This window comes from Pseudomonas sp. 2FG (genome assembly GCF_005502935.1).
Lineage (GTDB): Bacteria > Pseudomonadota > Gammaproteobacteria > Pseudomonadales > Pseudomonadaceae > Aquipseudomonas.
Window position 1 is genome coordinate 1 of the sequence record NZ_SCMP01000020.1, and the last position, 56449, is coordinate 56449.

The 56449-nt window shown below is 63.6% G+C and carries 52 protein-coding genes and 4 pseudogenes (1 of these 56 cut by a window edge); 26 read left to right on the forward strand and 30 right to left on the reverse strand.

The genetic code is table 11. The features are described 5' to 3' along the window. Window positions 1-910: 910 nt before the first annotated feature. Complete coding sequence (locus tag FFS13_RS17530) at window positions 911-2368, reverse strand: sodium:solute symporter family protein (RefSeq protein WP_137820340.1); 1458 nt, start codon at window positions 2366-2368, stop codon at window positions 911-913. Window positions 2369-2899: 531 nt separating this feature from the next. Between FFS13_RS17530 and FFS13_RS17535 the strand changes: the two genes are divergently transcribed. The 4 genes from FFS13_RS17535 to FFS13_RS17550 all read left to right on the forward strand — a co-directional run bounded on the left by FFS13_RS17535 (window position 2900) and on the right by FFS13_RS17550 (window position 6154). Then, window positions 2900-3670, forward strand: a complete 771-nt coding sequence (locus FFS13_RS17535) for a phytanoyl-CoA dioxygenase family protein (RefSeq protein WP_137820341.1) — start codon at window positions 2900-2902, stop codon at window positions 3668-3670. A 242-nt stretch (window positions 3671-3912) separates the two neighbouring features. Continuing rightward, window positions 3913-4410 (forward strand): LEA type 2 family protein, encoded by a 498-nt coding sequence (locus FFS13_RS17540; RefSeq protein ID WP_137820342.1) that lies wholly within the window; start codon window positions 3913-3915, stop codon window positions 4408-4410. A gap of 412 nt (window positions 4411-4822) precedes the next feature. Further along, entirely contained in the window at window positions 4823-5548 is a 726-nt protein-coding gene (locus FFS13_RS17545; protein ID WP_137820343.1) for a hypothetical protein, read from the forward strand. A gap of 261 nt (window positions 5549-5809) precedes the next feature. Continuing rightward, window positions 5810-6154, forward strand: a complete 345-nt coding sequence (locus FFS13_RS17550) for a zinc ribbon domain-containing protein YjdM (RefSeq protein ID WP_137820344.1) — start codon at window positions 5810-5812, stop codon at window positions 6152-6154. 110 nt (window positions 6155-6264) lie between these two features. Here the strand turns inward: FFS13_RS17550 and FFS13_RS17555 are convergent, their stop codons facing one another. From FFS13_RS17555 to FFS13_RS17565, 3 genes are all read right to left on the reverse strand, one after another. After that, a complete protein-coding gene (locus tag FFS13_RS17555; RefSeq protein WP_137820345.1) occupies window positions 6265-7758 on the reverse strand; it encodes a CoA-acylating methylmalonate-semialdehyde dehydrogenase in 1494 nt (497 codons plus the stop codon). 164 nt (window positions 7759-7922) lie between these two features. Continuing rightward, entirely contained in the window at window positions 7923-8207 is a 285-nt protein-coding gene (locus FFS13_RS17560; RefSeq protein ID WP_137820346.1) for a cupin domain-containing protein, read from the reverse strand. 13 nt (window positions 8208-8220) lie between these two features. Next, a complete protein-coding gene (locus FFS13_RS17565; protein ID WP_137820347.1) occupies window positions 8221-9567 on the reverse strand; it encodes an aspartate aminotransferase family protein in 1347 nt (448 codons plus the stop codon). Window positions 9568-9698: 131 nt separating this feature from the next. Here FFS13_RS17565 and FFS13_RS17570 point away from each other — a divergent pair, with 131 nt between their 5' ends. The 6 genes from FFS13_RS17570 (at window position 9699) to FFS13_RS17595 (ending at window position 15633) form a co-directional block, all read left to right on the forward strand. Further along, the gene (locus FFS13_RS17570; RefSeq protein WP_137820348.1) at window positions 9699-10619 is read left to right on the forward strand and encodes a LysR family transcriptional regulator; all 921 of its coding nucleotides are present in this window, start codon (window positions 9699-9701) and stop codon (window positions 10617-10619) included. A 96-nt stretch (window positions 10620-10715) separates the two neighbouring features. Continuing rightward, window positions 10716-11375, forward strand: a complete 660-nt coding sequence (locus tag FFS13_RS17575; RefSeq protein WP_137820349.1) for a TetR/AcrR family transcriptional regulator — start codon at window positions 10716-10718, stop codon at window positions 11373-11375. A gap of 2 nt (window positions 11376-11377) precedes the next feature. After that, window positions 11378-11962 carry a YigZ family protein gene (locus FFS13_RS17580; RefSeq protein WP_137820350.1) on the forward strand — a complete coding sequence of 195 codons (585 nt, stop codon included), beginning with the start codon at window positions 11378-11380 and terminating at the stop codon, window positions 11960-11962. Window positions 11963-12294: 332 nt separating this feature from the next. After that, window positions 12295-12981: an SDR family oxidoreductase gene (locus FFS13_RS17585; RefSeq protein ID WP_137820351.1), complete on the forward strand. Its 687-nt coding sequence runs from the start codon at window positions 12295-12297 to the stop codon at window positions 12979-12981. 204 nt (window positions 12982-13185) lie between these two features. Continuing rightward, the gene (locus tag FFS13_RS17590; RefSeq protein ID WP_137820352.1) at window positions 13186-14541 is read left to right on the forward strand and encodes an 8-oxoguanine deaminase; all 1356 of its coding nucleotides are present in this window, start codon (window positions 13186-13188) and stop codon (window positions 14539-14541) included. A 138-nt stretch (window positions 14542-14679) separates the two neighbouring features. Next, window positions 14680-15633, forward strand: coding sequence for an adenosine deaminase (locus FFS13_RS17595; RefSeq protein WP_137820353.1), 954 nt, complete (start codon window positions 14680-14682; stop codon window positions 15631-15633). Between the two features lie 326 nt (window positions 15634-15959). On the opposite strand, the gene FFS13_RS17605 is transcribed toward FFS13_RS17595, so the two are convergent. The 6 genes from FFS13_RS17605 to FFS13_RS17630 form a co-directional block, all read right to left on the reverse strand. Next, window positions 15960-16247 (reverse strand): PepSY domain-containing protein, encoded by a 288-nt coding sequence (locus FFS13_RS17605; RefSeq protein WP_137820354.1) that lies wholly within the window; start codon window positions 16245-16247, stop codon window positions 15960-15962. A 93-nt stretch (window positions 16248-16340) separates the two neighbouring features. Further along, the gene (locus tag FFS13_RS17610; RefSeq protein ID WP_137820355.1) at window positions 16341-17717 is read right to left on the reverse strand and encodes a PepSY domain-containing protein; all 1377 of its coding nucleotides are present in this window, start codon (window positions 17715-17717) and stop codon (window positions 16341-16343) included. A 54-nt stretch (window positions 17718-17771) separates the two neighbouring features. Then, on the reverse strand, window positions 17772-18245 hold the full coding sequence (locus FFS13_RS17615; protein WP_137820356.1) for a copper chaperone PCu(A)C: 474 nt from the start codon (window positions 18243-18245) through the stop codon (window positions 17772-17774). Between the two features lie 45 nt (window positions 18246-18290). Next, on the reverse strand, window positions 18291-20309 hold the full coding sequence (locus tag FFS13_RS17620) for a TonB-dependent receptor (RefSeq protein ID WP_137820357.1): 2019 nt from the start codon (window positions 20307-20309) through the stop codon (window positions 18291-18293). A 218-nt stretch (window positions 20310-20527) separates the two neighbouring features. Continuing rightward, window positions 20528-20908, reverse strand: a complete 381-nt coding sequence (locus FFS13_RS17625; RefSeq protein ID WP_137820358.1) for a DUF2946 domain-containing protein — start codon at window positions 20906-20908, stop codon at window positions 20528-20530. 78 nt (window positions 20909-20986) lie between these two features. Beyond that, window positions 20987-21904 carry a LysR family transcriptional regulator gene (locus FFS13_RS17630; protein ID WP_137820359.1) on the reverse strand — a complete coding sequence of 306 codons (918 nt, stop codon included), beginning with the start codon at window positions 21902-21904 and terminating at the stop codon, window positions 20987-20989. Window positions 21905-22044: 140 nt separating this feature from the next. Here FFS13_RS17630 and FFS13_RS17635 point away from each other — a divergent pair. Further along, a pseudogene (locus FFS13_RS17635) lies at window positions 22045-22157 on the forward strand (zinc-binding alcohol dehydrogenase family protein); the annotation flags it as partial. Between the two features lie 161 nt (window positions 22158-22318). Further along, window positions 22319-22495 carry a hypothetical protein gene (locus FFS13_RS19825; RefSeq protein ID WP_171006510.1) on the forward strand — a complete coding sequence of 59 codons (177 nt, stop codon included), beginning with the start codon at window positions 22319-22321 and terminating at the stop codon, window positions 22493-22495. A 13-nt stretch (window positions 22496-22508) separates the two neighbouring features. On the opposite strand, the gene FFS13_RS17640 is transcribed toward FFS13_RS19825, so the two are convergent. The 3 genes from FFS13_RS17640 to FFS13_RS17650 form a co-directional block, all read right to left on the reverse strand. Further along, window positions 22509-23693, reverse strand: a complete 1185-nt coding sequence (locus FFS13_RS17640; protein WP_137820360.1) for a multidrug effflux MFS transporter — start codon at window positions 23691-23693, stop codon at window positions 22509-22511. A 135-nt stretch (window positions 23694-23828) separates the two neighbouring features. Beyond that, complete coding sequence (locus tag FFS13_RS17645; RefSeq protein ID WP_137820361.1) at window positions 23829-26966, reverse strand: efflux RND transporter permease subunit; 3138 nt, start codon at window positions 26964-26966, stop codon at window positions 23829-23831. Window positions 26967-26978: 12 nt separating this feature from the next. After that, the gene (locus tag FFS13_RS17650; RefSeq protein ID WP_137820362.1) at window positions 26979-28157 is read right to left on the reverse strand and encodes an efflux RND transporter periplasmic adaptor subunit; all 1179 of its coding nucleotides are present in this window, start codon (window positions 28155-28157) and stop codon (window positions 26979-26981) included. 159 nt (window positions 28158-28316) lie between these two features. On the opposite strand from FFS13_RS17650, the gene FFS13_RS17655 reads away from it, so the two are divergent. Then, window positions 28317-28946, forward strand: coding sequence for a TetR family transcriptional regulator (locus FFS13_RS17655; RefSeq protein WP_137820363.1), 630 nt, complete (start codon window positions 28317-28319; stop codon window positions 28944-28946). Between the two features lie 71 nt (window positions 28947-29017). Here FFS13_RS17655 and FFS13_RS17660 read toward each other — a convergent pair whose 3' ends face one another. Then, entirely contained in the window at window positions 29018-29215 is a 198-nt protein-coding gene (locus FFS13_RS17660; protein ID WP_137820364.1) for a heavy-metal-associated domain-containing protein, read from the reverse strand. A 161-nt stretch (window positions 29216-29376) separates the two neighbouring features. On the opposite strand from FFS13_RS17660, the pseudogene FFS13_RS17665 reads away from it, so the two are divergent. Beyond that, a pseudogene (locus tag FFS13_RS17665) lies at window positions 29377-29496 on the forward strand (heavy-metal-associated domain-containing protein); the annotation flags it as partial. Between the two features lie 84 nt (window positions 29497-29580). Further along, window positions 29581-29982, forward strand: coding sequence for a Cu(I)-responsive transcriptional regulator (gene cueR / locus FFS13_RS17670; RefSeq protein WP_137820366.1), 402 nt, complete (start codon window positions 29581-29583; stop codon window positions 29980-29982). Window positions 29983-30128: 146 nt separating this feature from the next. On the opposite strand, the gene FFS13_RS17675 is transcribed toward cueR, so the two are convergent. The 3 genes and pseudogenes from FFS13_RS17675 to FFS13_RS17685 all read right to left on the reverse strand — a co-directional run bounded on the left by FFS13_RS17675 (window position 30129) and on the right by FFS13_RS17685 (window position 32815). Further along, window positions 30129-31022, reverse strand: coding sequence for a PA4780 family RIO1-like protein kinase (locus FFS13_RS17675; protein WP_137820367.1), 894 nt, complete (start codon window positions 31020-31022; stop codon window positions 30129-30131). A gap of 205 nt (window positions 31023-31227) precedes the next feature. Further along, a pseudogene (locus FFS13_RS17680) lies at window positions 31228-31332 on the reverse strand (drug/metabolite exporter YedA); the annotation flags it as partial. Between the two features lie 205 nt (window positions 31333-31537). Continuing rightward, window positions 31538-32815 (reverse strand): acetyl-CoA C-acetyltransferase, encoded by a 1278-nt coding sequence (locus FFS13_RS17685; RefSeq protein ID WP_137820368.1) that lies wholly within the window; start codon window positions 32813-32815, stop codon window positions 31538-31540. A gap of 159 nt (window positions 32816-32974) precedes the next feature. Here FFS13_RS17685 and FFS13_RS17690 point away from each other — a divergent pair, with 159 nt between their 5' ends. Next, on the forward strand, window positions 32975-34327 hold the full coding sequence (locus FFS13_RS17690; RefSeq protein ID WP_137820369.1) for a 3-oxoacyl-ACP reductase: 1353 nt from the start codon (window positions 32975-32977) through the stop codon (window positions 34325-34327). 50 nt (window positions 34328-34377) lie between these two features. On the opposite strand, the gene FFS13_RS17695 is transcribed toward FFS13_RS17690, so the two are convergent. Beyond that, window positions 34378-35370, reverse strand: a complete 993-nt coding sequence (locus FFS13_RS17695) for an AraC family transcriptional regulator (RefSeq protein ID WP_137820390.1) — start codon at window positions 35368-35370, stop codon at window positions 34378-34380. Between the two features lie 160 nt (window positions 35371-35530). On the opposite strand from FFS13_RS17695, the gene FFS13_RS17700 reads away from it, so the two are divergent. From FFS13_RS17700 to FFS13_RS17730, 7 genes are all read left to right on the forward strand, one after another. Further along, window positions 35531-36382: a MaoC/PaaZ C-terminal domain-containing protein gene (locus FFS13_RS17700; protein WP_137820370.1), complete on the forward strand. Its 852-nt coding sequence runs from the start codon at window positions 35531-35533 to the stop codon at window positions 36380-36382. Window positions 36383-36419: 37 nt separating this feature from the next. Next, complete coding sequence (locus FFS13_RS17705; RefSeq protein ID WP_137820371.1) at window positions 36420-36725, forward strand: nucleotide pyrophosphohydrolase; 306 nt, start codon at window positions 36420-36422, stop codon at window positions 36723-36725. Continuing rightward, on the forward strand, window positions 36722-37471 hold the full coding sequence (locus tag FFS13_RS17710) for a methyltransferase (RefSeq protein WP_137820372.1): 750 nt from the start codon (window positions 36722-36724) through the stop codon (window positions 37469-37471). The genes FFS13_RS17705 and FFS13_RS17710 overlap by 4 nt, the downstream gene beginning before the upstream one ends. A gap of 20 nt (window positions 37472-37491) precedes the next feature. Continuing rightward, window positions 37492-38094, forward strand: coding sequence for a DUF4136 domain-containing protein (locus tag FFS13_RS17715; protein WP_137820373.1), 603 nt, complete (start codon window positions 37492-37494; stop codon window positions 38092-38094). A 287-nt stretch (window positions 38095-38381) separates the two neighbouring features. Continuing rightward, entirely contained in the window at window positions 38382-38942 is a 561-nt protein-coding gene (locus FFS13_RS17720; RefSeq protein ID WP_137820374.1) for a DUF4136 domain-containing protein, read from the forward strand. A 38-nt stretch (window positions 38943-38980) separates the two neighbouring features. Beyond that, window positions 38981-39463, forward strand: coding sequence for a GNAT family N-acetyltransferase (locus tag FFS13_RS17725; RefSeq protein WP_256657941.1), 483 nt, complete (start codon window positions 38981-38983; stop codon window positions 39461-39463). 139 nt (window positions 39464-39602) lie between these two features. Continuing rightward, window positions 39603-40733, forward strand: a complete 1131-nt coding sequence (locus FFS13_RS17730; protein WP_137820376.1) for a GGDEF domain-containing protein — start codon at window positions 39603-39605, stop codon at window positions 40731-40733. 34 nt (window positions 40734-40767) lie between these two features. On the opposite strand, the gene FFS13_RS17735 is transcribed toward FFS13_RS17730, so the two are convergent. The 4 genes from FFS13_RS17735 to FFS13_RS17750 are packed head-to-tail and all read right to left on the reverse strand — an operon-like array spanning window position 40768 to window position 44306. After that, window positions 40768-41421, reverse strand: coding sequence for an ABC-type transport auxiliary lipoprotein family protein (locus FFS13_RS17735; RefSeq protein ID WP_137820377.1), 654 nt, complete (start codon window positions 41419-41421; stop codon window positions 40768-40770). After that, window positions 41418-42356 (reverse strand): MlaD family protein, encoded by a 939-nt coding sequence (locus FFS13_RS17740; RefSeq protein WP_137820378.1) that lies wholly within the window; start codon window positions 42354-42356, stop codon window positions 41418-41420. The genes FFS13_RS17735 and FFS13_RS17740 overlap by 4 nt, the downstream gene beginning before the upstream one ends. A gap of 1 nt (window position 42357) precedes the next feature. Then, entirely contained in the window at window positions 42358-43146 is a 789-nt protein-coding gene (locus FFS13_RS17745; protein WP_137820391.1) for an ABC transporter ATP-binding protein, read from the reverse strand. A gap of 14 nt (window positions 43147-43160) precedes the next feature. Beyond that, window positions 43161-44306, reverse strand: coding sequence for an ABC transporter permease (locus FFS13_RS17750; protein WP_137820379.1), 1146 nt, complete (start codon window positions 44304-44306; stop codon window positions 43161-43163). Window positions 44307-44576: 270 nt separating this feature from the next. On the opposite strand from FFS13_RS17750, the gene FFS13_RS17755 reads away from it, so the two are divergent. Further along, complete coding sequence (locus FFS13_RS17755) at window positions 44577-45704, forward strand: glycoside hydrolase family 5 protein (RefSeq protein ID WP_137820380.1); 1128 nt, start codon at window positions 44577-44579, stop codon at window positions 45702-45704. On the opposite strand, the gene FFS13_RS17760 is transcribed toward FFS13_RS17755, so the two are convergent. The 4 genes and pseudogenes from FFS13_RS17760 to FFS13_RS17775 all read right to left on the reverse strand — a co-directional run bounded on the left by FFS13_RS17760 (window position 45690) and on the right by FFS13_RS17775 (window position 50328). Then, the gene (locus tag FFS13_RS17760; RefSeq protein WP_137820381.1) at window positions 45690-47456 is read right to left on the reverse strand and encodes an ABC transporter ATP-binding protein/permease; all 1767 of its coding nucleotides are present in this window, start codon (window positions 47454-47456) and stop codon (window positions 45690-45692) included. The two genes, FFS13_RS17755 and FFS13_RS17760, sit on opposite strands and share 15 nt — an antisense overlap. Next, window positions 47457-48437: a glucokinase gene (gene glk / locus FFS13_RS17765; protein WP_137820382.1), complete on the reverse strand. Its 981-nt coding sequence runs from the start codon at window positions 48435-48437 to the stop codon at window positions 47457-47459. It lies immediately after the preceding gene. Window positions 48438-48633: 196 nt separating this feature from the next. Next, window positions 48634-48905, reverse strand: a pseudogene (locus FFS13_RS17770) (penicillin-binding protein 1C); the annotation flags it as partial. Window positions 48906-48942: 37 nt separating this feature from the next. Then, complete coding sequence (locus tag FFS13_RS17775) at window positions 48943-50328, reverse strand: IS4 family transposase (protein ID WP_137820392.1); 1386 nt, start codon at window positions 50326-50328, stop codon at window positions 48943-48945. 509 nt (window positions 50329-50837) lie between these two features. Here FFS13_RS17775 and FFS13_RS17780 point away from each other — a divergent pair. Both FFS13_RS17780 and FFS13_RS17785 read left to right on the forward strand, forming a co-directional pair. Next, window positions 50838-52181 (forward strand): MATE family efflux transporter, encoded by a 1344-nt coding sequence (locus FFS13_RS17780; protein WP_137820383.1) that lies wholly within the window; start codon window positions 50838-50840, stop codon window positions 52179-52181. 68 nt (window positions 52182-52249) lie between these two features. Beyond that, window positions 52250-52708 carry a DUF2214 family protein gene (locus tag FFS13_RS17785; RefSeq protein WP_137820384.1) on the forward strand — a complete coding sequence of 153 codons (459 nt, stop codon included), beginning with the start codon at window positions 52250-52252 and terminating at the stop codon, window positions 52706-52708. A gap of 57 nt (window positions 52709-52765) precedes the next feature. Here FFS13_RS17785 and speA read toward each other — a convergent pair whose 3' ends face one another. The 4 genes from speA to FFS13_RS17805 all read right to left on the reverse strand — a co-directional run. After that, window positions 52766-54679, reverse strand: coding sequence for an arginine decarboxylase (gene speA / locus FFS13_RS17790; protein ID WP_137820385.1), 1914 nt, complete (start codon window positions 54677-54679; stop codon window positions 52766-52768). A 127-nt stretch (window positions 54680-54806) separates the two neighbouring features. Beyond that, on the reverse strand, window positions 54807-55178 hold the full coding sequence (locus tag FFS13_RS17795) for a translation initiation factor Sui1 (RefSeq protein WP_137820386.1): 372 nt from the start codon (window positions 55176-55178) through the stop codon (window positions 54807-54809). A 199-nt stretch (window positions 55179-55377) separates the two neighbouring features. Then, on the reverse strand, window positions 55378-55926 hold the full coding sequence (locus tag FFS13_RS17800) for an NUDIX hydrolase (protein WP_137820387.1): 549 nt from the start codon (window positions 55924-55926) through the stop codon (window positions 55378-55380). Between the two features lie 3 nt (window positions 55927-55929). Continuing rightward, window positions 55930-56449, reverse strand: the end of a protein-coding gene (locus FFS13_RS17805; protein WP_137820388.1) for a DUF2333 family protein. The gene runs 554 nt beyond the window's last position; 520 of the gene's 1074 nt are visible here — the last part of the coding sequence; its start codon lies beyond the right edge, outside the window; it ends in the stop codon at window positions 55930-55932.

The window sequence follows — 56449 nt, forward strand, 5'->3', positions numbered from 1 at the left end:
TTTCTACTTCAACCGCTTGCGCTTCCGATCACCCTTGGGCTTCTCGTCAGCGGGAGGCGAATTCTACAGCGTTTCAAACCGCTGTCAACCACCTCATTCAACCGCTTTCGATCCACTTAGAAGACCGACCAACAAGATCCAAACACCACCTTGTCAGCCCGGCGCATTCTACACAGCTTACGCTGCTTTGCAACCCCTATTTTAAAGCTAACTTCTTGTTATCTAAGAAGTTTTCCGAGAGGTCTGCGCCGGAAGTGGTGCGCATTATAGGCCCAGCAAATTAACCGTCAAGCACTTATTGAAAGCTTTTTGTCATACCTGACGATTTGCGGTCTGCACGCTTGAAGCAGCCCCCCCTGGCTATCACTACCTATATATATAGAAGAAGCGATAAGGCTCTGACATCGCCGCTCTTTCTCGCCAGGACACTAAGCGCTACAACACCCTGGCCCCCGAATGGCTGGTTAGCAGCCAGCAACGCAGCCTGGATTTCTACTGAGGGGTGCTTGGATTCGAGATCGAGTTCGATCGCCCGGAAAACCTCTTCGCTTACCCTTCCTACAACGGCTATAAAACGCCGGTAAACATGGAACCCATGGCTGCTTAAGGAACAGCCAAAAGCCCTATGACCGTGTCCAGAATCGTTTGACCAGATCACTCCGCCCTCAACGAATCCAGCGAGACGGATGTCCGCGCTCGACTCGAGCAAAGACTCCAAGACCGTGCCCTTCGCCCCCCATAGTGCAGCCCGAAAGGTTTTCCTCGCCAGCACCCTTGACCTCGCTTTGAGGCCTGCCGCGTTTTCCAGCCTGAAAAAACTCAGCCCCAATTCGCGGGAAGCGAATCGGGGCTGCGAGAAGAGGCGAACCCAACAGATCCGCCGCTTGTCTATGGTTGCATTTGCAATGCCTTAATAGGCTTCTTGCCCGACGGCAACCGGGGCCACTGCAGGCGCCTGCTTATCCAGCAAGAACTGTGGCAACAGCGAACCCAGCAGCATGCCCAACAGGCTGAACAGCAAACCGGCCAGCTGGGGCGGCCAGAAATCGGCGTCCTGATAAGTCATCTCCAACGCCCCCCAGGAAAGCAGGCCGAAAGCAATCGCCAGCAAGGCGCCCTGGGTCGTGGCGCGCTTCCAGAACAGCCCGGCGAATAGCGGCACCACGGCAGCCACCAGCGTCACCTTGTAGGCATTGCCGACCATCTCGTAGATGCTCGCATCGGAGTACAGCGCGAAGCTCAAGGTCGCGATGGCGCAGAAGAAGATACTGATGCGCATGGCCTTGAGGAATTGACGGTCGTTCATCTCCGGCATAAAGCGCTTGAGCACGTTCTCGGTGAAAGTCACCGAGGGCGCCAGCAGGGTGCCAGAAGCGGTCGACAGGATCGCCGAGAGCAGCGCGCCGAAGAACATGACCTGGGCGAACAGTGGCGTGCGTTCGAGGATCAGATGCGGCAGGATCATCTGCGCATCTTCCGCCAACCATTTCTTGACCATTGCCGGGTCAATCATCAACGCGGCATAGGTGAGGAAGATCGGCAGCATGCAGAAGCACAGGTAGAACACCCCGCCGGCCACCGTGGCGCGTACGGCGATGTTCTCGGTCTTGGCCGACATCACGCGCGCGTACACGTCCTGCTGCGGAATCGAGCCGAACATCAGGGTCACCGCCGCGCCGATAAAGGCGACGATATCCTTGGGCTCGAAGCCGTGGATAAAGGTGAACTTGCCCGCTGCCGCCGCGTGGCTGATCACCACGTCGGCGCCGCCGGCCATGTCGCCGATCAGCCAGGTCAGATATACCAGGCCGGCGACGATGATGATCATCTGGAAGAAGTCGGTAAACGCCACCGACAACATGCCGCCGAACAAGGTGTAGGTCAGCACGATCGCCGTGCCGATCAGCATGCCCTGAGTAGTGCTGATGGAGCCATCGGAGAGCACATTGAACACCAGGCCCAGCGCGGTGAGCTGCGCCGCGATCCAGCCCAGGTAGGAGCCGATGATCACCAGGCTGGTGATCATCTCGACGTTGGGGCCGAAACGCTTGCGGAAAAAATCGCCGATGGTCAGCAGGTTCATCCGGTACAGCGGGCGGGCGAAGATCAGGCCCACCAGCATCAGGCAGCCGAAGGAGCCGAAGGGGTCTTCGACGATCCCGGCGAAACCTTCTTCGATAAAGGTGGCCGGAATGCCCAGCACGGCTTCCGAGCCGAACCATGTGGCAAAGACCATAGCCGCCACAATCGGGAACGACATGCGGCGCCCACCGGCAGCGAAGTCATTCGAGTTGCGTACGCGGGTGGAGGCGTAGAAACCGATACCCAGGGTGATCAGCAGGTAACCTGTAACAAACCAAATCAGCATTTGCTCTTGTTCCAATGGCTCTAGCCCGTCGACTGCCTGCCCGCTCACACAAGGGGAGCGTGTAGACGTTGCCCGACCGGCAAATGTTTTTGTTTTTAGCTTGGTAGGTCAGGCAATGCACACCATTGAATGGGCTGTTACAGCCCCAGCAGCGGCCTATTTGCCTGGTACAACGGTCGCGCAGTCTGCCAACCTCGTAAAATATGTCAAACAATTACAGCCGACTTGCTCCCCTAAACCCACGAACCCGTTTCATTTAAACGACTAAAAAATGATTCATATCATTGATATTTAACATTTTTTTATACGCACCTACGTTTTGTCAGTTTTTTATTTTTTACACGTAAAGCGATTCCTCAGCGCGAGGCAAAACCCGCGCCGCAACCTCGCCGAGCATTGCCCTTCGACGAAAAGCTCCACTTAGCGCGGGATCCTGGGAACCTCCCGCCTCCCTGCACTGCGCAGGGCTGATTTTCAAACCACAGCGATCGTGCAAGCATGCCAAGGAGGCATTGAAGGGAGCGCGCCATCATGTGGACTACCGCCATCGACTCAAGGCTTACCGCGACCCGCCTGCAAGCCTTGCATGAACAAGGTTTCGTGCTGCTCCCCGGTGTGCTGGAAGCACAGCAGATCGGCGAACTGCGCGAAGCCATCGACCGGCTCAGGCCAGTGCACTGGGATTACAGCGGCCTGGTCGATCACTACAAATGCGTGTTCAACCGCGATCCCCTGTGGCTGCTCTACCTCGACCCGCCGGGCGTCATCGAATTGGCCGAGGCCGCCCTCGGGGCGGACTGCCATGTGATCGGCCAAACAGCCTGGCGCTGCCACCCCGGCTTTATCGGCGCCGAGCTGCATCTGGATTATCTGGTGATGGAGTTGCCGCCGGCCCTGCTGGCCGATCCGACTTTCGGGCTGCCCATGCAAATCTGCACGGCTCATCTCTACCTCGATGACATCAGCGAGGACCTCTGCCCTACCCTGGTCGTACCCGGCAGCCATCGCGCCGGACGCCAGCCTCTGGCGGGAGAAACTCAGTGGCAGGGCCGAACAGCGGAGCCGGTGCTGTGCCGGGCCGGCGACGTGCTGTTCTTTCGCAGCGAACTTTGGCATGCCGGCAGCCGCAACCGTACGGCGAACCAGAGTCGCTATCTGCTGCAAGTGCATTACGGCCGGCGCATGGTCGCGCAGAAGTTCTCGCCCTATCTGGCGTGGCAGTTCAATCCCGAAGTGCTTGCAGCGTGCACGCCGAAACAGCGCAGGCTGCTGGGCGAGCATGAGGCGACGGAATATGACTGACGAAGGCATATGGCCAGATTCTGAGCCGCCTCGACATGGGCGCCCGCAACGCTGATCGTTCCCAAGCGCCGCGCTGCAACACCAGACGCAAATCTTGCGCAACTGGGCTCCTACTCTGCAGCGAGGGAACCATCGAGACCATCAACCAAACCAACAGCCCCCTCCACGTTACCGAGTGGAGTAAAACCCTGGCCGAACCTGTTCTTTACTCTATGCATCCACAGCAAACCGGAAGCCATGCAATGCACCGCGACCCCAGCCAGCCCTTCCGCAACCTCCTGCGCCTTGCTGCCTGCAACTTGCTGGCGCTGAGCCTGGCGGCCTGCAGTACCCTGAGCCAGCACGACCCGTTGCGCATCGACTTGGTGGGGCTCGAACCACTACCGGGCCAGGGCCTGGAGATCCGCTTTGCGGTGAAGCTGCGAGTGCAGAACCCGAATGACGCCGCCATCGACTACAACGGCGTGGCGCTAGAGTTGGAGGTCAACGACCTGCCGCTGGCCAGCGGGGTGAGCGACCAGCGCGGCCAAGTGCCGCGCTTTGGCGAAACGCTGCTCAGTGTGCCGGTGACGATTTCGGCCTTCTCCGCCATGCGCCAGGCCTGGGGCATGGCCGGCAATACGCAGCAGCAGGACTTGCCCTATGTGCTGCGCGGCAAGCTGGCCGGTGGTTTCTGGGGAACCGTGCGTTTTACCGATGCGGGCGTGCTGAACCTACCGGAGCCCGCGGCGGCTCCATGAGAGAAACGTAGTATTGAAATACCGCGCCTGGCTCGACCTGAATCAGCAGAATGTGGCGCGTAGGATGGATTGAGCGCAGCGCTACTCATCACCTCAATATCACCCAAAAGCAAAAAGGCCAGTCACTCGACTGGCCTTTTTGTTTACCCCACCGTAGAGCGTACTCACCACTGGTAGTACGCCGAAGCTTGGCGGGCGGCCCTGGGTTGACCGGTGGCGAAGCGTTGGAAAGCAGGTTTAGGGGGCTGGGGCGAGGTATTTGGCATTAAAAAAGTATGGCTATCACATTGCTCAACTCATCCTACGGACTACGCTCAATACATCCTCAGGGTCTTGGCTAATTGAAAACGGGTCAACAACACAAAAAACTTGATCTACCCCAAATCACATTGATTCGGATTGGAGCAATACATTGGACGGACTAACCAAACTCACATTAGACAAGCTAGACCTCCTAACAAAGGCAGAGCCCTTAACGATATTCGCCATTACAATATTAGTAGTCGCCGCAATAATTTTTACCTTGCACAAAATCTTTCAATCAATCACAAACTCACAAAAATATTTTACCGAGGCCAATGAAAGCACAATCCATCACTATACATATACAATAAATACCATATCAGAAAGAAAAGAGGCCATAGAGAGCGAGTTCGAGTCACTAAAAGTAAAACTGCTTGAAATCCAGTCGAGCTTCGCCAAACCAAACAAACCCACCGAAACAACCGAAAAGGAACCCAATGATCTTGCGGGCTACACTCACCGGGCCACACAAAGCCTAGTAATTGTTAACTATGGCGTTAAGAGCGCGCAACTGATAGGCGTAATTCGCGAGGCGGGCCTTCTTGTCATCAAGCTGGCAGAAGCCACCAAGACCCCTGCAACAGCAGATGTAGTAGAGATAATAATAAAATTAAACAGCATTGAAAAAGACATACGCCTGCATCTAACCGAAATGGAAAACTGTTTTGCAATCACGGATTTCTCACTAAAATTAAACAACCCATCAGAAATATTACTGAAGCTACCCAGCATAATCGACACGTACTCAAAAGAAATTTACAGTTACGACCTTGCCATTCAAGAAAGCTTTAACGCAATAACTTCCCAAGCGCCACCAAGAGCATTAAGGATTTAAATGGAACGCCTACCCCACAGAATGGGATGAGTGCAGTAATAGCCATCGCCCACAAAACAAAAAGGCCAGTCCCGCCGACTGGCCTTTTTGTTATCCGCTCACCCTTGATCGCTCCCACGCTAAGCGAATGCCGCCCAAGAAGCTCTGCGCCTGGCAGCGCAAATAAGTCCGTCCCTTTACCCTGTGGCCAGCAAACGCCTCAAAGTCATCAAAACCTTATACAATTTACGGTTTTTAGCCTCCTGAACCTGAGGATCCCTCGTGAGCACTCTGCCGCCCTGCCCCAAATGCAACTCCGAATACACCTATGAAGATGGCCAGCAACTGGTTTGCCCGGAATGCAGCCATGAATGGTCCGCAGGTGACGCGGCTGAAGCCTCGACCGATGGCGATAAGGTGATCAAGGATGCGGTCGGCAATGTCTTGCAAGACGGCGACTCGGTTTCCGTGATCAAGGACTTGAAAGTCAAAGGCACATCGCTGGTGGTGAAGGTCGGCACCAAGGTCAAAAACATCCGCCTGTGCGATGGCGATCACGACATTGACTGCAAAATCGACGGCATTGGTCCGATGAAGCTGAAGTCGGAGTTTGTGAAGAAGGTTTGATCCGAGTCCGCAGTATGGGTTGAGCGCAGCGATACCCATCAAAACCAACCGACCTAAAGCAAAAAGGCCAATCTCGCGACTGGCCTTTTTGTTTGACTCAACCTAGCCGCTTACAGGCTAGGGAAGGCAAATTGGGATGCCTCGTGGCTGGCGCGTTGCGGCCAGCGCTGGGTGATGGCCTTGCGGCGGGTGTAGAAGCGTACGCCGTCCGGGCCGTAGGCGTGCAGGTCGCCGAACAGCGAGCGCTTCCAGCCGCCGAAGCTGTGGTAGGCCACCGGCACTGGCAGCGGGACGTTGACGCCGACCATGCCGACTTCGATCTCGTCGCAGAACAGGCGGGCCGCTTCGCCGTCACGGGTGAAGATGCAGGTGCCGTTGCCGTACTCGTGGTCGTTGATCAGCTGCATGGCGTCTTCCAGGCTGTTGACCCGCACGATGCAGAGCACCGGGCCGAAGATTTCTTCCTGGTAGATGCGCATGTCCGGGGTCACGTGGTCGAACAGGCAGCCACCGAGGAAGAAGCCGCCTTCATTGCCGGCGATCTGCAGGCCACGGCCATCTACTACCAGTTGCGCACCGGCGTTTTCGCCATCGGCAACGTAGCTGCTGACTTTGTCCAGGTGTTGGCTGGTGACCAGCGGGCCCATATCGAGCCCACAGGAAGTCCCTGCACCGATTTTCAGCGCCTTGATTTGCGGCACCAACTTGGCGACCAGGGCGTCGGCGACTTGGTCACCCACGCAAACGGCCACGGAGATGGCCATGCAGCGCTCGCCGCAGGAGCCGTAGGCGGCGCCCATCAGTGCGCTGACGGCGTTGTCCAGGTCCGCGTCGGGCATCAGCACGGCGTGGTTTTTCGCGCCGCCCAGGGCTTGCACGCGCTTACCGCGCTTAGTGCCTTCGGCGTAGATGTATTCGGCAATCGGTGTGGAGCCGACGAAGCTCAGGGCTTTGACTTCCGGCGCTTCGATCAGCGCATCGACCGCTTCCTTGTCGCCGTGCACCACGTTGAGCACGCCTTTCGGCAGGCCGGCCTGGTTCAGCAGGTCGGCGATCAGCAGGGTGGAGCTGGGGTCGCGCTCGGATGGTTTGAGGATGAAGCAGTTGCCGCAGGCAATCGCCAGCGGGTACATCCACAACGGCACCATGGCCGGGAAGTTGAACGGGGTGATACCGGCGACCACGCCGAGCGGCTGGAAGTCGCTCCAGGCGTCGATGTTCGGGCCGACGTTGCGGCTGTATTCGCCCTTGAGGATTTCCGGCGCGGCGCTGGCGTACTCGACGTTTTCGATGCCGCGCTTGAGTTCGCCGGCGGCGTCTTCGAGGGTTTTGCCGTGCTCTTCGCTGATCAGCTGGGCGATGCGTGCCTCGTTGGCTTCGAGCAGTTGCTTGAAGCGGAACATGACCTGGGCACGCTTGGCCGGCGGGGTGTTGCGCCAGGTCGGGAACGCGGCCTTGGCGGAGTCTATGGCTTGCTGCACGGTGGCGCGGCTGGCCAGCGGGACTTTGTGGATCGCCTCGCCGGTGGACGGGTTGAATACGTCGGCAGTGCGGCCGGTGTCGGTCACGAACTCGCCGTTGATCAGGTGCTGGATGGTGCTCATACAAAAACTCCGTTATCGAATCCTGGTGTAGGGTGGATGACGCTGTATTCATCCACCATTGGCGGTGTTATCGAGATGGTGGATGTAGCAAGCGACATCCACCCTACGTTCTCCCCCGCCCTCTCCCTGAACGGGAGAGGGGGATTAATCGTGTTGGGCCGCGCTTACTTGATCTCGGTTTCGACGAAGACGATTTCATGCGTGCTGGCGTTGACCACGTTGTGTTCGACGCCCGCTTTGCGGAAATACGCCTGCCCGGCCGTGAGGGTCGCGTGCTTGTCGCCCTCGGGGGTTTCCAACAACAGAGTGCCGGTGGTCATGGGCACCACTACGTAGTCGTAACCGTGGCTGTGGTGGCCGGTTTCGGCACCCGGCGCAAAGCGCCATTCGGTGACGATCACCCGCTCGTTGTTCACTTGCACGGTAGGCACGGCTTGCGGTCGTTTCATCTTGGCTGTGGGCTCAATCCAGTTGATTCAGCGCTTCGCCAACTGCATCGAACAGGCGGTCGAGGTCAGCCGCCTGGGCGTTGAAAGTTGGCCCGAACTGCAGGGTGTCGCCACCGAAGCGCACATAGAAGCCGGCTTTCCACAGCTTCATCCCGGCCTCGAAGGGGCGGACGATGGCGTCGCCATCCCGCGGGGCGATCTGAATCGCGCCGGCCAGGCCGCAGTTGCGGATGTCGACCACGTGCTTCGCGCCTTTCAGGCCATGCAGGGCGTTCTCGAAGTGCGGCGCCAGTTCGGCGGATTGCTGAATCAGGTTCTCGCGCTCGAGCAGCTCCAGCGCGGCCAGGCCAGCCGCGCAGGCGACCGGGTGAGCCGAGTAGGTGTAGCCGTGGGTGAATTCCACCGCGTACTCGGGGGTCGCCTGGTTCATGAAGGTCTGGTAGATCTCGCGGCTGGCGATCACGGCGCCCATTGGAATGGCGCCGTTGGTGATCTGCTTGGCGACGTTCATCAGATCCGGGGTCACGCCGAAGTATTCGGCACCGGTGGCCTTGCCCATGCGGCCGAAGGCGGTGATCACTTCGTCGAAGATCAGCAGGATGTTGTTGGCATCGCAGATCTCGCGCAGGCGTTGCAGGTAGCCCTGCGGCGGCACCAGCACGCCAGCGGAGCCGGCCATCGGCTCGACTATCACGGCGGCGATATTGGAGGCGTCATGCAGTTCGATCAGTTTGAGCAGCTCGTTGGCCAATTCGACGCCACCGGTTTGCGCCATGCCACGGGTAAACGCCAGGCCCGGCTGCAGGGTGTGCGGCAGGTGGTCGACGTCCATGAACTGGCCGTACAGCTTGCGGTTGCCGTTGATGCCGCCGAGGCTGGTGCCGGCGATGTTGACGCCGTGGTAGCCACGGGCACGGCCGATCAGCTTGGTCTTGCTCGCTTGGCCTTTCAGGCGCCAGTAAGCACGGGCCATCTTCACGGCGGTGTCGGCGCACTCGGAGCCCGAGCCGGTGAAGAACACGTGGTTCAGCTCGCCCGGCGTCAGGTCGGCGATTTTCTCAGCCAACTTGAACGACAGTGGATGGCCGTACTGGAAGGCCGGGGAATAGTCGAGGGTGCCCAGTTGACGGGCGACGGCTTCCTGAATTTCCTTGCGGGTATGCCCGGCGCCGCAGGTCCAGAGGCCGGACAGGCTGTCGTAGATCTTGCGGCCCCGCTCATCGATCAGGTAGCTGCCCTCGGCGCCGACGATGAAACGCGGGTCGCGCTGGAAGTTGCGGTTGGCGGAAAACGGCATCCAGTGGGCGTCCAGCTTGAGCTGGCTGGCCAGGGGCAGATTGGCGGTTTGCGGCATGTTCATGGGTGGCCTCGCAACGAAGTGCAGTGTTCTTGTCTGTAGGAGCGGGTTGTTTGTCTTGCCGCTAAGGTGCCATGGGCTTAAAGTCTGAAAAACACTACTCTTCTAATCCTCAGATTGGCTTTTACTAAACTATGAGCAGCCGCCGCCCCGAACCCTTGGCCCAGGTCAGTGACTTCGATATCCGTCTATTGCGCATCTTTCGCAGCGTGGTGGAGTGTGGCGGCTTCTCCGCGGCGGAAAGCGTGCTGGGCATCGGCCGCTCGGCGATCAGCCAACAGATGAGCGACCTGGAGCAGCGCCTGGGCCTGCGCCTGTGTCAGCGCGGGCGCGCCGGGTTTGCCCTGACCGAGGAAGGCCGCGAGGTGTACCAATCCTCCTTGCAACTGCTCGGCGCCCTGGAGAGTTTTCGTACCGAGGTGAACGGCCTGCACCAGCATTTGCGCGGCGAGCTGAACATCGGCCTGACCGATAACCTGGTGACCCTGCCGCACATGCGCATCACCCACGCCTTGGCGCTGCTGAAGGAGCGCGGGCCGGACGTGCATATCCAGATCCGCATGACGCCGCCGAGCGAGGTGGAGCAAGGCGTGCTCGACGGCCGCCTGCATGTGGGCGTGGTGCCGCAGGCCGGCGCGTTGTCCGGGCTGGAATATCAGCCGTTGTATAGCGAGCGCTCGCTGCTCTACTGCGCGGTCGGCCACCCGCTGTTTTATGTCGATGATCAGCAACTGACGGATGAGCGTCTGAACAGCCAGGATGCCATAGCCCCGACCTTCCGCCTGCCGCCGGAGATTCAGGCGCAGTACCAGGCGCTGAAGTGCACGGCCAGCGCCTCGGATCGCGAGGGCATGGCCTTTCTGATTCTCACCGGGCGCTACATCGGCTATCTGCCGGATCACTACGCCAGCCTGTGGGTGCAGCAAGGCCGCCTGCGGGTGTTGAAGCCGGCGACGCGCTTCTATGATCTCAGCCTGGCCTCGGTGACCCGTAAAGGGCGGAGGCCGCATCTGGTGCTGGAGAGTTTCCTCGAGGCGTTGGCGGCGACTAGCTGAAGAGCCGCTTGGCTTTTCTACCCGCCGCCCTTGTCTCCGCGCCAGCAGTGCGTTATCTGTGCTTGCGCTTCGCTCCCAAAACGCTCGGAAAGGCTTATGACACTCGACGCGCCCGCGCTCAACGCCACCGCTAAAGCGGTCGGCCGCATCCGCCAGAAAAACGAAGAAGCGATCCTTGCCGCCGCCGAAGAGGAGTTCGCCCGCCACGGCTTCAAAGGCACCAGCATGAACACCATCGCCCTGCGCGTGGGGCTGCCGAAGGCCAATCTGCATTACTACTTCAGCAACAAGCTGGGGCTGTATATCGAGGTGATGCGCACCATCCTCGAACTCTGGGACAGCGCCTTCAGCACTCTCAGCGCGGCCGACGACCCGGCTATCGCACTGGCCCGCTACATAGACGCGAAGATGGAGTTCTCCCGCCGTCAGCCGCTGGCCTCGAAGATCTTCGCCATGGAGGTGATCGGCGGCGGCGAATGCCTGTCCGAGCACTTCAACCAGGACTATCAGCACTGGTTTCGCGGCCGCGCGGCGGTGTTCGAGGCCTGGATCGCCGCCGGCAAGATGGACCCGGTCGACCCGGTCCACCTGATCTTCCTGCTCTGGAGCAGCACCCAGCACTACGCCGACTTCGCCGACCAGATCTGCCGCCTGACCGGGCGCAAGCAGCTGAGCCAGGACGACTTCAGCGCCGCCACCGCCAACCTGACCCACATCATTCTCAAGGGTTGTGGGCTGACACCACCGGCCGTTTAAACATGCCCTTCAGCCTCAGTGCGCCTTGCGAGTACCGCGAGGACATCCGCAAAAGCCGCTTTCTCGCCCAGGCCGCGCCGATCAGTAGTGCCGCCGAGGCGCAGGCCTTTATCGAGCGGGTCAGTGATGCCAGTGCATCGCACAACTGCTGGGCCTGGAAGCTCGGCCAGCAGTACCGCTTCAGCGATGACGGTGAACCCGGTGGCACCGCCGGCAGACCGATCCTCGCAGCGATCGAGGGGCAGGACTGCGATCAGGTGGCGGTGGTCGTTACCCGCTGGTACGGCGGCATCCAACTCGGCACCGGTGGCCTGGCCCGCGCCTATGGCGGCAGCGCCAACAAATGCCTGCAAGCCGCCACACGCATCGAGCTGGTGCAACGCAGTCGCTGTGCCTTGCATTGCAGCTTCGCCGAGCTGCCCTTGCTGAAGGCCCGGCTGACGGAACTCGAGGCGCTGCTCGAGCAGGAAAGCTTCGATGCCGAAGGCGCACAGCTGACCCTGGCCTTGCCCGAGGCTCGTCTAGCGGCCCTGCAGCGCCTGTTGGCCGACCTCAGTCGCGGACGTATCCAGTTGCAGCGCCTGTAGCGCAAGCACCGCATCTGTGACCCTAGGCTGGGTAGAGCGCAGCGAAACCCAGCGCCAGCAATGCTGGGTTTCGCCAGAAAGCGGCTCTACCCAGCCTACGGAGGTAGGTATCAATACCTCGACAAGTTACCCACAAAGGCTGTGGAGCGAGCTGTGGATAAACCTTGGACTACTGCTTACAGCGCCGGCGAGCCGTGGCTTGGCGAGCGCTGTACGTTTATTCGCCAGCGCACCGATGAGCCGGGCCCGATGGACAAAGGCGGATTCGGCTCGGCGCCGACTTGCCGCTATGCTGTGGCCCAAACTCAGGGTGACGGGGCATAGGTACGGCTATGGCACAGGCAAAAACGGCATTGATCATCGGCGCCTCGCGCGGGCTTGGCCTGGGCTTGGTGAAACAGTTGCAGACGGACGGCTGGCACGTCACCGCCAGCGTGCGCGATCTGGCCCGCGCCGAGGCGTTGCAGGCACTTCCCGGCGTGCGGATCGAACAGCTGGATATCGACGACACCAAGCAATTAAGCGCGCTGGAGCAACGCCTCGAGGGGCAGGTGTTCGATCTGCTGTTCGTCAACGCCGGTATCTCCGGCCCGGCGCACCAATCCGCCAGCGCCGCCAGCGGGGCGGAAATCGCGCAGTTGTTTATGACCAATGCGATAGCGCCGATCCGCCTGGCCGAACGCTTCGCCCTGCATATCCGCAAGGGCAGCGGCGTGCTGGCCTTTATGAGTTCGGTGCTGGGCAGCGTCGCCAACCGGGAAGGCAGCAACCTGGCGTTGTACAAGGCGAGCAAGGCCGCCCTCAACTCGCTGACCAACAGCTTTGTCTGCGAACTGGGCGATAACCAACTGACCGTGCTGTCGCTGCATCCGGGCTGGGTGCGTACCGACATGGGCGGCGCAGGGGCCACCCTGGATGTCGAGACCAGCTGCCTGGGGCTGCTTGCCCAGATCGAGCAGTACGCCGGCAGCGGCGAGCATCATTTCATCGACTACCAGGGCCAGACCATTCCCTGGTGATGGCCCAGAGCCCAGTCCTGTAGCGCTAACGACGCGGGGATAAATCCACGGCTACGCAAGCCTTAAACTGCAGATGACAAGTGCGGCTTAAGGCTTTATCTTGGCCGCCACGCAGCGCGGCTATCGAGCGCTGTGGACCTGGATCAGCAGACAGGGCAAAACTGAGCTGGCGAACCTGAACTTAAACCTCAGAGGAGCCTGCCAATGGCTGCTAACCGTCTCTGGCTGCGTAACCCGCAAGCCATCTTCACCGCCAATGACCTCGACGCCCGTGGCGGCCTGGTGATTGAAAACGGCGTGATCGCCGAAGTTCTCGCCGCCGGCCAGCACCCCGCGACAGCCTGCGATCAAACCTTCGATGCCCGCGAGCATGTCGTGTTGCCGGGGCTGATCAACACCCATCACCACTTCTACCAGACCCTCACCCGCGCCTGGGCGCCGGTGGTCAATCAGCCGCTGTTTCCCTGGCTGAAGACCCTCTACCCGGTGTGGGCCCGCCTGACGCCCGAGAAGCTGGCGCTGGCCACGCAGGTGGCGCTGGCCGAACTGCTGCTGTCCGGCTGCACCACCGCGGCGGATCATCACTACCTGTTCCCCGGCGGCCTGGAAAACGCCATCGACGTCCAGGTCGAGGTGGTCCGTGAGCTGGGCATGCGCGCCATGCTCACCCGTGGCTCGATGAGCCTGGGTGAGGCCGATGGTGGCCTGCCGCCGCAGCAGACGGTGCAGCAGGGAGAGGTGATACTGGAGGACAGCCAACGGCTGATCGGCCGGTACCATGAGCGCGGCGACGGTGCGCAAATCCAGATCGCCCTGGCACCCTGCTCACCGTTCTCGGTCACCCCGGAAATCATGCGCGCCAGCGCCGAACTGGCGCAGGAGCATGACGTGCGCCTGCATACGCACCTGGCGGAAACCCTCGATGAAGAGGACTTCTGCCTGCAACGCTTCGGCCTGCGCACCGTGGATTATCTGGACAGCGTCGGCTGGCTCGGCCCGCGCACCTGGCTGGCCCATGGCATCCACTTCAACCCGGCTGAAATCGCCCGCTTAGGCCAAGCCGGCACCGGCATCTGCCACTGCCCCAGCTCGAATATGCGCCTGGCCTCGGGTATCTGCCCGACCCTGGATCTGGAAGCAGCCGGTGCACCCATTGGCCTGGGTGTCGATGGCTCGGCCTCCAACGATGCCTCCAACCTGATCCTCGAAGCCCGCCAGGCCCTGTACCTGCAACGGCTGCGCTATGGCGCCGAGAAGATCACTCCGGAGCTGGCCCTCGGCTGGGCCACCCGCGGCTCGGCCAAGCTACTGGGCCGCAGCGATATCGGTGAGCTGGCGGTGGGCAAACAGGCCGACCTGGCGCTGTTCAAGCTGGATGAACTGCGCTTCTCCGGCAGCCACGACCCGCTCTCGGCCTTGCTGCTCTGCGGCGCCGACCGGGCCGACCGGGTGATGGTCGGCGGCCGCTGGCGGGTGGTCGACGGGCAGATCGAAGGGCTCGACCTGCAGCAGCTGATCCATTCGCACCGTGAGGCGGCGCGGCAGCTGATCGCGGGGTAGATCAACCCGTAGCGAGCAGGCTGGACATGCCGCTGCGCGGCTTGTCCAGCCTACCCTCTGGGCGGTTGATTCACAGGAGATTCTGTCCTGCCGGTCAGCTAAACTGCCGGGCATTCCCCGCAGACAAGGTTCCGACTCATGTACGACTGGCTCAACGCCTTGCCCAAGGCCGAACTGCACCTGCACCTGGAAGGCTCGCTGGAACCAGAGCTGCTGTTCGCCCTGGCCGAGCGCAACAAGATCGCCCTGCCCTGGGCCGACGTGGAGACCCTGCGCAAGGCCTACGCCTTCCACAACCTGCAGGAGTTCCTCGACCTCTATTACCAGGGCGCCGCTGTACTGCGCAGCGAGCAGGACTTCTACGATCTGACCTGGGCCTATCTGCAACGCTGCAAAGCGCAGAACGTGATCCACACCGAACCCTTCTTCGATCCGCAGACCCACACCGAGCGCGGTATTCCCTTCGAGGTCGCCCTCAACGGGATCGCCACGGCACTGCAAGATGGCCGCCAGCAGCTCGGAATCAGCAGCGGCCTGATCCTCAGCTTTCTCCGGCATCTGCCGGAAGAACAGGCGCAGAAAACCTTCGAGCAGGCCCTGCCCTATCGCGACGCCTTTTTCGCCGTCGGCCTGGACAGCTCCGAGCTGGGCCACCCACCGAGCAAGTTCCAACGGGTGTTCGACCGCGCGCGCAGCGAAGGCTTCTTGACCGTCGCCCACGCCGGCGAGGAAGGCCCGCCGGACTACATCTGGCAAGCCCTGGATCTGTTGAAAGTCAGCCGCATCGACCACGGCGTGCGCGCCAGCGAAGACCCGCGCCTGATGCAGCGGCTGATCGACGAGCAAATCCCGCTGACCGTCTGCCCGCTGTCGAACACCAAGCTCTGCGTGTTCGCGGACATGAAGCAGCACAACATCCTCGCCATGCTCGAGCAAGGCGTGAAGGTCACGGTGAACTCGGACGACCCGGCCTACTTCGGCGGCTACGTCACCGAGAACTTCGCCGCCCTGCATGAAGGCCTGGGCATGACCGCAGAGCAGGCCAAGCGCCTGGCGCAGAACAGCCTGGATGCACGCCTGATCAAGGGCTGATCGCTAATGGGAGTCCCGCGCCACGATGCGCGGGATCTCCCGGCTACCGCTGGGCGACACATGCAACGCCCGCGAGCCCTTCATCGGCCGCAACCAGCGCAACTGCACACAAGCTTGTAGCAACGCTGCAGCCAAGGCGCCGCCCCTGAACCGATGAAGCCCCACGCCAGCGCAGCACTACACAAGCCTCTGCGTAGTAGCCGAGCCAAGGGTGCCAGCCATCGCCCGCCTCGTTGAGGAAGTAGTCGCAGAAGAAGGCCCCCCAGCGACCAGTGACACAGACGCACCAGCGGGCCCCATAAACGCAGGGCTCCAGCGGACATGACTCAGTAACCGTAACCGCCTTCCTCGTCCTCGATCTCTTCCTTGACCGCCTTACCGCTGACCGGATCGAAGTAGATCTCGACCTTGCGCTTGTCCTTATCCAGTCCGTAGATCTCGTAGCAGTTGCCCTTGGTCACCTTGAACTTCTTGATCTCGTAGCCCTGCAGCACCAGGTTCTGCTGGAACTCGTCCTGGTCCTGCCACTGCGCCTTGTCGGCGGTGGTGCACTCGGTGGTGGCGAACGTCAGCGGGCTGGCGGCGATGAGAGCAAGCAACAGAAGTTTGCGCATGGGAATCTCCTCGGACGGTTGGAGTTGCCACGTAAAAGCTAGCCCATGCGCAGGTTTAAGCCAGCAATAATTCTCAGCCGCTAGTGCTTCTCGTCATCTTTCCAGCACTGCTCGGGAACTCGCCAGGCGCGAAAACAGCAGCCAATCCAGCACTGCGATCAGCAGCAGCGAAGCACCGACCAGGGGGAAGGCCAGGCCGAGCACCGCGATGATCGCCAGCGCGGTCTTCCACAGCGGCAGATCGTGACGCAGCGGTGGCACGCCGAGGCTGCCTTGCGGGCGGCGCAGCCACCAGATCACCAGGCCGCTGACCGAGCTGAGCAGGATCAGCAGGCAGACCGCCAACATCAGCAGTTGGTTGGCCAGGCCGAAGAACTTGCCCTCGTGCAGCACCACGCCCAATTCCACGCTTTTCGCCACCGCGCCGTAGTCCTGCCAGCGCACGTCGGCCAACACCTTGCCGCTGTATTGATCGACATGCAGGGTCGCATCGTTGCGCGGGTCGGCGGCGAATAGCGCGATGCTGTAGACCCCCTCCGCGCCCTTCGGCAGGGTCACGCTGTAACCTGGCATCACGCCCTTGGCGTTGGCCGTGTCGAGAATCTGCTGCAGACCGATTGGCGCAGCGGCCGGCGCCGCCGAGTCCATGGCCTGCCCGCAGTGCGCGGCATGTGGGTCAGAGGTCGGTAATGGGGTGTTTTCCACCGCCCAGGCGACGGTCTGCCCCTGCGCCGTGTTGAGGCTGCGCGCCTGCAGAGCGGACTTCGGCACCTCGTTCCACATCGCGGCCGGGAAGCGGTTCCACACGTCGGCGAAGCTCTCACCCCAGAACCCGGTCCAGGTCATGCCCGTCAGCAGCATGAACAGCAACAGCAGCGCACCCCAGAAACCGGTCAGCGCATGCACGTCGCGCCAGAACAGCCGGCCGCGATTGGCCAGCCGCGGCCAGAACACCCCGCGCAGACCGTTACCGCGCGGCCACCAGAGATAGAGCCCGGACACCACCAGGACTATGGCCCAACCGGCGGCCAACTCGACCAGCCGATCGCCGACCTTACCGGCCAGCAATTCGCCGTGCAGGGCGCGGGCGATCGCTTGCAGGTTGTTCACCGCGTCTTGGCTGCCGAGCAGGGTGCCGCGGTAGGGGTCGAGGAACAGGTTGAGCTTGCGCCCGCCCTCGGTCACCACGAACTGTGCGCTGTGCTGCGCATCCAGCGGCGGCAGGTACTGGCTGATCGCCGCCTGCGGATAGGCCTGTTTGACCCTCGCCAGCTGCCGATCCGCACTGAGCAGTTGCTCGCCCTGCGGCACCCACAGCAGGTCGGCGTAGAGCAGGTTGTCCAGCTGCGGTTTGAACAGGTAGATGATGCCGGTCAGCGACAGCATGATCAGGAACGGGATCACCAACAGCCCGGCATAGAAATGCCAGCGCCAGGCCTGGTTGTAGAAGGACATACTCGGCTTGGTCATGATTGAAACTCCTATCGAATGGATCAGTCCTCTCAGAAGAAATGGCTCGGCGGCTCAGTTCTGCTGTTCGTGCTTAGGTTCGGCTGGCGCTTCTTTCTGCACGGCCACCTCGACCGTCACGTCACCGGTTCTCTCGAAGTGCAGGGTCAGCGGGAAGCGCTCGCCGTCGCGCAGTTGCCGCTTCAGGTTGAACAACATCAGGTGGTAACCCATGGGGGCGAAGGTCGTCTCGCCACCGGCGGGAATGGTCACGGACGGCACGTGTTGCATCTTCATCAGGCCGTTCTGGTGCAGGTGTTCATGCAGCTCGGCCTTGCCCGCCGCGGGGGTGTCCGCACCGAGCAAGCGCTCGGCGCTCGTGCCTTGGTTATGCACGACGAAGTAGGCCGCGGCAGTGGGCGCATTCGCGGGCATTTCCCGCGACCACGGATGCTCGATGCGCAAGTCACCGGCCTGGTACTCGTGGGCCGGGGCGCCCCAGGCGCAGGTCAGCAAGGCGCTCAACAACAGGGATTTGGTGAGGGTCATGGTGTCTCTCCTGGGTTGCGACTCAGCGGTTGTGGGTAAGAGGGCTCATAGCCGCCACTCCAGGCCGGCGAACAGGCTGCGGCCATCGCCGGGGAGGAATTGCGCGCTGTCCCGGCCTTTGGCATCGGCGATCACGCCGGTGGTGGCGACATAGGCCTTGTCCGAGAGGTTGCGCCCCTCGACGAAGAAGCCGAGACCTTCGCTCGGCCGATAGCCGCCCTTCAGGCCCCAGATCGCATAGCCGTCGGCATACAGGGTTTGCGCCTGATCGACGCTGTAGTGGGTCGGTGCCCACTCGAAGGTCGGGCCGGCATACCAACCTTCCTGCTGCCACAACGCCTCGCCCTTGATGAACTGGCGGGGGATGCCGGCCAGGCGGTTGTCGCCGTAGACATGGTCGTTGTCGAAGCGGAAGTCGTTGAACAGGTACTGGCCGCGCAGCACTATCTGGCCGAGGGTCAGTGCGCCGCCCAGTTCGACGCCCTGGTGCAGGGTGCGATCGGCGTTGACCGTGCCGAGCGGCTGGCCGTTGGCATCGCTCAGCGCCAACAGCTCGTCGCGGATTTCGCTGCGGTAGACCGCCAGGTCGAGGTCGAGGCTGTCGCGCGACCAGCGCAGGCCGGCTTCCAGGGTGTTGGCCTTCTGCGCCGAGTTGGGCGAAAAGGCGATGACCTGCCCACCGGTCAACTCGCTGAAGGTCGGCGGCTCGTAGCTCTGGCTGAAGTTGGCGAACAACTGCACGCCTTCGTCCAGGTCGTGACGCAGGCCGATGCGCCCGAGTTGGCCGACGTAGGTCTTGTCGAACGAGGTGTTGCGGCCGATCACCAGGCGGTCATCGGAGTCGCGCTGCTGATGCAGCCAGGCCAGCCCGCCGATCAGCGCCCAGCGCTCGGCCAGCGGCACCTCCAGTTCGCCGAAGGCATTCAGGTTGCGCGCGGTCTGGTGCAGCTCATCCAGCTTGGCGCCCTTCTGCCCGCGTACGTTCGCGTAGTTGGACTGCCAGTTGCGGCCCTGACTGGCTTCGACGCCACCGGTCCAGCGCCAACCTTGCTCGTTCTCCCACTTGTGCGCCAGGCGCAGGCCGTAGTCTTCGCTGTTGATATCCAGCATCTGGAAGATCGGGTGCCACAGCGATTTCTCGCTGTAGAAGCTGGACAGCTCCAGGCTGTGGCCGTCATCCAGTTGCAGGGTGGTGATGTTGCCGATGCGGTTAAGGTTGAAGTCACGGCGCTGGTCGCCGGCGATGCTGCTCTGCGAGGCCTGCTCAGGGTCGGCACGCAGCTGCGCCTTGGTCAGGCTGCCCGGCAGTTCGGAGTCGGTCTCCACATGGGTCAGGTAGACGCGGGTGGCGAGACGCTCGTTGAGGCGCCCGCCGAGGTTGGCGAAGTAACGCTGATTATTCTGTTTGGCATGGTCGCGGAAGCCGTCCTGGGCGGAGTCGGACAGGCTGACGAAGCCGTCCCAGGCGCCGAAGTCCTGGGCGAAGGCGCCGTACAGGCGCTGATAGCCGAAGCTGCCGCCCTCGGCGCGCAAGTCCGTGGGTGGCGCGGTCTTGCCGGTCGGGGTGACGAAGTTGATCGCCCCGCCGAGGTTGGCCGCGCCGTAGCGCCAAGCGTTGGCGCCGCGCAGCACTTCGATGTGGTCGGCGGCCAGCGGCTCGATGGTCTGGAAGTCGAAGCTGCCGTCGGCCAGACTCACCGGTGCGCCGTCCTGCATCAGCAGCAGGCCGCGGCCGTGGAAGGTGCGTTGCAGGCCCGAGCCGCGGATCGACAAACGCGCCTCTTCGGCGCCGAAGCGCGGCTGGATGAACACCCCGGTGGCCAGGCCCAGGGCATCCTGCAGGGTGCTGCTGCGGCCAGTCTTGTAGGTTTCCGCATCGACTACTGATGCGCCGCCAGGAATATGCGCAAACTCGGCACGCTTCTCGGCCAGCGTCGCGGCCGTGGGGTCTTTCTGGTATTCACCCTGAACCTCGATCTCGTCGAGTTCGACGTGCTCGGCCTGGGCCCAGGGCGCAATGCCAGTGCTCAGCGCGAACAGGCTCAGGATAGGAAAATAACGCATACCGCTCTCCTCAGATTCTTCTTATAACTTTCACTTGGCGATCCCCGGCCACAGCAACCCGGCGGGCTCGGAGATAGAACTGCTAGTACTCGGTCACGGCTGCGCGGAACAGGCTTTGCCAAACCCCGCGCAGCCGCTGGCGGTGACGGCGCCCGCGAGCCAAATCAGACGCGCAGAAACGCGCACCGACAGGCGACTACAGGGGCCGAACCGGAGAGTTAGAAGGGGGAGGCGCGAGGGTTGGCCGAGGGCCAGGTGTAGCGGGGAGGAGCTTTACTCCGGGGTTCATGCGCGGGGCGCAGATCGCCCGGTGCCCGGCGCAGCCAGCTGAGGCAGAACAGCAGGGCCAGACCGAGGCTGAGGGTGCCGCACAGCGGGCAACTGAAGGTACTCGACCAAGCACTGTCCGAGACGGTACCAGCGCCGGAATCCAGGGTCGGCCCGGCGTTGCCTGCGGCCGAGCAGAATGCGCCACCGACACCATTCAGGCTCAGGCCGAGCATTTGCCCGTGCCCAATACCGCAGGCGAGCACATTGAACAGGACGCTGAAGTACAGCATCCAGGCAATGAGCGAACGGTCGGTACGGGCTAGTTTCATGGCCGCGACTCTAACATTGCGCCCTCGGATAGCAAGCTCCAGCCCTGTGCTCGATTACCGCAGCCAGAAGCCGCTGGACTAGCCAGACCAAGGCTTCTGTGCCAGCAGCTCGGCGCAGCGGCGCTGGACGAAGTCGCGGAGCAAATGCACTGCTTTACTCAGTTGGGCGCGATGAGTGCAGATTAGATTAAGCGCTGCCGGCTCGCCACGCAGCTCGGGCAACAACACCTGCAAACGGCCGGCCTGCACATCGTCCGCGACATCCAGCCAAGACTTGTAGACCAAACCGCGGCCAGCCACGGCCCAGCGACGCACCACGTCGGCATCATCGCTGACGCGGTTGCCACTCACAGTCACGCTGAGCTCACGCTTGCCGTCTTGAAAGCGCCAGCGCTCATGCAGCCGCCCGCCGAGCATGTACAGCAGGCAATTGTGCTGTGCCAGCTGATCCAACCGCCGCAGTTCGCCGTGCCGCTGCAGGTACGCCGGCGCGGCGCAGAGCACTCGCCGGTTGCTCGCCGCCAGTGGCAACGCCACCAGGCTGGAGTCTTCTGGCGCGCCATAGCGAATGGCGATATCCACCGGCTGACGGTACAGATCGGCCACCCGGTCGCCGAGCAGCAGTCGCAGGTTCAGCTGCGGGTGCTCCTGCTGGAACTCATCGAGCCAGGGCAGGAGCACGTTGCGGCCAAAATCTGAGGGTGCCGAGAGCTGCAACACGCCGCTGATGCCGACCTTACTCCCGGCCAGTTGCTGCTGGCCTTCGTCCAGGCTTTGCAACGCCGCCCGCGCATAGCCGAGGAATTGCTCGCCCTCCGGGGTCAGGCGCAAGCTGCGGGTGGAGCGGGCAAACAGCCGTACCTCCAACTGCCGCTCCAAGCGCTTGAGCGCCGCGCTGGCGACCGCCGGCGACACGTCCAAGGTCCGCGCGGCGGCGGACAAACTGCCGAGATCGGCAGTCCGCACCACGATTTGCAGGTCATCCAGGCGCAACATGGTTCAGCCCTCTATTTTCAACGAATAGTTGAAGGAGACTGTATCTCTACGCGGTTTTTCTACTTTGCGAAATAGTCGACCATGGATTCAGCCGACGGAGACGCACCCCATAAAAGCCATCGCCTATTACCAGTCCCTCGCCTTCGACAACCCCCGGCCCACGCGACCTGCTGGTCGAAGCCCGGGCATCTCGGTCAACCCGGTGGATACCAAGATCCGCCAGAACCTGCAGCCGGAAAACGGCCAGGCCAAAGGCAAAATCGTGCTGGAAGACTTCTGATCGGCACCCCGCTACGCCCCGAACCACTGCTGGTCTGAAAGCCTGGCGACCGTCAGTCGGGCGGTTGCTCCAGGTCAAGGAAAGTTCACCCACGAGGACTAGACTGCACTCTCTTCGATCAGCGGGAGGCAGCCATGAACATCCTTATTCGTACGCTCTCCAAGCCCCAAGGCACCTGCTGGCAGGTGCGCCTGGATCAACATGCGGTGAGCTTTCGCAGCGAGGCCGAGGCCCGTGCGTTCGTCACCACCCTCGAAGCGCGACTACGCGCGCCACACGTTTTCCCAGCCGAGCAGCGGGCCGCCGGTTAACTGTACGGAGCGCCTAACTGCGCGCAGCGGTTGGCTTGGCGCGTGCGGTGAGCTGCGCGATCACCACTGCCGCGACACCACACAGGCTGATCACCAGCGCCATCGGCAGGGCGCTGCCATCGTGTAGCGCCCCGACCAAAGCCGCCGCAGCGGCGGCTACGCCGAACTGCAAACAGCCCAGCAATGCCGAAGCACTGCCGGCATTCGCGCCCTGCCCGGCCATGGCGCACGCGGAGGCGTTGGGGATGATGCAACCGAGGCTGGCGATGCAACCAAAGAGCGGCATCAGTAGCGGCCAAAGCGCCGCCGGCCGCAGTGCCGTCAGCCCGAGCAGGATCAGCGCACAGGCCAGGTAGAACCACACCACCCGGACCAGCCAATACGCCGGGCCATGGCGGCGCAACAGTCGCGCGTTGACCTGCGCCAACAAGATAAAACCGGCCGCGTTGCTGCCAAACAGCCAGCCGTAGTGCTCGGCCGGCACGCCATACAGCTCGATGAACACGAACGGGGAACCGGCGATGTAGGCGAACATCCCGGCCATCGCCACCCCGCCGGTCAAGGCATGGCCGATGAACTGGCGGTTGGCGAACAGCCGCCGGTATTGCACGAAGGCGCCGCGCAGCGGCGGGCGCGCAATGCCTGCGGGAATGGTCTCAGGTAACCGGAGCGCGACGGCCGCTGCGCACAACGCGCCGAAGCCGGTCAGGCAATAGAAAATCGACTGCCAGCCAAACACCCCCAACAGCAAACCGCCGGCGAACGGCGCCAAAATCGGTGCCAGACCCATCACCAGCATCAGCTGGGAAAACACCTTGGCCGAATGGATAGGGTCACAGAGGTCGCGCACCACCGCGCGCGACACCACCATCCCGGCACAGCCGCCCAGCGCCTGGACGAAGCGGGCAACGATCAGCCACTCCAGGCTCGGTGCCAGTGCGCAGGCCACCGACGCCAGGGTGAACAGCACGACGCCGACCAGCAGCGGCCCGCGTCGACCATAACGATCCGCCAGCGGCCCATAAGCCAACTGGCCGATCGCCAAGCCGATAAAGTAGACCGCCAGCGACAGCTGCACATGCTCGACATCCGTCGCGAAAGCCCGCGCCAGCGTGGGGAAACTCGGGAGGTAGAAGTCGACCGCCAGCGGTCCGAAAGCGCTTAACGCACCGAGGATCAAGAGCACTCGTAAATTCATCGGATATCCAATAACCGGCGTACACAGCGAACTCAGTTCGCAGCGCCTAAGGCGTTAGCCAAGCAACTTCCCTTGGCCCAGCCAAAAAAGAAAAACACGCCGCCACCCTCGCAGATGGCGGCGTGCGGGTGACTCTTACTCGTCCTGCACCACAGCTGCGGGCTTCTTGTCTTTGCTGAGCTTCGCCGCCGCCGACTCCACCAACAGGTAGAACATCGGAATCATGAAAGTCGCCAGGATAGTCGCGGCCAGCATGCCACCGATCACCCCGGTACCGATCGAGTGGCGACTGGCCGAACCCGCGCCGCTACTGATGGCCAAGGGTACGCAACCGAGGATGAAGGCCAGCGAGGTCATCACGATCGGCCGGAAGCGCAGCTTGGCCGCCTCCAGCGCCGACTCGTAGATGCCCATGCCTTGCTCCCGGCAGAGCACGGCGAACTCGACGATCAGAATGGCGTTCTTCGCCGCCAGGCCGATCAAGGTCACCAAGCCGACCTGGAAGTACACATCGTTCTCGATGCCCCGCAGCCAGACCGCCAGGATCGCACCGAATACCGCAAAGGGCACCGCGGTGACCACCGCCACCGGCAAGGTCCAGCGCTCGTACTGCGCGGCGAGGATCAGGAACACCATGATCAAGCCGAACACGAACGCGATGCTGCCGGAGCCCTGGGACGCCAGCTCCTGGTAGGCCGAGCCAATCCAGCCGATGCTGTAATCCTCGCCCAGAACCTGATCGGCCACCTCCTGCATGGCCGCCAGCGCCTGCCCCGAGCTGTAGCCCTTGGCCGGCCCGCCGAGCACCTTGGCCGCCGGATAGACGTTGAAGCGCGCGTAGCTGTCCGGCCCGAGGATACGCTGCACGCTCACCAGCGACGACAACGGCACCAGCTCATCGCTGGCCGAACGCACGTAGACCTGGCTGAGGTCTTCCGGCTTGCGGCGAAACTCCGACTCGGCCTGCAGGCTGACCTGCCAGGTCCGCCCGTAGAGGGTGAAGTCGTTGACATAGTAGCTGCCGAAGGTCGCCTGCATGGCGGTGAACACATCGTTGACCGCCACGCCCAAGGCATGAGCCTTGGTGCGGTCGAGGTCAATGTAGTACTGCGGCACATTGGCGTTGAAGGTGGTGTTGACCCCGGCCAACTCGGGGCGTTTGGCCGCCTCGGCGAGGAACTTCTGCACCATCACTTGCAGCTGTTCGCTGCTGCCACCGCTGCGATCCTGGATATACGCCTCGAAGCCACCGGTGGTACTCATACCGGTGATAGGCGGCGGGTTGAACGACATCACCACCCCATCTTTCTGCTTCGCACCCATGGCCATGAACTCATGGGTCAGGTTGCGCGCGTCCAGCTCGGGCGTGGTCCGCTCGTCCCAATCCTTCAATGGCACGAACGAGACCCCGGCGTTGCTGCGCGTGCCGAAGGTGAGAATGTCGAAGCCGGCGAAGGTCACCACGTCCTGTACCGCCGGGTGCTTCATCAGTTCCTCGGTGACGGCGCCGGTGACTTTTTCGGTACGGGTCAGCGAGGCCGCTGGCGGCAGGAAGTAGGCGTTGAGCACATAGCCCTGGTCCTCGTCCGGCACCAAGGAGCCCGGCACCCGGCCAAACAGCACGACCATCAGCGCGATCATCCCGCCGAACAACAACAGACCCACCACCGAGCGCTTGAGGAAGAACTGCACCCCGGCGCCATAACCGGCGGTGGCGCGATCGAAGACCCGGTTGAACCAGCGGAACGGCGCCGCCGGCTCATGTTCGCCGGGCTTGAGCAGCAGCGCGCAGAGTGCCGGCGACAAGGTCAGCGCCACCACCCCGGAGACCATCACCGAGACCGCGATGGTGATCGCGAATTGCTGGTACATCTGCCCAGCCAGGCCGCCGAGAAAACCGACCGGGATGAATACCGCACAGAGCACCAGCACGATGGCGATGATCGGCCCGGTCACCTCTTCCATCGCCTTGATCGCCGCTTCACGCGGGCCGAGTTTCTCGGTGCGCATCACCCGCTCGACGTTTTCCAGCACCACGATGGCGTCGTCGACCACTATGCCGATGGCCAGCACCATGCCGAACAGGGTCAACAGGTTGATCGAGAAACCGAGCAGGTACATGCCGGCGAAGGTGCCGATCAGCGACACCGGAATCGCCAGCACCGGGATCAGTGTGGCGCGCCAGTTCTGCAGGAACACGAAGACCACCAGCACCACCAGCAGCAGGGCCTCGAAGAAGGTGTGGATCACTTCCTTGATCGAGACCTTGACGAACTTGGTGGTGTCGTAGGGGATCTTGTAGGTGATGCCCTCCGGGAAGCGCTTGGCCAGACGCTGCATGGTCGCCTCGACCGCATCGGCGGTGTCCAGGGCGTTTGCCCCCGGCTGCAGATAGATGCCGAATGCGGCGTTCTGCTGGCCGTTCAGCGAGGTCATCAGCGAGTAATCCTGGGCGCCCAACTCGACCCTGGCGACGTCCTTGAGCAACAGGCTGGCGCCGGTCGCGTCGGTGCGCAGGATGATGTTCTCGAACTCCTGCGGGGCGGTGAAGCGGCCCTGGGTGGTCACCGTGTAGGTGAAGTCCTGCTCCTGCTTGAGCGGCTGCTTGCCGAAGCTGCCGGCGGCGAACTGCGAGTTCTGCTCCTGGATCGCGTTGACCACATCGCTCGGGGTCAGGTCGTACTGCGCCAGCTTGTCCGGCCGCAGCCAGATGCGCATGGAGTAGTCCTTGGAGCCGAACTGACTGGCGTCACCGACCCCCGGCAGACGCTTGATCTCGTCGATCACGTTGATCAGCGCGTAGTTGCTGATGAAGATCGGATCGCGCGAGTTGTCCGGCGAGTACAGGGTGATCACCTGGAGGATGTCGGAGGATTTCTTCTCCACCTTCACCCCTTGCCGACGCACCTCCTCGGGCAATTTAGCCAGCGCCGCCTGCACCTTGTTGTTGACGTTGATGGTGGCCTGGTCCGGGTCGGTGCCGACCTGGAAGTACACCGTCAGGCTCATGGCCCCACTGCTGTCGGAGTTGGACAGCTGGTAGATCATGTTCTCGACGCCGTTGATTTCCTGCTCCAGCGGCGCAGCCACGGTTTCGGCGATGACCTGGGAACTGGCGCCCGGATAAGAGGCGCTAACCGAGACCTGCGGCGGCAGGATCGCCGGGTACTGGGCGATCGGCAGAGCCCGCATGGCGGCGAGGCCGGCCAGCACTATGACGATGGAAATGACCGTGGCGAAGATCGGCCGGTCGATAAAGAAGCGCGAAATCACGTCAGGCGCTCCTTAAGACTGTTTGGCGGGTTGGGTTTCTGGCTGTTTGGCGCTGGCCTCGACCGCCTTGACCGGCTGATCGGGGCGCACCTTGGGCAGGCCCTCGACTATCACTCGATCGCCGGCGGCGACGCCGGACTCGATCACCCAGCGACCTCCTGAGGTCTGCCCGGTGGCGACCTGACGGATCCGCGCCAGCCCTTGTTCGTCGACCACATACACGAAGGTGCCACGGGGCCCCTGGGCCAGCGCGCGCTCGGGTACGGTCACCGCATTCGGCCGGCTGATGCCCTTGATCAGCACCCGCACGAACTGCCCGGGCAGCAGCTTCTGCTCGGGATTGGGCACCACGGCGCGGGCGCTGACCGTGCCGGTGCCGGTGTTGACGAAGCTGTCGGTGAAGTCCACCCGCCCTTCCAGTGGGTAGGCGCTGCCGTCGCCGAACTTGAGCACGGCAAACAACTTGCCGTCTGCCGGCAGCACCAGCTTGCCGCTCTGCACCCCTTCACGCAGGCGTTCGGCCTCGGTGTCCGGGTAGGCGAAGTTGACGTAGAGCGGATCGAGCTGGGTCAGTTGCGTCAGCAGGCTGGCGTTGGGGTCGGAGGCCACCACCAGGCTGCCCTCGGAGACGGTCTCCTTGCTGGTGATGCCGGAGATCGGCGCCTCTACCGTGGTGTAGTCGAGGTCGATCTGCTTGGCCTGCACCTCGGCCTTGGCCACCTCGACATTGGCCTTGCTCTGCTCGAAGTTGGAGATCGCGTTATCCAGCTCGCTCTCGCTGGCGTAGCCCTTCTTTTGCAGCTCGCGGATCCGCTTGAGATCGCGATCGGTCTGCCGATAGCGCGCCTCGGCCTGGGCCAGCGCGCCCTTGGCCTGCCCGAGAGCGGCCTGGTAGGACCTGGGGTCGATGCGAAACAGAATTTGCCCCTGCTTGACCCGACTGCCCTCATCGTAGGTGCGCTGCTGCAGAATGCCGCTGACCTGCGCCCGCACCTCCACCTCGCGGTAACCTGCGGTACGTCCGGAGTACTCCAGCACTAGCGGGAAGGGCGCGGTGCTGACCGTTTCCACCGTGACCTCGGGGGCCGGCGGGGCTGCGGCAGGGGCTTCGGCCGCCACTGCGTACTGTCCCAACGCGGTACTGAGCGCAAAAACCTTAAGGACCGAAGGACGGCGACGAGCAAACAACATAGAGGTCTCCATGACAGCCCAAGGCGGGCGAAAGCAGCAAGGCAACGATGCTAGTTACATACATTCATGCTTGTAAACAGAATAGCGGCATTAAACTCATTACACTCAGTTTCCAAACGAGCAGTGTCCAAATAAGAGCCTAGTCAGAAATACTCCGCCATGCGCCGTACTAAAGAAGAAGCCGAGAAGACCCGCAGCGCCATCCTCCTGGCGGCGGAACTGCTATTTCTGGAAAAAGGGGTGGCCCACACCACGCTCGAGCAGATCGCCCGCGCCGCCGAGGTGACCCGCGGTGCGGTGTATTGGCACTTCCAGAACAAGGCCCATTTGTTTCACGAAATGCTCAATCAAGTGCGTCTGCCACCGGAGCAACTGGCCAAAGTCCTGTCCAGCTGCAACGAGCAGGAACCCCTGCAGACGCTGCGCAATCTCTGCGTGGAAGCCCTGGAGAACCTGGCACGGGACGAGCAGCGGCGGCGCATCTACACCATCCTGCTGCACCGCTGCGAGTTCACCGACGAGTTGCGTGAGGCCGAAGACCGCCACAAGGCCTTTATCAACCAATTCATCGCCCTCTGCGAGGAGCTGCTGAGTCGCGCCGCTGCGCGCGGCCGCCTACAACCGGGCATGACCCCACGCCTCGCCGCCCGCGCCCTGCACGCGATGATCGTCGGTCTGTTCAGTGACTGGCTGCGCGACCCGACGCTGTTCGATCCCCTGCAGGACACCGCCGCGCTGATCGACGCGTTGTTCCGCGGCTTGGCCCGCGACTGGCCCGCTAACGGGTAGGGTGGATTAGCCGCGCAACGGCGTAATCCACCAAACTCGGCTGCCGACGCTTATCGACCAGGCAATAACCATCAATCTGCAGTGACGGTGTAGCCTTCGGCCTGAATCGCTTGCAGCACCTCAGTCACCGGCAATTGACTGGCCACCCGCACCTCGCCCACGGCGAGATCCACCTGCACCTCGGCCAGCGGATCGCGCGCCTGCAGCGCCTGGGTGATGGCCCGCACGCAATGCCCACAAGACATGCCCTGCACCTTGAACCTTTGCATCCTTAGCCTCCTGAGCGAACTGCTCGCTAACACTTGCAAGCATCGACCTTGCCACCTGGGCAAGGTCAAGGGCCTGCCACCCAGCATCAGCCGGCACAAAGACTTGACCTTACCCAGGAGTCAAGGTTCATCCTGTGGATGAACTCAGAGGAAATCGGCCCATGTCCAGCTTGACCGCCTACGACCTGCCCATCGAGGGTATGACCTGCGCCAGCTGTGCCGGCCGCGTCGAACGGGCCCTGGAAAGAGTCCCCCGGCGGGCGCGCCCTAGCATCCACCTTCACCGGCGCCCCCTCGGTGGGCAGTAAAAACGTTGCCCACCCTATGCCCCCCAAAAAACACCGCAACTGGAGGACGACCCCGCGATGAACATCGGCCAAGCAGCCAAAATCAGCGGTCTAAGCGCCAAGATGATCCGTTATTACGAAGCCATTGGCCTGCTCAAGCCGGCCAGCCGCAGCGACAGTGGTTACCGTCGCTACAACCCGCAGGACTTGCACAGCCTGGCGTTTATCAAGCGCTCACGGGATCTGGGGTTCTCGCTGGAGCAAGTCGGCAAACTGCTCACCCTCTGGCAAGACCGCCAACGCGCCAGCGCCGATGTAAAAGCGCTGGCGCACCGCCATATCGACGAACTCAACCGCAAGATCGCCGAACTCAGCGGCCTGCGCGACACCCTGCAGGAGCTGGTCGAACACTGCCAAGGCGATCAGCGCCCGGATTGCCCGATCCTCAAAGACCTGGCCTCAAATGGCGCTGGCCATTGAGCCGGCGGGTGAGTCCATGCTCCCGGACGCGGCGCCCGGTGGATAAAGCAAAGCTTATCCAGCCGACAAACGAAACAGGCGCCGCAGCAGGTCTTTGGGCAGCACGGTGATCGCCAGCCCTGCGGGTTAGAGCTTTCGTGAAAGGCTTATTGCAGCCACGGCGGCGGTGGCGGCTCTGCGGCTTGCGCTGGGCCATCCAGCTCGGCGCGGGCGGCCTGGCGGCGGATTTCGTCCAGACACGCCGCTTCGATTTCGCGGATCACGCCATCGACGTCGGCCAACTCCTCCGGCTCGTCGAATTCGCCGGTCAACGGGCTGAGGGGATGCAGCGTGCCGGCCTCGTACAACGCCCACATTTCCTTGGCGTACTTGGTGGCTCTCAGCTCCGGGGCGAAACGGCCGAAGTAGGCGGCCATGTTGCCGACATCCCGCTCGAGCATGCTGAAGGCGTGGTTATTGCCCGCCGCGTCCACCGCCTGCGGCAGGTCGATGATCACCGGGCCGTCGGCGTCGAGCAGCACGTTGAATTCGGACAAGTCGCCATGCACCAGCCCGGCGCAGAGCATCCGCACGATCTGACGGATCAGGAAGCCGTGGTACTCGCGCGCCTGGTCCGACTCCATCACCACGTCATTCAGACGCGGCGCCGCATCACCGTAAGCGTCGGCCACCAGCTCCATCAGCAGCACGCCTTCGAGGAAGTCATACGGCTTGGGCACCCGCACGCCGGCGTTGGCCAGGCGGAACAAGGCGGCCACTTCGGCGTTCTGCCAGTTGTCTTCTTGTTCCTTGCGCCCGTATTTGGAGCCCTTGGCCATGGCCCGCGCATCGCGGCTGTTACGCACCTTGCGGCCTTCCTGATACTCGGCGGCCTGGCGGAAGCTGCGTTTGTTCGCCTCTTTGTAGACCTTGGCACAGCGCAGCTCTTTACCGCAGCGCACCACGTAGACCGCGGCTTCCTTACCGCTCATCAGCGGGCGCAGCACCTCATCGACCAAGCCATCTTCAATCAGGGGTTCAATGCGTTTTGGAGTCTTCATCGGCTTTTATCGCGGGTCCTTTGTTGCCAGGTTCGGGTGTTGCCAAGCTCAACGGCTGTCAAGTGCGCCATCCTCTCACAGCGCGCCGCAGATGCCGACCACTGAACGCATCGTCGCGCGCTTATGTGTTGAACTCAGGCGGCGAGTAAGTTTTACCGCAACGCCTCAGTGGTGTAGCGCACTTTGCGTCGGCACGTGGCGCGGGCTAATCGGCCGCCGCCAGCTCGTCTTGGCGCTGGCGCCACTGCGGCAGGCCGATCAGCACCACCGCACCGATGATCACCAGCATCGCCAGCCATTGCGGGCCGCCCTTGTTGCCGCAGCGCTGAAGCCCGCCGCCAGGGTCAGGCGGATGAAGAACCGGTGGCCGAGCGCGTGTCATTGCGTGCGGGCGCAGCCCGAGCAAAGCAAAAAAAGGCGGCACCGCCGAAACGGGCCGCCGCTCTCAAAAGGAAGAGAATCACGGAGTTGCTTACATCCTGTGGCCGCGCTGAACTGCGGCAACAACGGTTAGATTACTTTTCGATGATCGCGGTCACACCTTGACCGCCGGCGGCGCAAATTGAGATCAGGCCACGGCCCTGCTCGGCCACCGACAGCAGCTTGGCCAGGTTGGCGACGATGCGCCCGCCGGTGGCGGCGAATGGGTGGCCGGCGGCCAAGGAGCTGCCTTTGACGTTCATCCTGCTGCGGTCGATCGCCCCCAATGGCTGCTCGAGGCCGAGTCGGGTTTTGCAGTACTCGGGGTCTTCCCAGGCCTTCAGGGTACAGAGCACCTGGGCGGCGAAGGCCTCATGGATTTCGTAGTAGTCGAAGTCCTGCAGGCTTAGCTTGTTGCGCGCCAGCAGGCGTGGCACGGCGTACACCGGTGCCATCAGCAGGCCCTCCTGGCCGTTGACGAAGTCCACCGCCGCCGCTTCGCCATCCTTGAAGTAGGCCAGAATCGGCAAGCCGCGGGCCTTGGCCCAGTCTTCACTGGCCAGCAGCAGCACCGCGGCGCCATCGGTCAGCGGTGTCGAGTTGGCGGCGGTCAGGGTGCCACGCGGGCCTTGGTCGAAGGCCGGTTTAAGGGTCGCCAACTTCTCCAGGCTGATCTCCGGGCGCAGGTTCTGGTCGCGGGTCAGACCGAGGAACGGTGTCAGCAGATCATCCTGCCAGCCCTCGGCATAAGCGGCCGCGAGCTTCTGGTGGCTGGCGACGGCGAGTTGGTCCTGTTCATCGCGGGGGATGGCCCAGATCTGCGCCATCTGCTCGCAATGCTCGCCCATCGACAAGCCGGTACGCGGCTCGCCATTGCGCGGGAGATGCGGGGCCAGATGGCGCGGGCGAATCTTCAGCAGGGTTTTCAGCTTGTCGGCCGTGGACTTACCGCGGTTGGCCTCCAGCAGAATCTGCCGCAGCCCTTCGTTGACCCCGATCGGCGCATCGGAGGTGGTGTCGACGCCGCCGGCGATGCCGCTGTCGATCTGCCCGAGGGCGATCTTGTTGGCCACCAGAATCGCCGCTTCCAGGCCGGTGCCGCAGGCTTGCTGGAGGTCGTAGGCCGGGGTTTGCGGCGCCAGTCGCGAGCCCAGCACGCATTCACGGGTCAGGTTGAAGTCGCGCGAATGCTTGAGCACCGCGCCGGCCACCACCTCACCCAAGCGCTGACCATGCAGGTTGTAGCGCTCGATCAGGCCTTCGAGCGCGGCCGTCAGCATCTGCTGATTACTCGCGGTGGCGTACAGGGTATTGGAGCGGGCGAAGGGAATACGGTTGCCGCCGACAATGGCGACCCGGCGCGGCTGGGTCATGGGTGACTCCTTGCGGGATAAGTGGGCACCAGACTAGCCGGCCGCGCCGGCCTCGCATTGGCCGCCTTGCCGGCGCGGCGGGCGGCACGGTCAATTGCGCAAGCGGGCGGGCTGCGTAGAGTGGGCCCACCTTTGATGCGCCAGCAGGAGCCGACTGCCATGTCCGACCCTTATCTGAACTTCGCCAACTCCGCTCTGGGCCGTCGCCTGGTCGGGGCCCTCGGCCTGCCCGCGCCGCTGCGGTTGGAGCGCTGGATGGCCGGACGGGCTCGGCCGGTCGATGGCGCCCTGCTGATCGGCGGCGGCGTGTTGGCCGAAGCCGCCAGCGGCTGCCTGCAGCGCCTGACCGATGCCGCCTTCGCCCAGCAGGATGGCCAGTTCGGCCTGCGCCGCTGGACCGCCGAGCACGGCCCCAAACTCAAGGCCCTGATCTTCGACGCCAGCGGCATCGGCAACGCCGAGCAGTTGCGCGAACTGCGCGAGTTCTTCCAGCCGGCCCTCAAAGGCCTGGGCCAGTGCCCAAGAGTGGTGGTGCTCGGGCGGCCGCCGGAGTCGCTGCAAGACCCGTTCGCCGCCAGCGCGCAACGGGCACTGGAAGGTTTCACCCGCTCGCTGGGCAAGGAAATCCGCCGCGGCGGCAGCGTGCAACTGCTGTATGTCGGCCAGGGCGCCGAAGATCAGTTGGAAGGGGCCCTGCGCTTCTTCCTCTCGCCAAAAAGCGCCTACGTCTCCGGCCAGGTCATCCGCCTGACCGCCTGTGCGGCACGGGTGCAAGACTGGACGCGGCCGCTGGCCGGGTTGACGGCCCTGGTGACTGGCGCCAGCCGTGGCATAGGCGCCGCCATCGCGCAAACCCTGGCGCGCGATGGCGCGCAGGTGCTGCTGCTGGATGTGCCGCCAGTCAAAAACGCGCTCGACGCCCTCGCCGCTCGCCTCGGCGGGCGCGGCATAGCCCTGGATATCTGCGCGGCGGATGCCGCGGCGCAACTGCTCGAAGCGCTGCCGGAGGGCGTGGATATCCTGGTCCACAACGCCGGCATCACCCGCGACAAGACCCTGGCGAAGATGAGCGAGGCCTTCTGGGACTCGGTGATCGACGTCAACCTGCGTGCGCCACAGCTGCTGACCCAGGCCCTGCTGGAGGCGGGCAAGCTGCACGCTGACGCTCGCGTGGTATTGCTCGCCTCGATCAGCGGCATAGCCGGCAACCTGGGCCAGAGCAACTACGCGGCCAGCAAGGCCGGGGTGATCGGCCTGGCCCAGGCCTGGGCACCGGCACTCGGCAAACGCGGCATCAGCATCAACGCGGTGGCGCCGGGCTTTATCGAAACGCAGATGACCGCCGCCATCCCCCTGACCATCCGTGAAGCCGGTCGGCGCATGAACTCCATGGGCCAGGGCGGCCTGCCACAGGATGTCGCCGAAGCCGTGGCCTGGTTCGCTCAACCGAGCTCCGGGGCGGTCAGCGGGCAGGTACTGCGGGTGTGTGGGCAGAGTTTGCTGGGGGCGTAAGTTGGTGCTGGAGCGGTCGGTGGGTTACGCCGCTTCGCGGCTAACCCACCCTACGATTTACCGCGCTTTCTGAATTCCACCGGCGTCTCGCCGACCCAGCGTTTGAACGCCCGGTAGAAGGTGCTCGGCTCGGAGAAGCCGGTGCGCTCGACTATCACCTCGATGCGCTCATCGGTCTTCAGCAGCAACTCCTTGGCCAGCCGGCAGCGGTAGTCGGTGACCAGATCGTTGAAGCGCACCCCGGCCATGGTCAGCCGCTCACGCAGCCGCCGCGGCGGCATGTGCAGGCGACCGGCGACCTGTTCCAAGGTGGCGCCGCTCTCGACCAGCAGCTCACCGATCAGCTCGCGCACCTTGCGCACCAGATCCAGACGCTCCACCTCGGCCAACTGCCGGCGCGCCAGGGACTCGTGCATCCGCAGCAATTCGGGGGCGGCGTGGCGGGAGACTTGGTCCAGCACGGCGGCATCGAACAGCAGGGCATAGCGCTCGGCCCCCAGCTGCGCGGGGCAGCCGTAGACCTCGAGGTAACGTTCCGCCGGCGCGCCCTCGTGGTGCATCAAGTGCACGGCATGGGGCCTGAAATTGCCCTCGGTCAGCGCGCCGAATAGGCGAATCACCGCACCGGCGAACATTTCCGGAAAATGCCGCGGCACCCCGGCCATCATGCCGAGCACCAGGGTGGCGCGCTCACCCTCGACTTCCAGCTTGGCGTTCAGGGTGTCGGAGAGCAGACGCACATAACGCAGGGCATGGCGTAAACCCTCGCCGAAGGTCTCGCTGGAGAGGAATAGATACTCCAGCAGCAGGCCATGGAAGGCCGGCAGATGCCGCGCCAAATACAGGCCGATGTGCTCCTGGCCGCACTCGGCGGCGGCGGCCTTCCAGAACAGCGCCTGGGCAGAATGGCGGAAGCGCCCGGGGGGTAAGCCAGCGGGGGGTAAGCCGACACGCGCCAGCACCCGATCGGGGTCGGTTCCACTGGCCCGCAGGGCGTCGATCGCCGGGCGCAGCAGCGCCACATCGTCGGTCAGATCACGCAGCATTTTTAGGGTTCTTATTGTCCGTGGGGCGCGGCCATCTTAGGCAGCTTTGGCCTTCTGGCTCAAGGATTGACTCGCCTGCCAGGCGCGCATGCCGCGCGGCCAATGTAGCCGCGGCGCGGCGGACTAAGCTGCTGGCACCTGCACCAGGAGCTTCTCCATGGCCACCGCTTGGCTCGACCTACCCACCCCGCCGGCTCTGCCCGGCCTGTTCGCCCGCGCCGCACTACGCCATGGCGTAACCGGGCAGCCCCTGCCCAGCGGTGGCCTGCGCTGCTCGATCGACGTCGAGCCGGAGCATCTGGCGCGTTACCGGCAGCTCTGCGGCTTCAGTGACGACGGCCGGTTGCCGCCGACCTACCCGCACATTCTCGCCTTCGCACTGCAAATGCAGCTGCTCACCGCGAAGGCCTTCCCCTTCCCGTTGCTCGGCCTGGTGCACCTGGAAAACCGCATCCGCGTGCTGCGCCCGCTCGGCGGCCTCGGCCCGTTCAGCGTCAGCGTGCAGGTGGCAGACCTCCAGCCCCACGAAAAGGGCGCGGTCTTCAGCCTGATGACCCGCCTCGAAGACCAGCTCGGCCTGCTCTGGGAAGGCGACAGCCGCATCCTCTGCCGGGCCCTGCGCCTGGATGGCCAACCCATCCAGCGCGCCGAGGACGAGCCGCTGGCGCTGGACGAAATCGCGCGCTGGCAGGCGCCGGCGGATATCGGCCGGCGCTACGCCAGGGTGGCGGGCGACTACAACCCTATCCATCTGTCCGCCCTCAGCGCCAAGCTGTTCGGCTTCCCGCGCGCCATCGCCCATGGCCTGTGGAACAAGGCCCGCGCACTGGCCGCCCTCGGCGAACGCTTGCCGGCGGCCGGTTATGAGGTCGAGGTGCGCTTCCAGAAACCGCTGCTGCTGCCCGGCGCAGCCAGCCTGCTGGCCAGCGCCGTGGCGCCCAGCGGGCAGTTCAAGCTGCAAGGCCAAGACGGCATCCCGCATATGAACGGTAGCTGGCGAGCGATCTAGCTGCGTGAAACAATGCGCCTCTGCCCCGGAGAGCCGCATGAACCTCGAAGAACTCACCACCCGCTTGCACACCATTCGCGACCGCAATGACTGGCGCGGCTTCCACAGCCCGAAGAACCTGGCCATGGCCGCCAGCGTGGAGATGGCCGAGCTGGTGGAAATCTTCCAGTGGCTCAGCGAAGACCAGTCGCGGCGACTACCGACGGATCAGCTGGCGCACGCCGGCCAGGAAGTCGGCGACATCGTGCTGTATCTGTTGCTGCTTTGCGCTGAACTCGGCATCGACCTGGAGCAGGCCGTGCGCGCCAAGTTGGCCGATAGCGAACGGCGGTTCGGCAAATGAGCGACAGACACTTCGATGAGCTGGCGACACGCTTCGCCGAGAAGATCTACGGCGGCGCCAAGGGTTCGATTCGCCTGGCGGTGCTGCAGGCCGACCTCGCCGAAAGCCTGCCGGACCGCCCGCTGCGGGTGCTGGATGTCGGCGCGGGCTTGGGCCATATGTCCTTGTGGCTGGCCGAGCGCGGCCATCAGGTCACCCTCAGCGAACCTGCCGAACCCATGCTGCAGGGCGCCCGCGAACGCTTTGCCGCGGCCGGGCAGAGCGCAACCTTTATTCAGGCGCCCTGGCAGGAGTTGCTCGGCCAACTGACCGAACCCTACGACCTGGTGATCTGCCACGCGGTGCTGGAGTGGCTGGCCGAACCGCACGCGATCCTGCCGGTACTGCACCAGTTGACGGCGGCGGGCGGCTGGCTGTCGCTGGCCTTCTACAACCGCGATGCGCTGATCTACCGCAACCTGCTCAAGGGCCACTTCCGCAAGCTGCGCAAACACGAGTTTGCCGGTGAAAAACAAAGCCTGACGCCGCAGCGGCCGCTTGATCCACGTGAGCTGGCGGCGCAACTCGCCGGTCACTGGCAGGTCGAAACCCAGAGCGGCGTGCGTGTGTTTTACGACTATATGCCGGTGGAATTCCAAGCCAAGGCCGAGCTGGTCGATCTGCTGGAAATGGAGCTGGCGCACCGCCGCCACCCGGGCTTTATGGGCCTGGGGCGCTATTTGCATTGGATCTGCCGCCCTCTTTAGGGGTCGGCCCGGAGGACGTAATGAATCGCCGCCTGAGTGTGTTGCTGTGCTGCCTTAGCCTGGCGGCCTGCCAAGGCAGCAACCCCTATACCGCCAGCTCCAACCCGTTGCCAGCGGCGCCAGCGCAGGCGGCCAATACGCTCGACCTCAGCGCTTATCCCGCCGCGCCACGCGATTACGGCCGCTACCGCAGCTGGGCGTGGCTGGATGGCCGCCTGCCGGCCGGCAGCTCATGGGCCAGCCCGGAACTGCTGCAGGAGACCCTCAGCACCGGCCTCGACCAGCGCGGCCTGCGCCCCGCCCGGCAAGGCGCCGAGGCCGACCTGCGCGTCAGCGCGGATATGCATGTCGAGCGCCGCTTGCGCCAAGTGCAGGAGGACTACGGCAGCTATTACGGCCACGGCCCCTATGGCAACCACTACGGCCTGTATGGCAGCCTGCCGCTGGTCCGCACCTACGAGGAGGAGGTCATGGTGGTGCGCATCGACCTGTTCGACGCCAACAATGGCCAGGCGGTGTGGAGCGGCAGCGCCGAAACGGCTGACCGCGGCAGTCAGTCGGAGCGCGCCGCTGCACTGCGTTCCGCCGTCCAGCAAGCCCTGAGCGACTACCCGCCGAACTAGTGGACTGGACGGTTGCTTGGTGCACTTATCGCGATGCCTGTAGGCTGGCGTAGAGCGCAGCGACCAAACGGCAGGAAAGCCGTTTTGCACAGCTTCAGCTGCCCGCAGGGCGAGGTGCATGGATGCACCTCATAAAACCCAGCAAACAGCGACTCAATGCTGCCTCGCTAGAACCTCAAGGGCTCACCGACCGGCCGAAAAACACGGCTCACAGGCCGTTGCAATCTGCGCTTGCGGTCGCCCTCCGCTTGCGCTTGGATAGAGGCTCTAGCTCCGGAGATGCCATCATGTCCCCCCGCTCTTTCTTAGTCCCCATCCTGTTGCTACTGGCCGCCTGCCAGACCGACCAAATCAGCCGCGATTACGACGCCACTCGCGACTTCGCTGCCTATCGCAGCTGGAGCTGGCAAGAACCGGCGTTGCAGTACCGGCCGGACGACCCGCGGGTCAAAAGCGACCTCACCGAGCAGCGCATCCGTGAAGCCATCAGCCAACAGCTCGAGCAACGCGGCCTGCGCCCAGCGCCAGCCGCTGCCAAGCCAGACCTCAAGGCCCAGGCCTGGCTGATAGTCGAGAACCGTCAGGATCAGGTCAGCACCAGCTACGGCGGGGCCTGGGGCGGTTACTGGAACGGCTACTGGGGTGGCCCGGCTTACACCGAGACACGCAACTACGACTACAAAGTCGCCACCATCCAGGTCGACCTGTTCGACGGCAAGGACGGCAAGCTGGTCTGGCGCGGCAGTGCCGAGCAGGTCATGCGTAGCGCCCCGCCGAGCCCCAGCGAGCGCGAAGCGGCAATCCGCGAGACAGTCGGCAAGCTGCTGTCGCACTATCCGCCGCACTGATGGCTGAATGCCCGAACATTAAGGAAGGACAACTAGGCTTGCCCACACAACTCAGCCACCGCCCGGCGACTGTCGCCGATCTGGACGACCTAGTCGGCTTCCCGCAGAGCCCGGACGAGCTGTTCTTCTGCTATCCCAAGGCCGTCTGGCCGCTGACCGTCGGCCAGTTGGCCGCGGCGATGGCCGAGCGCCGCAACAGCAGCGTGGTACTGCTCGATGGTCGGCCCGCCGGCTTCGCCAACTTCTACCAGTGGCAGCACGGCGAGTTCTGCGCCCTCGGCAACCTGATGGTGGCCCCCTGGGCGCGCGGCCACGGCGTGGCCAACTACCTGGTCGGGGTGATGGAACAACAGGCGCGGGAGCACTACCAAGCCAAGCTGATGAAGGTCTCCTGCTTCAACGCCAACAGCGCCGGCCTGCTGCTCTATCCCAAACTCGGCTACCAGCTCAGCGGCCTGGTCGAGCGCCGCAACCAGCTCAATCAGCGCGTGGCCCTGCTGCAGTTCAGCAAAGCGCTCTAGCACGCGGCGCGGAGTCAACGGCCAATTGGCCAAACAAGTTGCCAGTGTGCTGGCCGCCGCGGCTGATTTCGGCAAAAGATGGCGCTTCGACAGCGCAAGCGACTAAGCTCGGTTCAGGCCGCATTTGTGATCTCAGCCCATGACCGACGCCGAGCTACCCCATTCGTCGCACGCCTTCCGCCTCTGGCGCGAGGCCCAGCACACCTACTCACGCACCCGCCTGGGCGGCATCTATTACCTGCTGGCCTGGCTGCTGGTCTGGGGCTTCAGCGCCGCGCCAGACGCGCACCTGCTGCTGGGCCTGGGCACCACGGCCTTCTTCGCCCTGATCATGGTCCTGCGCTGGCTGCACCGGCTGCCCTCCGGCTATGACGAAGACCGCCTGCGCCGCTGGCTGGGCCGGCAAGCCTGGCTGGTCTGCGGCAACGCCCTGGGCTGGGGCCTGGTTCAGGCCTGGACCCTGCAAGCCATCGACTTCGCCCCTTCGCAGTCGATCGCCGCCATCAACACCATCGCCATCAGCGCGGCGATGGTCTTCATCTTCTCGATGGATCGCAGTCGCGGCACCCTGGCCATCCTGCTGCTCTATCTGCCGGGGCTCGCGGTGCTCCTGCCGGATGCCGCGGCGCACCTCGGCGAGCTGGTGGCCCTGGCCTTCTTCCTCGGCTATCTGCTGCTGACCCTGGGCCACAGCCACCGCGAATACCTCAACACCCTGGAACTGGAACTGCGCCTGCTGGAACAGCAGGAGAGCCTGGATCACCTGAGCCGCACCGATAGCCTGACCCAACTGGGCAACCGCTACCAATTCAACAGCCTGTTCCAGACCTTGGTGGCCAACGCTCGGCGCGACGGCGAGCCCTTGTCGCTGGTGCTGCTGGATATCGACTTCTTCAAGCGGGTCAACGACGAGCATGGCCACGCCAGCGGCGATGCCTGCCTGAGCGCCTTCGCCATGCGCATGCGCAACGTATTCCGGCGCGACAGCGATGCCCTGCTACGCCTCGGCGGCGAGGAATTCGGCGTGTTGATGCCCAACACCACGCTGCAGCAGGCACGGGAGCTGGCCGAACGTTTTCGCCAGGAACTGGCGCAGACCGGCCTCGACCTGAAAGGCCAGCGCTTGCCGCTGACCGCCAGCCTGGGCGTGGGCTGTTTCGATATGCTTCTGGACAGCGACGCCGAAGCCTTCTTCAAACGGGTCGACAGTGCCCTCTACCAGGCCAAGAGCAGCGGCCGCGACCGCCTGGTACTGGCGCCTGCGGGCTGACCGCCCCCCCCGGCAGCCAGCCTGCGGGCCGCGGTCAACGCAGGTTCCGGGCCTGCAGCTGACCTTGTTGCAGGGTCCAGGTCAGCAACTGCCCGGCGAGCGCATCGCTGGCCTGGCCGAACGCCGCGACCACATCCGCCACCCGCGCGCTGCTGGCCGCCTGGCGCACCTCGAAGCGCCGCACCGCGACTATCTTGTGGCTAGCGCTCTGCACCAGCCGCACATCCAGACGGATCACCACCTCGGGCTGCCTAGCGCGGTATTCACTCTGAAAGGCCCGCAGGTCGCTGACCAGTTCCAGGTCGGCCTGCAGTTGCCGGTCGTCGCTGCTGAGCGAGCTGATCCGGCCATCGGCCTGGAAGGTTTCGAGCAGACGGTCGCGCAGCAGCACCGGGCCGGCGTCGCTCCAGCGCGCGCCCTTGTAGCTGCTGATCAGGCTGCCGTGGGGCAGCACGGCAATGCGCGAGTTATCCAGCACCTGGTTGGCCTGCGGTTTGGCGACCCGCAGAGACCAGTCGACCGCAGGGCCCCCGCTGGCCTGAGGGCTAACGCCGCCGGGCAACAGGTAGACATCGTTCGGCTCGGCCTGCGGCAGCAGCGAGCAGCCTGACAGCAGGCCCAGCAGCGCACCCGCGCAGAGCACACTTAAACGGCAGCGCAAACCAAGCGGCTGCAGGGACGGCCTCATGGTTCAAACTCCTTGCTCTTGTCGCCGCCGAGCAGGTAGCTCGCCGGGTCTTCTTCGAGGCGGCGCGAAATCGAACGCAGCCCACTGAGGGTTTCCCGCAGCTCGCTGACCGCCGGGCCGATTTCACCCAAGCCCCGAATACCGGCGTTGAGCGAGTCATGGTTGTCGTTCAGCAAGTGCTCGAGGTTGCGACTGGCCCGTTCCAGGGCGGCCATGGCCTGCCGTGCGCTGTCGAACGCAGCCCTGCCCTGCTGGTCCAGCAGGCCATTGGCGGTGCGCATCAAGTGCGCGCTCTGCTCGAGGGTCAGGTTGGCCTGTTTGCTGGCGCTGGCCAACTGCTGCAGCAACTCGCGAATGTCGTTGCGCTGCGCGGCGAGCACCCCGGTCGCCAGATCCAGATGCTCCAGGGTCCGGCTGATGCGCGCGGCGTTCTCCGGCGAGAACATCCGGTTAGCGCTGTCGACGAATGTATTGATATTGCTCAGCAGGTCTTCGCCGTTGGCCAGCAGCGTGGCGATCGGCGAAGGGTCGGCGACTATCACCGCCACCTGGCCATTGTTGCCCGCAAGCGCCGGGCTATCTGGCGAGCCGCTGGTCAGCTGGATAAAGGCACCGCCGGTGATACCGATCAGTGCCAGTTTGGCCCGCGTGTTCTGCTTGATCGGCGTATCGCCAGCCAGACGCACGCGCGCCCACACCTTGCGCGGGTCCTGCGGGTCGAGTTTGAGCTGAACGACATCGCCGACCTTGATCCCGCTGTACTGCACCGCACTGCCCTTCGACAGGCCAGTCACCGCCTCGTTGAAGACAATGTCGTAGAGGGTGAACTCGCTGTCCGCGCTGGACTTGGTCAGCCATAAGCCGAACAACAGCGCGGCGGCCACCACCAGCACGGTAAACAGGCCGATCAACACATGATGGGCGCGGGTTTCCATATCAACGAGTCTCCGCCAGACGTGCACCTGCCTGCTGGGCCGCACGGCCCCGTGGGCCATGGAAATAGGCGTGCACCCAGGCATCGTCAGCGGCCGCCACCACCTCCAGGCTACCGACCGCCAGCACGCGTTTTTGCGCGAGCACCGCGACCCGGTCGCACAGGGTGTAGAGCGTATCGAGGTCGTGGGTGACGAGAAAAACCGTGAGGTCGAGCGCGGCGCGCAGGGTCAACAGCAACTGGTCGAAAGCCGCCGCACTGATGGGGTCGAGGCCGGCGGTCGGCTCATCGAGAAACAGAATTTCCGGGTCCAGGGCCAACGCGCGGGCCAGTGCCGCGCGCTTGACCATGCCCCCGGACAGCGAGTCGGGATACTTATTCGCGGCACTGGCGGGCAAACCGACCAGCGCCAACTTCACCCCGGCCAGGTGCTCGGCGTCGGCGCGGCCAAGCCCGGCATGCTCGATCAGCGGCAGGGCGATGTTCTCGCTCACGGTCAACGAGGAAAACAGCGCGCCGGCCTGGAACAGCACGCCGAAGCGGCGCTCCAGTTGCGAACGGCGCTCGGCCGACAGGCTCGCCAACTCCTCACCGAACACCTGCACGCTGCCGGAGGTCGGCCGCCGCAGGCCGACTATGGTGCGCAGCAGCACCGACTTGCCGGTCCCCGAGCCACCGACCACGCCGAGTATCTCGCCGCGCTGGAGATCCAGGTCGAGGTGCTCATGCACCGTCTGCGCGCCGAAGCGGTTGCCCAGGTCGCGCACCTGGATAATCGCCTCGCGGGCCACTGCGGGACTCGTGCTCACCAGCCCATCTCCATGAAGAACAGCGCGGCGACGGCGTCCAGCAGGATCACCACGAAGATTGACTGCACCACGCTGGAGGTGGTGTGGTCGCCGACCGATTTAGCGCTGCCACTGACTTTGAAACCCTCCAGGCAACCGATTAGCGCAATCAGGAAGGCAAACACCGGCGCCTTGGCCAAGCCGACGAGGAAATGCCGGACCTCGATATCGCGTTGCAGGATCGCCATGAACATCGCCGGCGAAATATCCAGCGTCAGCACGCAGACCACGGCGCCACCGATGATCCCCGCGAGCATGGCCAGAAACGTCAGGAGCGGCAGCGTCACCAGCAGCGCCAGCACCCGCGGCAGGACTAGCAACTCGATGGGGTTAAGGCCCAGGGTGCGGATCGCGTCAATTTCCTCGTTGACCTTCATCGAGCCGATCTGCGCGGTGAAGGCGCTAGCAGTGCGCCCGGCCATCAGGATCGCCGTGAGCAGCACGCCGAATTCACGGAGAAAGGCGAAGGCCACCAGATCGACGGTATAAACGCTGGCACCGAACCTGGCCAGCACCGTGGCGCCGAGAAACGCCACCACCGCACCGACCAGAAAGGTCAGCAGCACGACGATGGGCACGGCGTTCAGCCCGCTCTGCTCAATCTGTGCGACCAGTGCGGTGACCCGCCAGCTACGCGGCCGCAACAGGCTGCGCGCCAGGGTTTCCAGGGTCAGGCCGATAAAGGCCAGCAGCGCGCTGAGCAGCCGCCAGAGCACTTCGAGCGCACGGCCAATCTGGGCCAGCCATTCGAGCAAGCCCGAACGCTGCTGGGGTTTTTCCGGCGTGCCATCTTCCGTCAGTGCGCTGCCAACCGTTTGCAGCAGCGCGCGCCGCGCCGCCGCCAACCCCGGCGCACTGCTCGCCAGACTGAGCAAACGCTCGGCCCCGAGCAGCTCGGCCAACAGCGCCGCGCCGGCGGTATCCAGTGCACCGAGGCCATCGAGCAGCACCTGAGTCTCCGCGTCGAGGCCCGCGCGCAGTTCGGCGACTTCGCGGGCCAGGGCGGTGTAATGAGGCAGGGTCCAGTCCCCGGAGACAAATAGACTCGGCGGGGTAGCCGAGGCTTCCAGGCGGACGCTTCCTGCTTGCGGCACTCTAGTCATAGCTAGGTCTTTCTCGGCCGGGAAATACGGCTGTGCTTTAGCGAACTCTGGCGCGACACCTGAAGCCCGGTCCAAGGCGGCGCCAGCTAAGCTTCAGTCAAGCACACTGCACTCGACCCGCGTCGTTTGCCCGGCCTCGTCGAGCACGCCGAGCCATAGCGGCCGCGGGGTTATCTGTTATCGCAGAGCAAGATCAGCATGGCCGGCCCATCTATGCTTAAGCCGTCGCGGTCTCTTGCCGCAGTCCTGTCTGGTTAAAGGAGCACAGTCATGGAGCAGAAGATTCCTGTCCACGCCAACCCTGGCAAGAAATTGCGCGGAGTAAATCTAGGCGGCTGGCTGGTTCTGGAGAAGTGGATGACCCCCAGCCTGTTCGCAGGGTTGCAGGCCGTCGATGAAACCAGTTGGTGTGTCGAGCTGGGCCCACAGGCCACGGCAAGGCTGCACCAGCACTGGAACAGCTTTATCAGCCGCGAGGACTTTGTCTGGCTGCACGAGCGCGGCATCAATGCCGTGCGCATTCCACTCGGCCACTGGATATTCGGCGCGGATTATCCCTATCACCGCAGCTACGGCGAAAACCGCTTCCCCTTTGTCGAGGGCGGGCTCGAGGTGCTCGACCGGGCGTTTGCCTGGGCGGAAGAATTCCAGCTGAAGGTTGTCCTGGATCTGCATGCCGCCCCCGGCTGCCAGAACGGCTTCGATAACGGCGGGATCAAGGATGTCTGCGAATGGCACACCCAGGCGCACTACCGCGAGCACTCGCTGAGCGTGCTGGAGCGCCTGGCCGAGCGCTACCACGGCCAGCCCAGCCTGCATGCCATCGAGGTCCTCAACGAGCCGCGCTGGGACGTGCCGACCGAGTACCTGAAGCGCTACAACCTCGACGCCTACCAGCGCATTCGCCGGTACTGCCGGGCCGAGCAGGTCAGCGTGGTCTTCCATGACGGCTTCCGCTCCTTCGAGGAGTACCTGGGTTTCATGCAGGCGCCGGAGTTTGCCAACGTGGTGTTCGATATCCACCGCTACCAGTGCTTCGAGCGCGGCGACATCGACAGCGATATTTACACCCACCTGCACAAGGCCAGCGGCCAATGGAAAACCGAGGCCGATGCGCTCATCGAGCAACTGGGGGTACCGGCCTATTGCGCCGAGTGGAGCCTGGGCCTCGACCTGAAGGTGGTCTCGCTCTGGGCGGAGGGGCCGTTCAATCACGCCCTGGAGAGCATGGACGGCTTCCAGCAGGACATCGCCTATCGCGGCTATGCCGCCGCCCAGTTGCTGACCTTCGAGAAGTACCTGGGCTGGTTCTTCTGGAGTTATAAGACCGAAACCACGCCGGCCTGGTGTTTTCGCGAATGCGTCCGGCGCGGCTGGTTGCCCTCAGGTTTTTCTTAGCGCGCGAATCGGCATGCTGCTGCGGAGGAACTTCTCTTGCGGCAGGTGCTTGAGCAGCAGCTTGCGCTGGTAGTAACGCTCGAGGCCGGTTTGAAAACTGATGGCCAGCAGCGTCGCGTTGGGCAGTTCGTGGTGCAGCATGTCCATCATGTATTCCTCGCCTTTGGGGTCAAAGGCATTGGTCGCCTCTTCGATGAACACCCAGGCCGGCTGCTGCAGGAACAGCCGGGCAATGCCGAGGCGTTGCTGCGCGCGCAGCGGCAACACGCGATCCCAGTTATCGACCTCGCCCAGGCGCGGCGCCAGCCAGGCAACCCCGGCGCATTCCAGGGCATGCTGCAGGGCACTGGCCGCGAAGGTATCCGCCGGCCGCGGATAACTCAGCACCGACTGCAAGCTGCCAAACGGCAGGAATGGCCGCTGCGGCAAGAAGCTGATCGCCGACCCCGCCGGCAGCCAGACCTCGCCATGCCCCCACGGCCACAAGCCGGCCAGCACCTTGAACAGGCTGATGCTGACCGCCGGATCGCCGGCAATCAGCACCCGCTCGCCAGGCTGGATCACCGCGTTGAGCCCCTCGATCAAAATCTGCCCGTCGGGGTTGGCGATGCACAGATCGCGCAGCACCAGCTCGGCCTGGTTCGACTGCGCCAGGCTGATGCGATGCTCTTGCGGCTCGGCGGCCCGCTCTTCGAGCAGCAGCAGGTCGCCGTAGAGGCTCATCACCCGGTCCGCGGAAGCCCGGCAGCGCGCCAGCTCGGCGAGGTTATCGATCGGCCAGGAGAGTGCCGAGGTCAGTTGCTGGAACGCCTGCGCGGCCTGCATCAACACCCCCAGGCTCATGCTGCCGGCAATGTACTGGGGGGCCATGACCAGGATCGGGAACACCGGCAAGAGCACGCCGTAGCCCGAAGAAAACGACACGATTCCCAGATAGCCGAGGGTCTGGCGGTACCAGCGGCGGCCCAGCTCGGCGAAAAACGCCGTCGAGTTCTGCCGCTCGACCCCTTCGCCCTGCATCAGCGCAATCGACTCGGAACTCTCCCGTGAATGCGCCAGCCCAAAGCGGAAATTCGCCTCCGCGGTTTGCAGCTTGTTGGTCGCATTGATCAGCGGACGCCCGAGCAGCATGCCGAACAGCGTGCCGGCGGCGGCGTAAGCAAACGCCAGGATCACCATATAACCCGGCACCAACAGGGCGGTACCGGGTAAGTGGGCACTGCCGGTAACCGTCAGCAGGATGTCGACAAAACTGCCGAAAATCAGCAGCGAATAGACTAGCGAGTGGGCCAGGCCGATCGCGCTTTCGGTGACGACGCGGATATCTTCGGCGATACGTCCATCTGGGTTGTCATGCTCACCGGCGGTCAACTGCAACTGGTAGTGATGCCCGTGCGCCATCCATTGGTCGAGGACCTTGGCCGTCAGCCACCTGCGCCAGTCCAGCTGTAACCAGCGCTTGACCTGCATATGCAGCGCCGTAACGCCCATGGTCAGCAGCAGGATCAGCACGAAGGTGCCGATCTGCACCAGCAAGCGGCTTAACGACTTCTCCTCCAGGGCATCGAAGAGCGCGCGATTCCAGTAACTCATCCAGATCACCAGGCCGACCTGGGCCAGGGTCAACAGCAGCAGTGCCAGGGTAAAGGCGCGTACCTTCCACTTCTCGGCGGAGTTCCAGTACGGCATGACCAGCCGCAGGAACTGCCAGGGCAACCTCGACGGTTGCCGCAGCTCTGCCGGCCCAGCCATTTACTCGGTCCCCCGCGCGGCGGCTGACGGCCGGCACAGTTGCGCCGCCAGAGTGGCAGCGCCGAACAAGCCCAGTTGCTCATTCAACACCACATGCAGCGGGATGCTCTCCAGCAGCTCGCGCAGCGGCGGTTTGTTCACGAACGCCTCGACAACCGCCGGACTCTGCAGAAAGCCGAGGATTTTCGGGGCTATCCCACCACTCAGATAAACCCCGCCGCGGGCCAGGCTGAGCAGCGCCAGATTGCCCGCGCAGGCGCCGTAGATCCGCGCAAACAGCGCCAGCGCCGCAGCGGCCAGCGGCTCCCCGCGCTCCGCCGCGCGGCTAATCGCCCGTGCATTCGGCGCAGCCTCGCGCAACTGCACACCCGCCCCGCAGAGAAACCCGTAGATGCGCTCCAGGCCAGGCCCGGACAGCAGCAGTTCCTGGCTGGCGCGCCCGTAAGCGCTCTGCAGCGCCTGGCATAAAGCCAGTTGCTGAGCATCCAGGGGGGCGAAGTCGGCCAGCCCGCCCTGACTGGCCAAGGCCTGCCAGTGCCCGCCGCAGCGGACCTGCATGGCCATGCCCAAGCCGCTGCCGGCCCCGAGCAACGCCCGCACCCCCTCAGGCTCAGGCTGGCCCTGTTGCAAGGTGCACAGATCGCTCGCGGGCAAAGCCTCCAGGGCATAGGTTTGCGCGGCAAAATCATTCAACAGCCGCACTGTGGGGATGCCGAACTGCTGGCCGATCAGGCTGGCATCGAGCCGCCAGGGCAGATTGGTCATGCTCACTCGCGACCCCTGGACCGGCCCGGCGACGGCAATGCAGGCCGCGGCCGGACGTTCACCCGCGGCCAGGAACAGCTCCAGCAGGGCCTGCAAGCCGGGATACTCATGAGCCAGAAAACTCTGCTGGCGAACCCTGCGCCAACCCGTAGCGCAGGGCTCCCCCAACAACAGGCGGGCATGCGTACCACCCACATCTACCGCCAGAAAAATCATCGAACCCCCTACTGCTCAAGGCTGAGAACCCTAGGTTGCTCAGCGAACTCCGGGGAGGGTGTTGTCCACCCTACGAAACTATTCTTTCGCGGCTAAGGCATAGCCGCGGGGCGCAGCGGTGGTGTATGCGCAAACACTGGCCGGTGACGGTGTTTGCAGCACCTTGAGCCCAGCACGAGGCGACGCCCTATAAAGCTCAGTCAAGCACACTGAACTCGATCCGTGCGGTTTGCCCGGATTCATCGAGCACGCTGAGCTGATAGCGGCCACTGCGTTCGAGGGCTGGTTGATCGCGGTTTCCGCCGCGCTAGCGGCCAGCGGCGCGCCGTTCAGGAACCACCAACGGTGGCCGCTGCCACCCAGGGCGGTGAGTTTCAGGCGCAGGGGTTCGGCGCTGGCAGCCGGCCGCCGCAGGCTATCGCCTTCGCGCACGCCGACGATGGCCAGCGGCGCCGCTGCCGGCGGCAGTTGCGCCCAGCCTAAAGGGGTCGGAGTGGAATGGCACTTACTTAACCTTTTTCGGATGTCCATTTTTCCTGACTTCCGCCCTTGCGGTTGTACGTGCCTTGGTCAGCAGTGGATAAGGCTTGGGCCTTCGCTTGATAGCTCGAGGTTCAGTCCGTCCAGGGCGGTTTCCAACTCGTTTCTGGGCGATCAGCATCAGCAGATTTGACATGTCGTCATCCTCTCCCAGGCCGCCGTATTGCCTCCACGCGAGCCATAGCTGAAGGCTGTGCTTGAAGCTCAGTTCGCGAGGCAAACAGTCCGCGAGCAGGGCCGATTGCGCCATGATCAACCGGATCAGATTGTGTGCCAGTAAATAGACCCATAGTTCCTTAACCGCCATGGCCGGTGTCTTACAGCTCAGCATCTCCAGTCCCAGCGTGGTCTTGATATTGCGCAAGTCCAGTTCGACATGCCAGCGGCTCTTGAACAGCGACTTCAGGGCTGTTTTGGGCGCCTGCTTCGGGCAATGCAGTGTCGTTACCAAAATTTTCTCACCCGCCTTCAGCTCACGCACTTTCAGCCTCTCAGGCGCCTGCTCGTAATACGCCTGGCTCATCCACGCGGGCCTTTTCGGGGGCTTTTGCAGCTCGATCAAATGATCACGCGAACCCAGTCGCTGCCCACGTCGAAAATCGGTGCTGCGTCGGCGAGCACCATATTGCTCAAACACGCCGTCCACGCCCCTGCACCGCAACTCGTACAACAAAAAATAAGTGGCGTAATAGGCATCGCCCAACAAGATGTCACCTCGACTCAACGTATCGAGCATCGACCTGAGCAGGGTCTGCTCATCACCACCCTTGCCTCGAAAGCGACCAAGCGCTGCATCTAAAACAGCGCCACTGGATAGACAAACGATGCCTACCATTCGGCATAGCGGAAAACCAAGGCCTGCTTTCTGGCCGCGAGACTGCGGATAGGCGGCCTGATTGGCTGCAGTGTCGGGCATCGTAATCGTCGTGCCGTCCACAAGACGTACAGGCCGCCCCATCCAGCGCCATGACTGCGGTGCTTGATCACTTATTGAGCACCCTGTATGGCGTAATAGCGTTGAAACCATCTCCACAGGCAGCCGCTTTCTGGCTTTGCAGTAGGCGCCTGTATAAGTGCTGCTTGGCTTCAAGCCGCCGCATAAGCGCTTGATAGATAGGTCATTGACTGCGTGTTGGCAGGAACGATCGGCATTCATCGCTTGAGCCAGAAACATGGACAGCGTCTCGGTCGGCGGAAACAGCCGTTCTCGGTGCTCCGGCAGCGATGACTCGACGGACTCCAGCAACTCGGGGCCAGTGAGTAGATTGAAAAATGTGTAGGCATCACTGTTCGAGGCGTGATGACGAATGCGTTGCTGTTGATGCTGGACGGTTTGGCGCCTAGGATTCATGTGGGCTGTGTTCTTGGTGGATCGGTGTGTGTTCGCAACTATCACCGTAGACCAAGGCCAGCCTTTCTTCTTTTGCATCAGCTAGTTAGCGTTTAAGTAAGTGCCATTCGGGTCGGAGTGATTTACCTTTAACCAAAGGTCCTCCCCGATGGCATTGCCCAACCACCCGACCCAAGTGCCGCTTGTGGGCCGGCACAACTGGCAGATACATCCGCTGTTTACGTGGCATGGCAAACTCCTTTTGCCCATTCGACAAGATCAACAGCTTAACTGATCAAAAACAAATCACTCCGACCCCTTTAGTTCCCTTTAGTTGGACCCCTTTAGTTGCAGAGTTGCAGGGGGGAAACGGAAGCCGGGAACTATAGCCGAGCGGCACTGCGGATGCCGGGTATGGAGCACGGGGGGGATAAGAAAGGCGTTATCCCACCACGGCCCCCCAGGCACCTCATCACCACGCACGCGGCGACAGGCCGCCCCTATAATGCTGCCTCCTCTGGAGCGACCTTATGCTGCGCGACGCCTGGCAACACGCACCGACCCACCGACGCGTCTGGGCGCTGGCCGCGCCTATGATCCTGTCCAACCTCTCGGTGCCGCTGGTGGCTCTGGTCGACAGCGCCGTGGTCGGCCATCTGCCGCATGCCTATCAACTGGCGGCGGTGGCGGTCGGCGGTAGCCTGTACACCTTGCTGGTCTGGGCCATGGGCTTCCTGCGCATGGGCAGCACCGGCTTCGCCGCCCAGGCCGCCGGGCGCGGGGATGGCGGCGCATTGCGGCAGGTCCTGTGCCAAGGCCTGCTGCTGGCGCTGGGCCTGGCGCTGCTGCTGGGGTTGCTCGCGGTACCCTTGAGCGGCGGCGCCTTGGACCTGATGCAGCCGTCGGCGGAGTTGCAGCAACTGACCCGCGACTTTCTCGCCACCCGCCTGTTCGGCCTGCCTGCCGCGCTGGCCAACTACGCGCTGGTCGGCTGGTTTCTCGGCACGCAGAACGCCCGTGCGCCGCTGGCGATTCTGCTGACCACCAATCTGATCAATGTGCTGCTGGCGCTGTGGTTCGTCCTCGGCCTGGACTGGGGCGTGATCGGCGCCGCACGCGCCTCGGTGTTGGCCGAGTGGAGCGGCGCCCTGCTCGGCCTGGCGCTGACGCGCAAGGCGCTGCGCAAGTATCCCGGCCAAATCGACTGGGCCGCGCTGCGCCACTGGCTGAACTGGCGACCCTTGCTGGCGGTGAACCGCGACATCTTCATCCGCACCCTGGCGCTGGAATTGGTGTTCTTGCTGATCACCGTACAGGGCACTCGCCTGGGGGACGCGACTGTCGCCGCCAACGCCCTGCTGCTCAACGGCCTGCTGCTCAGCGCCCATGCCCTCGATGGCTTGGCGCATGCCGTGGAGGCGCTGTGCGGCCATGCCATAGGCGCCCGCGATCGCACCGCACTGCGCCGCTCTCTGATAGTCGCCGGCGGCTGGTCGCTGTTGGCCAGCCTGGGTTTCGCGCTGTTCTTCCTGCTCGCCGGCCCGCTGTTTGTCCAGCTGCAAAGCGACATCCCCACGGTGCGCGCCACCGCCCAGCTCTACCTGCCCTACCTCGCGCTGCTGCCGCTGATTGCGGTGTGGAGCTATGTGCTCGACGGCCTGTTTATCGGCGCCACCCGGGCGCGGGAAATGCGCAACGCCATGCTGCTCAGCGTACTGCTCGCCCTACCACTGGCCTGGGGCCTGCAAGGCCTGGGCAATCACGGCCTGTGGCTGGCGTTTCTCGGCTTTATGCTGCTGCGCGGGCTGAGCCTCGGCGCGCTCGCCTGGCGCCTGAGCCGTGACGATGCTTGGCTTAGAGCGGCCCCCGCTTGAAAGGATTAGCTACGGCGTTTACCAACGATCAATAACACCAACCCCGTGACGACCCGAAAGGAGTTCCCATGGCCGAAGCCATCGCCGCGTACCTGCATTACCTATCGATCTTTCTGCTGTTCGCCCTGCTGGTGCTGGAGCATCGGCTGTTCAAACTGCCGCTGGATCTGCAGCGGGCCCGCAGTCTGATCCGCATCGACATCGCCTACGGCCTGACGGCCGGCCTGGTGCTGGCCAGCGGCGCGGCGCGCGTCATCTGGTACGGCAAAGGCGCCGCCTATTACCTGCACAACAGCCTGTTCCACGCCAAGCTGGGGTTGTTTCTGGTGATTGCGCTGGTCTCGGTCCTGCCAACTTTCACCTTCCTCAACTGGCGCAATGCGCTGAAGGCCGGCCAGGTGCCGCAAATCGGCCCACGGCAGGCCCAGCTGACGATCATCAGCATTCGCCTGGAACTGCTGTTGCTGCTGATTCTGCCGCTGTTGGCCAGCCTGATGGCGCGCGGTTATGGGGTGATGGGGCAGTAATTTCCGAACAGAAAAAAACCGACTTCGCGTCGGTTTTTTTCTGCCTGCGGAACTGACTCAGCTCGACAGGTAAGACGAACGCGTCAGCCCCAGCCGCAGCGCGTCGAGGAACTGGGTGCGTTCGCCGGCGCTGAGCTTGGCGCTGGCGACCTTGTCGCGGTAGTGGGTCATCAACTCTTCCGGCGACAGGTGCACGTAACGCAGCATGTCCTCGATGGTGTCGTGGGTTTCGATGCCGGCGTGGTACACGCTGCCGTCCGGGTTCTGGTAGATGTTCACCGAGTCGGTGTCGCCGAACAGGTTGTGCATGTCGCCCAAGATCTCTTGATAGGCGCCGACCAGGAAGATGCCCAGCAGATAGTCTTCGCCCTCACGTACTTCATGGACCGGCAGGCTGGTTTCGATGCTCTGCTCGTCGACGTACTGCTTGATCTTGCCGTCGGAGTCGCAGGTCAGGTCTTGCAGCACCGCGCGGCGCAGCGGCTCTTCGTCGAGGCGGTGCAGCGGCAGGATCGGCAGCACCTGGCCGATGGCCCAGGTGTCCGGCAGGCTCTGGAACACCGAGAAGTTGCAGATGTACTTGTCGGCGAGCTTGTCGTTCAGCTCATCCAGCACCTGACGATGGGAGCGCTGGCGAGCCTTCAGCGAGTTGTGCAGCCGGCGGCAGACGGCGAAGTAGCACTGCTCGGCCAGGGCCTTCTGCACCAGGCTGATCTTGCCGTCGGCGTACTGGCTGGCGACGTCGCTCATATAGTGGGTGGCGCGCCAGTAGGTTTCGGTGACCATCTCGAGATCGGTCGGGCCGAGCAGGTCGACCAGCCATTGCACGGTCTCCGGCAGGCTGTCCTGGTCGTCGATGACCGGCACAGCATCGTTGTGCTTCTCGACGTCGGTCACCTGCACCACCAACATCGCGTGGTGCGCGGTCAGCGAACGGCCGCTCTCGGAGAAGATATGCGGGTGCGGCAGCTCCTGGGCGTCGCAGAACTCCTTCAACATGCCGACCACCACGCCGGCGTAGTCGTCCATGTCGTAGTTGATCGAGCTGGCGTTGCGCGAGTGGGTGCCATCGTAGTCGACACCCAGGCCACCGCCCACGTCGATATGATCGACCGGCAGGCCCAGACCACGCAGCTCGCCGTAGTAGCGGATGGCTTCCTTGAAACCGTGCTGGTAGTCCGCAAGATTCGCTATTTGCGAGCCCATATGGAAGTGCAGCAGACGGATGCCCTGATCCAGCTTGGCCGCGCGGAAGCGCTCGACCACCGACAGCAGCTGCGCCGCCGACAGGCCGAACTTGGACTTCTCGCCACCGGTATCGGCCCATTTGCTCGAAGCCAGGGACGACAGGCGCACGCGCAGCCCGATCTGCGGGGCGACCTTCAGCTCGGCCGCCTCCTCGATCACCAACTGCACCTCGGATTCTTTCTCGATGACGATAAAGACGTTGTGGCCGAGCTTCTGCCCCATCAGCGCCAGGCGGATGAACTCGCGGTCCTTGTAGCCGTTGCAGACTATGGTGCCGCCCTTAGGCGCCAGCGCCAGCACCGCCAGCAGCTCGGGCTTGGAGCCGGCTTCCAGGCCGATGGAGACGTCCTGGGTGGCGATGATGTTCTCCACCACCGCTTCCTGCTGGTTGACCTTGATCGGGTACAGCGCGGTGTAGCGGCTCTGGTACTCGAGGCGGGCGATGTTGGCGTCGAAGGCGCCGGTCAGTTGGCGCACGCGGTCTTGCAGAATGTCCGGGAAGCGCACCAGCAAAGGCAGCGACAAACCGCTGCTGCGCAGCTCGTCGAGCTGGGCGAACAGGTCGATCGGCGCGCTGCTCGGGCCCCTCGGGCGCACCTCGACGCGACCCGCGTCGTTGATCGCGAAATAGCCGGCGCCCCAATGGCGAATGCCGTAGACGCTACGGCTGTCCGCTACGGTCCACTGGCTGCCGTCATCTTTACGTGTGCGTCGTACGGACATCGAGGTCCCCTTCTATCAAGAAATCAAAAGCTCCGACCAGGCCGGACCGAAGCAGAATAAGCAGTGGCAATGACGATTACTGAGGTGTTGACCGACGGCCCAAAGCAGAAGTTTAGAAAGTGCCGGGCTAGCCGCCAGATTTCTTCGCCTTGAAGCCGTGCTTGGTCAGCTCATCCAGCAGCAGTTGCACGTGGTCGCCCTGAATCTCGATGACCCCGTCTTTCAGCGAACCCCCGCAGCCGCAGCGCCGCTTGAGCTGGCTGGCCAGCTCCTTGAGCGGTTCTTCGGCCAGCGGCACACCGCTCACTGTGGTCACCGTCTTGCCGCCGCGCCCCTTGGTTTCGCGGCGCACACGGGCGACCCCATCCCCGGCGGGGATGACACTCTGCTTGCAGATACAGGCATCCACCGGCTGGCTGCAGTCCGGGCAATGCCGGCCTGCATCGGTGGAAAACACCAAACCGCCAAGGGCGGCAAAGGACGAAGCTTTCTTGACCACCGGGCTATCCTCGTAGGGGTCAGAAGGGTCTATCTCGGCAGCTGATGATTGAAATAGACCTGAAAGCGACTGGCTGACGCTGGTCAGCCGCGAAGCCCCACTCTGGCAGGGGCAGCGCACCTGGGCCGGGAGGCTCAGGCTTGAAAAGCCGCGCAGTGTAACGGCAAAAACCAACAATGCTAAGAGCGAAATTGCGCCATTAATCGGCGGATTGGCGACCTCGGGCCAGATAGCGCTGCAGGGCGGCCAGGGAGTCCGGGCAATAGGGCTTTTCCCGGGTTTGCGCCAGGACCTCGGCGACAGGGAGGAAGCACGCCTCCAGCACCTCCTCCGGCTGCAAGCGCAGCGGCCCATCCGCCACAGCGGAAAACGCCGTGCACCAGAGCCGGCTTTCTGGCGCGTCATAGAAAAAGTGCGCGTGCTCGATCAGCGGCACACCGGCCACCCCCAGTTCCTCCTCCAGCTCACGGGCGGCGGACTCGGCGTAGCTTTCCCCTTCCAGCACCATGCCGCCGGCGGCCACGTCCCAGTAGCCGGGGTACAGCGCCTTGCTCAGGGTGCGCCTATGTACGCAGAGCTCACCGGCGGAATTGAACAGCAGGATATAGGTGCCACGGCCGATCAGGCCGCGCCGCCGCAGCTCGAGTCGCGGCATACCGCCCAGCGGACGGTCGGCCTCGTCGACCCAGGCCACGCGTTCCGCATCGGAGGCCGCCCGGTGGGCCGCCTCTCTGGCTGAAAAACCCATGACTCAACCCTGACTCAACAGCTGACGCAGGTCGATGATCGCGGCATTGGCCCGCGAGATGTAGTTGGCCATCACCAGCGAGTGGTTCGCCAGCACACCATAACCGCTGCCATTGAGGATCATCGGGCTCCACAGCGGCTCCTGCGAAGCCTCCAGCTCGCGGATGATCTGCCGCACGCTGACGGCGGCGTTCTTCTTCGCCAGCACATCGGCGAAGTCCACCTCGATCGCCCGCAGCAAGTGCGACAACGCCCAGGCCTGACCACGCGCCTCATAGAACACGTTGTCGATCTGCAGCCACGGCGTTTCATAGGCTTGTTCGCTGACCGCCGGCGCCTCAGCGTCGGCGACCGGCGCGGCATTGTCCTTCAGCCCGGTATTCAGGCGAACCTGACCGACGCTGGCGGACAAGCGCTGCGACAAGGAGCCCAAACGCGTGGCGGTATCGCCCAACCAGTTATTCAGGTTGTCGGCGCGGGTATAGAACCGCGCATTCGGCTGGCTCGGGTCGGACAGGCGCGCC

Bases quoted from the DNA above. Each gene is read 5' to 3' on its own strand.
- FFS13_RS17530 (WP_137820340.1), bottom strand. From the start codon at position 2,368: ATGCTGATTTGGTTTGTTACAGGTTACCTGCTGATCACCCTGGGTATC.
- FFS13_RS17535 (WP_137820341.1), top strand. From the start codon at position 2,900: ATGTGGACTACCGCCATCGACTCAAGGCTTACCGCGACCCGCCTGCAA.
- FFS13_RS17540 (WP_137820342.1), top strand. From the start codon at position 3,913: ATGCACCGCGACCCCAGCCAGCCCTTCCGCAACCTCCTGCGCCTTGCT.
- FFS13_RS17555 (WP_137820345.1), bottom strand. From the start codon at position 7,758: ATGAGCACCATCCAGCACCTGATCAACGGCGAGTTCGTGACCGACACC.
- FFS13_RS17560 (WP_137820346.1), bottom strand. From the start codon at position 8,207: ATGAAACGACCGCAAGCCGTGCCTACCGTGCAAGTGAACAACGAGCGG.
- FFS13_RS17565 (WP_137820347.1), bottom strand. From the start codon at position 9,567: ATGAACATGCCGCAAACCGCCAATCTGCCCCTGGCCAGCCAGCTCAAG.
- FFS13_RS17570 (WP_137820348.1), top strand. From the start codon at position 9,699: ATGAGCAGCCGCCGCCCCGAACCCTTGGCCCAGGTCAGTGACTTCGAT.
- FFS13_RS17575 (WP_137820349.1), top strand. From the start codon at position 10,716: ATGACACTCGACGCGCCCGCGCTCAACGCCACCGCTAAAGCGGTCGGC.
- FFS13_RS17580 (WP_137820350.1), top strand. From the start codon at position 11,378: ATGCCCTTCAGCCTCAGTGCGCCTTGCGAGTACCGCGAGGACATCCGC.
- FFS13_RS17585 (WP_137820351.1), top strand. From the start codon at position 12,295: ATGGCACAGGCAAAAACGGCATTGATCATCGGCGCCTCGCGCGGGCTT.
- FFS13_RS17590 (WP_137820352.1), top strand. From the start codon at position 13,186: ATGGCTGCTAACCGTCTCTGGCTGCGTAACCCGCAAGCCATCTTCACC.
- FFS13_RS17595 (WP_137820353.1), top strand. From the start codon at position 14,680: ATGTACGACTGGCTCAACGCCTTGCCCAAGGCCGAACTGCACCTGCAC.
- FFS13_RS17605 (WP_137820354.1), bottom strand. From the start codon at position 16,247: ATGCGCAAACTTCTGTTGCTTGCTCTCATCGCCGCCAGCCCGCTGACG.
- FFS13_RS17610 (WP_137820355.1), bottom strand. From the start codon at position 17,717: ATGACCAAGCCGAGTATGTCCTTCTACAACCAGGCCTGGCGCTGGCAT.
- FFS13_RS17615 (WP_137820356.1), bottom strand. From the start codon at position 18,245: ATGACCCTCACCAAATCCCTGTTGTTGAGCGCCTTGCTGACCTGCGCC.
- FFS13_RS17620 (WP_137820357.1), bottom strand. From the start codon at position 20,309: ATGCGTTATTTTCCTATCCTGAGCCTGTTCGCGCTGAGCACTGGCATT.
- FFS13_RS17625 (WP_137820358.1), bottom strand. From the start codon at position 20,908: ATGAAACTAGCCCGTACCGACCGTTCGCTCATTGCCTGGATGCTGTAC.
- FFS13_RS17630 (WP_137820359.1), bottom strand. From the start codon at position 21,904: ATGTTGCGCCTGGATGACCTGCAAATCGTGGTGCGGACTGCCGATCTC.
- FFS13_RS19825 (WP_171006510.1), top strand. From the start codon at position 22,319: ATGAACATCCTTATTCGTACGCTCTCCAAGCCCCAAGGCACCTGCTGG.
- FFS13_RS17640 (WP_137820360.1), bottom strand. From the start codon at position 23,693: ATGAATTTACGAGTGCTCTTGATCCTCGGTGCGTTAAGCGCTTTCGGA.
- FFS13_RS17650 (WP_137820362.1), bottom strand. From the start codon at position 28,157: ATGTTGTTTGCTCGTCGCCGTCCTTCGGTCCTTAAGGTTTTTGCGCTC.
- FFS13_RS17655 (WP_137820363.1), top strand. From the start codon at position 28,317: ATGCGCCGTACTAAAGAAGAAGCCGAGAAGACCCGCAGCGCCATCCTC.
- FFS13_RS17660 (WP_137820364.1), bottom strand. From the start codon at position 29,215: ATGCAAAGGTTCAAGGTGCAGGGCATGTCTTGTGGGCATTGCGTGCGG.
- cueR (WP_137820366.1), top strand. From the start codon at position 29,581: ATGAACATCGGCCAAGCAGCCAAAATCAGCGGTCTAAGCGCCAAGATG.
- FFS13_RS17675 (WP_137820367.1), bottom strand. From the start codon at position 31,022: ATGAAGACTCCAAAACGCATTGAACCCCTGATTGAAGATGGCTTGGTC.
- FFS13_RS17685 (WP_137820368.1), bottom strand. From the start codon at position 32,815: ATGACCCAGCCGCGCCGGGTCGCCATTGTCGGCGGCAACCGTATTCCC.
- FFS13_RS17690 (WP_137820369.1), top strand. From the start codon at position 32,975: ATGTCCGACCCTTATCTGAACTTCGCCAACTCCGCTCTGGGCCGTCGC.
- FFS13_RS17700 (WP_137820370.1), top strand. From the start codon at position 35,531: ATGGCCACCGCTTGGCTCGACCTACCCACCCCGCCGGCTCTGCCCGGC.
- FFS13_RS17705 (WP_137820371.1), top strand. From the start codon at position 36,420: ATGAACCTCGAAGAACTCACCACCCGCTTGCACACCATTCGCGACCGC.
- FFS13_RS17710 (WP_137820372.1), top strand. From the start codon at position 36,722: ATGAGCGACAGACACTTCGATGAGCTGGCGACACGCTTCGCCGAGAAG.
- FFS13_RS17715 (WP_137820373.1), top strand. From the start codon at position 37,492: ATGAATCGCCGCCTGAGTGTGTTGCTGTGCTGCCTTAGCCTGGCGGCC.
- FFS13_RS17720 (WP_137820374.1), top strand. From the start codon at position 38,382: ATGTCCCCCCGCTCTTTCTTAGTCCCCATCCTGTTGCTACTGGCCGCC.
- FFS13_RS17730 (WP_137820376.1), top strand. From the start codon at position 39,603: ATGACCGACGCCGAGCTACCCCATTCGTCGCACGCCTTCCGCCTCTGG.
- FFS13_RS17735 (WP_137820377.1), bottom strand. From the start codon at position 41,421: ATGAGGCCGTCCCTGCAGCCGCTTGGTTTGCGCTGCCGTTTAAGTGTG.
- FFS13_RS17740 (WP_137820378.1), bottom strand. From the start codon at position 42,356: ATGGAAACCCGCGCCCATCATGTGTTGATCGGCCTGTTTACCGTGCTG.
- FFS13_RS17750 (WP_137820379.1), bottom strand. From the start codon at position 44,306: ATGACTAGAGTGCCGCAAGCAGGAAGCGTCCGCCTGGAAGCCTCGGCT.
- FFS13_RS17755 (WP_137820380.1), top strand. From the start codon at position 44,577: ATGGAGCAGAAGATTCCTGTCCACGCCAACCCTGGCAAGAAATTGCGC.
- FFS13_RS17760 (WP_137820381.1), bottom strand. From the start codon at position 47,456: ATGGCTGGGCCGGCAGAGCTGCGGCAACCGTCGAGGTTGCCCTGGCAG.
- glk (WP_137820382.1), bottom strand. From the start codon at position 48,437: ATGATTTTTCTGGCGGTAGATGTGGGTGGTACGCATGCCCGCCTGTTG.
- FFS13_RS17775 (WP_137820392.1), bottom strand. From the start codon at position 50,328: ATGAATCCTAGGCGCCAAACCGTCCAGCATCAACAGCAACGCATTCGT.
- FFS13_RS17780 (WP_137820383.1), top strand. From the start codon at position 50,838: ATGCTGCGCGACGCCTGGCAACACGCACCGACCCACCGACGCGTCTGG.
- FFS13_RS17785 (WP_137820384.1), top strand. From the start codon at position 52,250: ATGGCCGAAGCCATCGCCGCGTACCTGCATTACCTATCGATCTTTCTG.
- speA (WP_137820385.1), bottom strand. From the start codon at position 54,679: ATGTCCGTACGACGCACACGTAAAGATGACGGCAGCCAGTGGACCGTA.
- FFS13_RS17800 (WP_137820387.1), bottom strand. From the start codon at position 55,926: ATGGGTTTTTCAGCCAGAGAGGCGGCCCACCGGGCGGCCTCCGATGCG.